This is a genomic window from Chloroflexota bacterium (genome assembly GCA_014360825.1).
Taxonomy (GTDB): Bacteria; Chloroflexota; Anaerolineae; order UBA2200; family JACIWT01; genus JACIWT01.
Map to the genome: position 1 here is coordinate 1 of JACIWT010000017.1, position 45,990 is coordinate 45,990.

At 56.3% G+C, this 45,990-nt stretch carries 37 protein-coding genes and 1 tRNA gene; 25 read left to right on the top strand and 13 right to left on the bottom strand.

Annotated features, from left to right (window positions below; genetic code table 11):
* The first annotated feature begins 42 nt into the window (after positions 1-42).
* Positions 43-125, top strand: a tRNA-Leu gene (locus H5T64_10485).
* A 211-nt stretch (positions 126-336) separates the two neighbouring features.
* Positions 337-1,305: a tyrosine-type recombinase/integrase gene (locus H5T64_10490; GenBank protein MBC7264763.1), complete on the top strand. Its 969-nt coding sequence runs from the start codon at positions 337-339 to the stop codon at positions 1,303-1,305.
* Here the strand turns inward: H5T64_10490 and H5T64_10495 are convergent.
* The 8 genes from H5T64_10495 to H5T64_10530 all read right to left on the bottom strand — a co-directional run bounded on the left by H5T64_10495 (position 1,294) and on the right by H5T64_10530 (position 8,284).
* Positions 1,294-2,349: a tyrosine-type recombinase/integrase gene (locus H5T64_10495; GenBank protein MBC7264764.1), complete on the bottom strand. Its 1,056-nt coding sequence runs from the start codon at positions 2,347-2,349 to the stop codon at positions 1,294-1,296. The two genes, H5T64_10490 and H5T64_10495, sit on opposite strands and share 12 nt — an antisense overlap.
* A gap of 44 nt (positions 2,350-2,393) precedes the next feature.
* Positions 2,394-3,155 (bottom strand): replication-relaxation family protein, encoded by a 762-nt coding sequence (locus H5T64_10500; GenBank protein MBC7264765.1) that lies wholly within the window; start codon positions 3,153-3,155, stop codon positions 2,394-2,396.
* Positions 3,109-5,307: an ATP-binding protein gene (locus H5T64_10505; GenBank protein MBC7264766.1), complete on the bottom strand. Its 2,199-nt coding sequence runs from the start codon at positions 5,305-5,307 to the stop codon at positions 3,109-3,111. The genes H5T64_10500 and H5T64_10505 overlap by 47 nt, the downstream gene beginning before the upstream one ends.
* Positions 5,308-5,464: 157 nt before the next feature.
* Complete coding sequence (locus H5T64_10510; GenBank protein MBC7264767.1) at positions 5,465-5,893, bottom strand: hypothetical protein; 429 nt, start codon at positions 5,891-5,893, stop codon at positions 5,465-5,467.
* 32 nt (positions 5,894-5,925) lie between these two features.
* Positions 5,926-6,414: a hypothetical protein gene (locus tag H5T64_10515; GenBank protein MBC7264768.1), complete on the bottom strand. Its 489-nt coding sequence runs from the start codon at positions 6,412-6,414 to the stop codon at positions 5,926-5,928.
* 2 nt (positions 6,415-6,416) lie between these two features.
* The gene (locus tag H5T64_10520) at positions 6,417-7,109 is read right to left on the bottom strand and encodes a hypothetical protein (GenBank protein MBC7264769.1); all 693 of its coding nucleotides are present in this window, start codon (positions 7,107-7,109) and stop codon (positions 6,417-6,419) included.
* Complete coding sequence (locus H5T64_10525) at positions 7,103-7,321, bottom strand: hypothetical protein (protein MBC7264770.1); 219 nt, start codon at positions 7,319-7,321, stop codon at positions 7,103-7,105. The genes H5T64_10520 and H5T64_10525 overlap by 7 nt, the downstream gene beginning before the upstream one ends.
* Before the next feature lie 360 nt (positions 7,322-7,681).
* Positions 7,682-8,284, bottom strand: a complete 603-nt coding sequence (locus H5T64_10530; GenBank protein MBC7264771.1) for a hypothetical protein — start codon at positions 8,282-8,284, stop codon at positions 7,682-7,684.
* 753 nt (positions 8,285-9,037) lie between these two features.
* Here H5T64_10530 and H5T64_10535 point away from each other — a divergent pair.
* The 6 genes from H5T64_10535 to H5T64_10560 all read left to right on the top strand — a co-directional run bounded on the left by H5T64_10535 (position 9,038) and on the right by H5T64_10560 (position 12,889).
* A complete protein-coding gene (locus H5T64_10535) occupies positions 9,038-9,985 on the top strand; it encodes a sigma-70 family RNA polymerase sigma factor (protein MBC7264772.1) in 948 nt (315 codons plus the stop codon).
* 243 nt (positions 9,986-10,228) lie between these two features.
* Positions 10,229-11,095 (top strand): AAA family ATPase, encoded by an 867-nt coding sequence (locus H5T64_10540; protein MBC7264773.1) that lies wholly within the window; start codon positions 10,229-10,231, stop codon positions 11,093-11,095.
* On the top strand, positions 11,073-11,504 hold the full coding sequence (locus H5T64_10545) for a hypothetical protein (protein ID MBC7264774.1): 432 nt from the start codon (positions 11,073-11,075) through the stop codon (positions 11,502-11,504). The genes H5T64_10540 and H5T64_10545 overlap by 23 nt, the downstream gene beginning before the upstream one ends.
* 1 nt (position 11,505) lies before the next feature.
* Positions 11,506-11,865 carry a helix-turn-helix domain-containing protein gene (locus tag H5T64_10550; protein MBC7264775.1) on the top strand — a complete coding sequence of 120 codons (360 nt, stop codon included), beginning with the start codon at positions 11,506-11,508 and terminating at the stop codon, positions 11,863-11,865.
* Positions 11,866-11,883: 18 nt separating this feature from the next.
* A complete protein-coding gene (locus H5T64_10555; protein ID MBC7264776.1) occupies positions 11,884-12,219 on the top strand; it encodes a hypothetical protein in 336 nt (111 codons plus the stop codon).
* Positions 12,188-12,889 (top strand): hypothetical protein, encoded by a 702-nt coding sequence (locus H5T64_10560; protein MBC7264777.1) that lies wholly within the window; start codon positions 12,188-12,190, stop codon positions 12,887-12,889. The genes H5T64_10555 and H5T64_10560 overlap by 32 nt, the downstream gene beginning before the upstream one ends.
* A gap of 266 nt (positions 12,890-13,155) precedes the next feature.
* Here the strand turns inward: H5T64_10560 and H5T64_10565 are convergent, their stop codons facing one another.
* Together H5T64_10565 and H5T64_10570 are read right to left on the bottom strand one after the other, a co-directional pair.
* Positions 13,156-13,335, bottom strand: coding sequence for a helix-turn-helix domain-containing protein (locus tag H5T64_10565; protein MBC7264778.1), 180 nt, complete (start codon positions 13,333-13,335; stop codon positions 13,156-13,158).
* A gap of 388 nt (positions 13,336-13,723) precedes the next feature.
* On the bottom strand, positions 13,724-14,626 hold the full coding sequence (locus H5T64_10570) for a hypothetical protein (protein MBC7264779.1): 903 nt from the start codon (positions 14,624-14,626) through the stop codon (positions 13,724-13,726).
* Positions 14,627-15,069: 443 nt separating this feature from the next.
* Between H5T64_10570 and H5T64_10575 the strand changes: the two genes are divergently transcribed.
* Together H5T64_10575 and H5T64_10580 are read left to right on the top strand one after the other, a co-directional pair.
* On the top strand, positions 15,070-15,819 hold the full coding sequence (locus H5T64_10575) for a hypothetical protein (GenBank protein ID MBC7264780.1): 750 nt from the start codon (positions 15,070-15,072) through the stop codon (positions 15,817-15,819).
* Complete coding sequence (locus H5T64_10580) at positions 15,816-16,394, top strand: hypothetical protein (GenBank protein MBC7264781.1); 579 nt, start codon at positions 15,816-15,818, stop codon at positions 16,392-16,394. The genes H5T64_10575 and H5T64_10580 overlap by 4 nt, the downstream gene beginning before the upstream one ends.
* A 101-nt stretch (positions 16,395-16,495) precedes the next feature.
* Here the strand turns inward: H5T64_10580 and H5T64_10585 are convergent, their stop codons facing one another.
* From H5T64_10585 to H5T64_10595, 3 genes are all read right to left on the bottom strand, one after another.
* The gene (locus H5T64_10585) at positions 16,496-16,981 is read right to left on the bottom strand and encodes a PIN domain-containing protein (protein ID MBC7264782.1); all 486 of its coding nucleotides are present in this window, start codon (positions 16,979-16,981) and stop codon (positions 16,496-16,498) included.
* 1 nt (position 16,982) lies between these two features.
* Positions 16,983-17,282: a helix-turn-helix domain-containing protein gene (locus H5T64_10590; GenBank protein ID MBC7264783.1), complete on the bottom strand. Its 300-nt coding sequence runs from the start codon at positions 17,280-17,282 to the stop codon at positions 16,983-16,985.
* 139 nt (positions 17,283-17,421) lie between these two features.
* Positions 17,422-18,363 (bottom strand): tyrosine-type recombinase/integrase, encoded by a 942-nt coding sequence (locus tag H5T64_10595; GenBank protein ID MBC7264784.1) that lies wholly within the window; start codon positions 18,361-18,363, stop codon positions 17,422-17,424.
* A 548-nt stretch (positions 18,364-18,911) separates the two neighbouring features.
* Here H5T64_10595 and H5T64_10600 point away from each other — a divergent pair.
* The 15 genes from H5T64_10600 to H5T64_10670 form a co-directional block, all read left to right on the top strand.
* Positions 18,912-19,370 (top strand): hypothetical protein, encoded by a 459-nt coding sequence (locus H5T64_10600; protein MBC7264785.1) that lies wholly within the window; start codon positions 18,912-18,914, stop codon positions 19,368-19,370.
* A 1,334-nt stretch (positions 19,371-20,704) separates the two neighbouring features.
* The gene (locus H5T64_10605) at positions 20,705-21,394 is read left to right on the top strand and encodes a hypothetical protein (GenBank protein MBC7264786.1); all 690 of its coding nucleotides are present in this window, start codon (positions 20,705-20,707) and stop codon (positions 21,392-21,394) included.
* Positions 21,395-21,569: 175 nt separating this feature from the next.
* Positions 21,570-22,136, top strand: a complete 567-nt coding sequence (locus H5T64_10610) for a hypothetical protein (protein MBC7264787.1) — start codon at positions 21,570-21,572, stop codon at positions 22,134-22,136.
* 1,283 nt (positions 22,137-23,419) lie between these two features.
* Positions 23,420-25,435, top strand: a complete 2,016-nt coding sequence (locus tag H5T64_10615; protein ID MBC7264788.1) for a PAS domain S-box protein — start codon at positions 23,420-23,422, stop codon at positions 25,433-25,435.
* A 102-nt stretch (positions 25,436-25,537) separates the two neighbouring features.
* A complete protein-coding gene (locus tag H5T64_10620; protein ID MBC7264789.1) occupies positions 25,538-26,263 on the top strand; it encodes a response regulator transcription factor in 726 nt (241 codons plus the stop codon).
* Positions 26,264-26,582: 319 nt separating this feature from the next.
* Positions 26,583-27,266, top strand: coding sequence for a response regulator transcription factor (locus H5T64_10625; protein MBC7264790.1), 684 nt, complete (start codon positions 26,583-26,585; stop codon positions 27,264-27,266).
* Between the two features lie 261 nt (positions 27,267-27,527).
* Positions 27,528-27,749, top strand: coding sequence for a hypothetical protein (locus H5T64_10630; GenBank protein MBC7264791.1), 222 nt, complete (start codon positions 27,528-27,530; stop codon positions 27,747-27,749).
* A 172-nt stretch (positions 27,750-27,921) separates the two neighbouring features.
* The gene (locus H5T64_10635; protein ID MBC7264792.1) at positions 27,922-30,300 is read left to right on the top strand and encodes a DNRLRE domain-containing protein; all 2,379 of its coding nucleotides are present in this window, start codon (positions 27,922-27,924) and stop codon (positions 30,298-30,300) included.
* A gap of 126 nt (positions 30,301-30,426) precedes the next feature.
* Positions 30,427-31,530 carry a hypothetical protein gene (locus H5T64_10640; protein ID MBC7264793.1) on the top strand — a complete coding sequence of 368 codons (1,104 nt, stop codon included), beginning with the start codon at positions 30,427-30,429 and terminating at the stop codon, positions 31,528-31,530.
* Positions 31,531-31,787: 257 nt separating this feature from the next.
* Positions 31,788-33,635: a hypothetical protein gene (locus tag H5T64_10645; GenBank protein MBC7264794.1), complete on the top strand. Its 1,848-nt coding sequence runs from the start codon at positions 31,788-31,790 to the stop codon at positions 33,633-33,635.
* Positions 33,636-33,810: 175 nt separating this feature from the next.
* The gene (locus tag H5T64_10650; protein ID MBC7264795.1) at positions 33,811-35,730 is read left to right on the top strand and encodes a hypothetical protein; all 1,920 of its coding nucleotides are present in this window, start codon (positions 33,811-33,813) and stop codon (positions 35,728-35,730) included.
* 54 nt (positions 35,731-35,784) lie between these two features.
* On the top strand, positions 35,785-37,029 hold the full coding sequence (locus H5T64_10655; protein ID MBC7264796.1) for a hypothetical protein: 1,245 nt from the start codon (positions 35,785-35,787) through the stop codon (positions 37,027-37,029).
* A 59-nt stretch (positions 37,030-37,088) separates the two neighbouring features.
* Positions 37,089-40,880, top strand: coding sequence for a S8 family serine peptidase (locus H5T64_10660; GenBank protein MBC7264797.1), 3,792 nt, complete (start codon positions 37,089-37,091; stop codon positions 40,878-40,880).
* Between the two features lie 128 nt (positions 40,881-41,008).
* Complete coding sequence (locus H5T64_10665; GenBank protein MBC7264798.1) at positions 41,009-44,221, top strand: VCBS repeat-containing protein; 3,213 nt, start codon at positions 41,009-41,011, stop codon at positions 44,219-44,221.
* Between the two features lie 194 nt (positions 44,222-44,415).
* Positions 44,416-45,990: hypothetical protein (locus H5T64_10670; protein MBC7264799.1), on the top strand; the 1,575-nt coding region annotated here is incomplete at its 3' end.

Below are 45,990 nucleotides of genomic sequence, written 5' to 3' on the forward strand. Positions count from 1 at the left end.
GTATGTTTTTGGGGCTGGTAGCGAGGCTGCTCTTTTCATTTTGGGGCGGTGGCGAAACGGCAGACGCTGCGGACTTAAAATCCGCTGGAGGCAACTCCATGAGGGTTCGAATCCCTCCCGCCCCATTGAAACACAATATGTTGTAGATTCTGGCTGATCTTACCTATATCTGGTGGTCTCAGGCTCTCCTATCGCAGGAGAGCCTTTTCTTTTGCCTCCAAAAGTCCTGCGGACTTGCGCAAAGACAAAGCAGCAAAACTCCTGCGGATTCTCTTCAGGACTCCTGCGGACTTCGAGAATCCGCACTCTCTAAGGAATTGATATGGAGGTAACACAATGGCTGGAAATACCGATCTGACTACCCTTATCGAGGGATTTCGTCTCTTTTGCTTGGCTGAGGGCAAGCAAGTCACCACTATGCGCTGGTATATGGGAAAGCTTAAGGTTTTCGTGAACTACCTCCAGGCCCAGAACTTGCCAACCAGCGCTACTGAAATCACCACTACCCACCTGCGAGCTTTCCTCGTCCACCTGAGGGAGAACGTTAAGGCTGATGAGAACAATCCCATGAAACCAACACAAGACAAGCAACTCTCCCCTAAAACCATACAAGGCTATGCCCGCACACTGAAGGTTTTCTTCTCGTGGCTCGCTCGGGAAGGCTACCTCCGTGATGATTTGGGAAGGTTGCTTAAGATCCCCAGCGCACCAAAGGTGATCGTTGAAACCCTGAGCGACTCACAGATCAAGCAGCTGTTGTCAACCGTTGATTGCAGGACCCCGAGGGGATTCAGAGATTACTGCATCATCCTGGTCCTTCTGGACACCGGAGTCAGGCTGTCGGAGCTAGTCAACCTTCAGCTCAAAGACCTCGACCTGGAAAGAGGAGTCTTCAAGGTGATGGGGAAAGGTGCCAAAGAAAGGCTGGTACCCTTCGGCGCAAAAGTCAAGACGGCACTCTGGAAATACGTTCACAAGTTCCGACCCGAGCCATTCCATCCGAACATCGGCAATCTGTTCCTTCAATCCAACGGCCAACCCCTGACCTCTGATCAAGTATACCGGCTAATCAGGAATTACGCTCGCACGGCAGGAATTGAGGGTGTAAGATGCTCGCCGCATACGCTCCGCCATACTTTCGCTAAGAACTTCCTCATAAACGGTGGTGACCTGTTCACTTTGCAGAAGATCCTGGGTCACTCCAGCCTGGATGTCGTGAGAATATATGTGGAGCTGACCTCTGAAGAGGTGCAGGTTCAACACCGGCGATACAGCCCGGTGGACTGGCTGAAATTAAAGGTCTGAGCAGGTAGCCAGTCTGGCCCTGAAAACATCCATTGGGCTGTATTTCCACTGTTGGGCGAGGAGATCCTTCGTGTCGAGATTGACATAGAGTTTCACTACTTCTAGGCTGGAGTGACCAAGGATGCGCTGCAGGGTAAGCAGATCTCCTCCATTAAGGAGAAAGTTTCGGGCGAAGGTGTGCCTACAGGTGTGGGGGCCCAGCCGCTTTCCGTGGATCCCCGCTTCCCTGCACGCCTGGGCGATGATCTTATAGACGTAGTCAGACGTTAACGGGTATCCGGCCCTGGTCAGAAAGACATTATCAATGCTGCTCAGGGCGGGCGTCGGCCTGTACCTGTGCACATAGTCGAGTAGCGTCCTGCAACTACTTCTGCCCAGAGGAACTATGCGCTCCTTGTTGCCCTTACCGAGGACCTTGAAATATCCACCGTCTATACAGAGGTTCTTCATTTGCAGATTGACCAGTTCAGAGACACGCACACCGGTATCCAGGAGTACGTGCAGCATGGCGTAGTTCCGCTTCCCTTGGGCGGTAGGTTTTCTTATCGTGGTCAGAAGCCTGCTCACCTCCTGATCGGTGAAGAATGGCATCGCCACGGTCGCTATCTTCGGCGTCTTGATGTGCCTCATCGGATTGTCAGTCAGGAGACCTTCCATGACCGCCCAAGAGAAGAAAGCCTTCAGCGTTTTCACATAGCCGGCCACTGTGTGCGAAGACAATGCTCTGTCTCCGGTACAGCGTCGTGGGTTATTCTCGCCGACCTTGACCTGGGTTTGTAAGTGATGAACAAACCGCCTGATCTCCTGCACAGTGATTTCCTCCACCCGCGCGGATTGGCCTTGGTTTCTCAGAAAGACCAAGAAGTACTCCAACTTCTGCCGATACCAGCGTATCGTCCTCGGGCTTTTGCCCTCGATCTGACAACAAAGAAGATAGTTTCTGACCAGTGTTTCGACGGAATTGCCCGCCCTTGAGAGGCTTACTGCCCAGGCGCCTTCAGCCCGCACCCGAACCCCAGGACGCACTCTTTGAACCTTGCCCATCTTAGAAAACCATCCGCAATTGAACCTCTCGCGAGGTGAGACTCTCAATCCACAAATCTCATGCGCTGCTCTTCACCTGGCCTGCGCCAGATCGGCCCCAGGACATCCCCGTGAACCAGATCTCGAGCCGTCACCAGGACCGTGGGCAGAGAGGGGAACTCACCCCTACCAAGCCTTCTGGCCATCCAATCCACCATCTTCTTCTCCCTTCGCTCATCCGGAGCCACAATTAGGAGCCGTGGCCGGAGCTCCATTTCCCCAACATGGTTATGATAACCTCGTACTAGGTAGTACGCTTCATAGACCTGTAGTTTCTCAGCGAAGCGCGTCATGCTCTCCGTCCCCCGATCCCACTCCAGAAAAAAGGAACCCTCCTCCGTTCCCAGAGCCCACAGACAATAGGCGTCCGGGCTCAGGACGAGACGCTTTCCACGATGCGTGAATGCATAGCGCACTTCACCTTCCCCGAGCCACACCAATGCCCTCCCTCCCCTGCTCTCAAGGCCCTCTTTTATGGCAATGTAGAAATCCACTACTTCTAGCCCATGGCAGAGGCCAGCAATGCTCTCCACCCTGCGACCTCTTGCACCCGGGCCAACAACCTTTTTACGGCCCTCATTGAAAGCCAGAAGGGCACCCCTTCCCGGCTGATAGACGTAAGGCCCTGAACCCTGGGTCACGGGCAGCCGCAGGCGGGTCAGGTAACCCCTTTCTGTCAGGATTCTCAGGCGTCGGCAGGCGGCTTGCACCGAGGCCAGCTCACCATCTTTCCGGAAGTAGAGCCTTTGGATCTGCTCCCGAATCATCTGCCCATGCCGGACTACCGCCCGGATGATCTCCTGATCCCGGGAAGTGGGAGGCAATGTCCTGCCGGCGCCGCTTCTCCGGTTCCTCATATCTCCCCTCCTTCTCTCCCAACACAATCGCTTCCTCTACCACATGGCGAGGTAGAGCGTACTTCTCCCTGCTCCTCTGGACCAACATCTCCACCTGGTCCCTAGCCTGGTATCTGGAAGGCGGGGGCGGGGTGCGGGCCCAGAAGGCAGGCAATTTGACCCCCTCCTGCATCAATTGCGCGTAGATCTCGTACCTCCCCAGAGAGCGGATCTCATCGGCGCTTAGCTCCTGGGTATTGAAGTGCCGCTCCAAGTAGACCGCCTCGTCCCGCTCGCCCATTTGGAAGCAGATGACGTTCCCCACGTTGGCAAAGATCGCCTCCCTGGTCTCTTTCGGCTTCAACTGTCCCAGACGCTGGGCAGCCAGGATGAGCCCCAGACCAAACTTCCTCACCTGGTCTGCCATCTCCCCCACCGTGCGAGAGATGAACCAGGAGCACTCGTCCATGATCAGGAAGTGTAGGGCCCTTTCCGATTCCGGCGTGTCCTCTCTGGAAAGAGCAGTCTGCCGAAAGAGCAAAGTCAGTAGCGAGCCCAGGAACTGGGCGTTGTTGACCCCGATCCCGGCCAGGTCAAACAGGAGAATGTTGCTTTTGTCCATCACGTGGCGGATGTTGATCGCCGATTTCCTTTGCCCCACGATGTTCCTAATGAAAGGCGTTCCCAGAAAGCGCTGCAGCCGGTGCAAGGTAGGGGCCACCTTCTGCTCCCTGATCCCCTCCCGGAAAGCAGATAATTGCTCGAGGAAGCGCCTGGTCTCGGCGTTGCTCACCCTGGGCAGGATGGATTGGCGATAGAGGTCGTCGTCCAGGATCCTGGCCATGTCTACCAGGGTGCCCCCGATCTCGAGAGCCGCGTAGGCCGTGTGTCTGAGTACCATATCCAGGACCGGCCCCCAGTACTCCGTCCCATAGATGCGGCGGCAGATCTCCACCAGTTCGTCCACGACCAGGAATTCGAAGCCCGGCCTGGCAGTCAGGAAGTTAAGGCCCACCGGGTGGGCCACATCGGCGAAGCGCACCACGATCACATCTTCGAGCCTGTGGTCAGGGAGGCTGCCCAGAAGGGAGGGCACCAGGCTGCCGTGAGGATCCATCACACTCACCCCAAAGCCCAGGGCTACCAGGTCCAGGGCAATGTTGAGCAGGAGGGTTGACTTCCCAGTCCCGGTGGACCCGAAGAGGACCAGATGCCTCAGGAGATCCTGTGGAGCCAGACGTATTTCCTTCTCCTGCCCATTCAGCGAAACAAACCCCACCCGTACACCCTTCGTGGCCAGTCTCGTCAAGGGCGGCAGCCTCCTGGCCCCGCTGAACTCCAGGTATCGATTGCGTACTTTCTCCGGCGAGGGGATGTGATACAGTGCGGTCAGCTCGTCCAGGGTGAGAAGGGAAGGGTTCAGGCGAAGGAGAGGCCAGTGCCTCGAGCGCATGGCTCGCAGAGCACTTCCGGAGTTCACCTTGATCCTGGTGGGCCTGAGGGCATTCTCCGCCCCAAACTGGCCGAAGGCAGCGATCATGTTCCCCAAGCGGTTGCGAGCCTGGCGGGTGGTCCCAGCCCAGGCCATCAGCCGCAGGATAGCTTGGAAGCATATGCCCTCCATGCTCGGTGCCAGGGCCGGGCGCACCAGGATCTGGATCATCGCCCCATCGCCGGGTGAAAGGTCCGAGATGCTGGCCAGAACCCCGGCCATCGGATCGGCTTCGCTGTCCTTCAAGATCCTCAAAGGCCTGTCCCGGCTCATACCTAGCACCAGCTCCGCAGAGGCGAACTCCGCTGGTTCTGAGCCCGCTTCCTCGGTGGGTTGGATTTCTACATCCGGGAAGTGGGCTTTGATTTGCTCCACCGCCATTTCGCCTACAGCTGGGTAGGGCACCCAGATTTGAAACTGAATTCTACCAGACTCTCCTCTGATCTCCAGGGAGATGTGTTCCTGCAGTCCAAACAGGCGGCGGATGATAGACTTAGGCAGTGCCTGCCAAAAGGCAGCCAGCCACCTGCTGGAGGCGGAGAGGTCATGAACGGTATTCTTCGATGGCACGATCTTCAGGATCTGGTACATTTCTTTGCCCCAGGATCAAAATGCGACCAAAACATATAACGTCGTGACGGGACAGAGCCGTTTTTCAGCCTGGATTGGGCCCTTTTTCTGTTGAAACGAGCTCAACAGCGATTTGAACAGCGATTTCAATACCAACAACCCCATTATATCACGTGGCCTAGGACCCGGAGAGGTGCCCTTTCTCATACTCGTAAGCCAGTGCTCCCACAACTACGCCTAAGACAAATACCAGGGCTAAGGCAATTATAGAGCCTTGTTTGGTTGGGATCGCCGGGGCGAGGCATCGCGAGAGGAGCCAGGCCATCGCACGTAAGACCCCGTATCCTAGAACCCAGAGCAAGCCGCCAAGCAGGGCATAGCCAGCCCGGCCGAGGGGTGACGCGGTCGGGCCCCATTTCTTCCCACCCGGCCACCCACCAGCCAGCCTTCCGATCAGCTCTCGACTCATCCCCAGGCACAGGGGCCCGATCACGCCAAACAGCACAAAGGCAACGGTCGTGATGAAGACAGACGCCAGGATAGCCCCCAGGCGAAAGCACGCTCTGGCAACCCATCGACCCAGTCCGAAAAGGCACCCGCTCCCCATGACGGCCTCTCACAAGATCAGGTACCTAGTTGTCACGAAGAAGCCAGGCCATAAAGCATGGCCAGCGCGGCCGCGACGCAGAGGCAGATGATCACGATCCACAGCACGATGTTGACCACGATGATAGCCAACTCGAGGGCCATCACGAACCCATTAGCAGCGCCGATGACCACCTCAAAGAAGGCTACCCAGTGGTACTGGGCTCTACCTGCTGACAAGCCCCTAGTAGCCACTAGTAGGACCAGATACATCACCAGACTGGCCAGGTTGAGGGTCGCCAGGAAAGGGCTGCACTGATACAGGGCCCACAGGATCTGTCCAAATTGGTCGCCCAACACCAGGAAGAAGTCAGATGTGAAGACAGGCACTATCGATGGCAGGACCAGGATCAGCAGCAAGCCGGCCAGGATGGTCGGACCAGCCAGGATCGTCGCTCTGCGCAGGTGGTGATCGATGGGCGCCCGCCACGACTCGTAGGCTGTCGCCCGCGACAGAAAGCCAGCCAAGTTCACGCTCTGCATGGTCACTCCTCCTCTCCGTAGCGCCAATGGGCCAAGTAGAACCAGTAGGCTGTCTCACCTTCCTCCACAGGCCTGCCGGGAGCAACAACGGCCCCTAACAGGATCGGGTCGAGCGTCAGGCACGCTGCTCCCAAAGCCATCAATGCTGGCGCAACTGCCACCGCCCCCGCGGCTACTGCTGCACTCACCACTGCCGAAGCCGCCAGCGGCGCGGCGGCCAACCCCCAGGTCACTCGGGCGGCTGTCCCAAGCCAACCAGAAAGGCGTGCAACTGGCTTGGGTGTCGAGGGCATGAGAACCTCTGCCGTCACTCCTCCCTCACGGATTCTCCCCTTCTCTACCTCGTGAGCTACGTATAGAGCATCGAACTCCACTCCTGCCTTCTGCATGGCCCGCAGGTGTCTCAAGATCCGTTTGGGAACGGGGAAACCATCTCGGTCGTGGAACAAGGGATCTTCTGCCAGGTTCACCAGTACCCAGTCGCGGTACTCACCACAGTACACGCGATGGCCGCTGAAGAGCGGCATCGTCCCAAGTTGGAGCACGGGAAGATCTGCCTCCAGGCTGAGTGCCACGACCGACCTGGCGCGCTCATAAAGAGCTGGGTCGACTGGCGGGCGCGGGATCAATCCCCTGACTTGTCCGCCTTCCTCCGTCTGCAGAAACAATGGTCCTAAACGAACTTCCATTAGCATAGCTCACCTCCCACTTCCTCGTCATCAAGAGGGTCCTCACGTGCCAGCCCTGAATGTCTGCCACCCTTTTCGTGCTCGGACGGTGTGCCACCGATGAATAGGTCAGAGAACCGACACCCGTCCGGATGGTAGAGCCGCAGGATGAGCCAGGGACCCTGTTTCCTTAAACTCATCTTCGCGATGCTGATAGCCCGTCTGCCTTTACTATTCATGTGCTACCCTCCTCACGATTTCCTCCCGAAAGACAGGCACCGTGCAATGGATCTCCCAGTGACTCCACTTCTTCGCTTCTATCTCTGCCCTCCTTCCCGTACTCCAACTGCACCCTTCGGGTCGGCCTCCCCAAGTAGAAAAACTGGCGAGCACCGGTGAGCCTGCCCGCCAGTCAGTTGACAACGAGAGGAAAGAAGCGTATGATATAGATGGTGAGATGACTGCTCCTGCGGCGGGACTCTCACCGTAAGACGCCTGGGTGCGAGCCGGGCGTCTTTTCTCTTTTCACCTATATCCTATCCGAAAGGCCAGCCGTGTCAAGGCCTCACCCCTTGACTTCCTGCATTTCCATGGTGATATCAGCCCTTCATGGGCAAAAAGCGATCCAATTCTTCGACCAGTGGCTCCAAAGCATCGTCATAATAGGTCAGATGCGGCTTCTTGAAAAGGTCCATTAAATCCACCCTCTTGCCTCGGTCGGCCAGATAGTGCTCCGCTCTGCTGACCGCCAGGCTCAAGAGCGACAGGCCAAAGGTCCCGCTCAGAAGCTGTAGCCAGCTGCTTCCCCTCTGAGCCGCAAGGAGTGACAGGCCCCTGGTGACCCATTTCCTGATCGTTCTCTTATCTCGGCCGTAGTCCGCGGCCAGCTCCGCGAGCCTCGCCCCGCCGAGCCACCGCTCCGCCAGTTTGCCCAGCCGGAAACCAGAGGCTCTCAGATGATGGTAGGCCGTAATCGCCAGGTAACTGAACCGCTTCCCACACACCGTGCATCTCAAGCGAGGAACCCTCGTTCCATAGGCACGGCTGTAACCGTCACGCACGAAATTGCCTTTGCCCTCCACTCCGAAGGCCGCACACGCCCTGTTAGGGCACCAGCACTTCATGAGATCGATGTACCTGATCCGGGCCAAGAATTCGCGAAACAGTGCCTCATCAAACACCTCATCCTCGCGGTTGCCCATTATCCCTCCCCGCAACAACCCTTAGGCCCAGGAGCGTGGCTATGACAAAGTGCCAAAACGATCGCGCTGTCTTCTCTCCAAGACGCTCTCATGCGCTCCATTCCCTCTTCGCTACTTTACGTCCCTTTTTCGGCTCCGCGTCGGTTCGCAGCGATAGATATCATGGCCGTTCCTGACCAATATCCACATGGCCTGACTGCTACATCGCTTCCAGACCCACAAGACGAGGAAAACAGCTGCGGCACTGAACTGAAAGGTTGCGTTTTCCATCGCAGCTCTCTTTTCCGACTTGGTCAAGCATACGAACCAGCGCAAGTCCAGGACCACCACAAAATGGCGTCCCTGGGCCTTTCTAAGGCCCCAGAAAGCCTTTTCGGTGGCGGGAGGACATCATGATCCCCATCCCTTCTGCCCCTGAGCTCTCCGAGGCCTGGGCAATCGCCCCGTTCACGAGTTATAACAAGTCCTGTCACCATCCCCTGGGTCAGCATCACTTCGTCCATCAACCGACGCTTTCGCTCTATCTTATCCGCTTCGATTGGCCCTGGCTTGCCCGGCAGGTTGAACTTGGGTATACTTTCAGGTGTGCCCACCGAGCTTCTCATATTATATCGTCGTAGGTGGAAACGAAAACTCACGCCACTGCGCAAGAATCTCGCCGAAAACGTGCTTTCACCAAGCTTCAAGTCGGCATCGTCACGCTCTGTCCACTAAGTCTTGCGCAGGCCAGATAACCAGTGTGACTTGGACCCCATGGCTGAAGAAAAGTCCGACCGGCTACTGTTTGAAGCGATTCAATACGGCTCACCGCCTGAGCGCAAGGCGGCCGAGGAGGCCCTCCACAGCAGGTATAAGGATGTGGTGCGTAGGCATATCAGGCGCAACGTGCCCCCACCTGACGCCGTTGACTTGGAGCAAACCGTCTGGATGGAGGTCATCCAAGGGGCCCGCAAGGTCCGACTGCGGTTCGAGAGTGCCGCGCCGTGGATACTGGGGATAGCCCGCAAGAAAGTGGCGGAATTCTATCGCCGTCCAAAACCACCTACCTCGTCGCTCCAAGAGGGCATGGCAAGCGAGGGCCGCATCGCTGAGCCGCTGGAAGAGCGGGAGAATATCCTGGAATTGCGCATGGCTTGGCGAGCCCTCACCCCGGAGCAGCGCTTAGTGGTTTTCCTGGCCGACATCGTGGGAGCCCCCCTCTCCGAGGTGGCGCGATGGGTCGGTCGTTCCGAACAGGCCATCTACGAGATGCACAGACGGGCTAAGGAGGCCATCCGTTCCCTCCTGTGGGATATCCAACAGGGACACGAGCCCCAATCCCAGTGGCTGGCGCCATCCTCCCACACCTACGTAGTCATCGATCTACACCCGGCGCTCGGTCTGGGGGAACTCCAATTTCTGGCTGAAGGCACTGGCGTGGAGCCCGACCTGTTGTTGGATTCTTTCGAGTTTGGGATGGCCCTCTACGTGGAACGGACACCGGAGTATCTGGAGGCAGTAGACCGCCACTTCGCACTTTTTCACCTCGTTCTCCTCTCCCGGGAGGGGCTGGAGGAGTATTTGGCAGGCACGGGCGAAGGTTGTGATGCCTATGTATTCCAGATGACCCTGGAAGACGATTGCCTTACCCCTGACCCCCGTTATCAGGCCCTCAAGATGCGCGCCGGCTGGCGCTTGCGGCCCACCGAGGGGCCCGAGTAAGGCCACAGTTTCCTGACCCTTTCCCATCCACGGACCGTGCGGGGTAGTGTAAACCACCGGGAATCCAAGACTCTGCCAAAACGCGTCCGCGGGCTCTCGCAAGGCCCTCTGGAGCCCTGGTCAGCGCAATCCCTGTCTCCTCCGTCCGCTGCCTTTCCCAAGACGTTGAGAATTGCCTCTTGACAAGTTATAAGAACTATTGTTATCATCGATTGTAGTTAGCAGAACTCTGTCTGTAAAACTATGCCTTTGCCCTATCTCACCTACTTCGATCTCAAGGAAGAACCATTCAGCACGGTCCCCTCCCCCAGATATCTCTTTCTCACCCCGGTCCACGCCACCGCCCTGGGCAAGACCGAGTTCATCGTCGAGGCCAAGAAGGGCCTGACCGTCATCTTCGGAGAGACCGGCATGGGCAAGTCCAGCCTCGCTCGGCTCCTGCACCAGAAGTTCCTCGACCGAGGCTTTAATTCGGTGCTGTTGACCAATCCCAACTATCCCACTCCTAATGCGCTCCTGCGCACCATCATCCAGGAATTCCGGCTTCCCAGGACAGCCCGGGCCTATAAGGACAACCTGGATCTTTTCAAGGCCTACCTCTACGATCAAGCATTGGAGAAAAGGAAAACTATCGTCCTCATCCTGGACGAGGCTCAAAGTCTACGCTTTCCCCTCCTGGAGTTGCTCAGACAGTTGATCAATTACGAGACCAACGAGCAGAAGCTCCTGCAGCTGGTGCTCTTTGCCCAGGATGAGCTCAGGCTGAAGCTGGCCCACCCGCGAGGCAAGAGTTTCCGCAGCCGCATCGCCATGGCCTCCACACTGGACCGGCTGGCCCCAGAGGAGATCGAGAAGATGATCGATTTCCGCTGGCAGGTGGCCAGTGGCGGGAACGCACACCCCTTCGAATTAGGGGCTTTACGAATGATCTTTGAGCATTCGCAAGGCATCCCCAGAGAGGCCAATATCTTGGCCGACAATTCCCTCCTTCTGGCCTACCTCAGGAAGGTCAGGAGGATCACCCAGAAACTGGTTGAGGAGGCAGCCAGGGAGCGCCATGAGACCATCGGCTCTGGGAAGGAGAAAGATGAGAAACGACCCATTCGCTGAACTAAGTGGCCTGGATCAGAAGCTCTTCACCGCCCCTCCGAAGGCGGACGAGAAGGGCGTGAGCGGCCGTTCAAAGCAACGAACAGACGAACGTCCGGACGTCCGGAACAAAAGACGGACGTCCGTCGGAAAGGAAGAAGAAACTTCCCAACGTCCGGCCCAACCAACGGTGGAACGTCTGACCGAACGGCGGCCCTACGATTTCTACCGGGATCAGGTGCTCTGGCTGAATAAGACCAAGGTGGAGATCCAGGAGAAGTACGGCCAGCGAGTCACCGCCAACGCCATGGTCCAGCTGGCAGTGGATCTTTTGATGCAAGATTACAAACGGCGGAAGGAACGTTCGAAGCTTGTGACCGAACTCGTTTTCAACCAATCGACGGAGCAACGTCCGTCCGGAGGGACGTGAAATGCAAAGCCTGAAGGAGATTCTGGAGAAGCACACTATCGTCATCGAGGACCCTCTGCTGCGCAAAGGGTTCACCATCGTGCCCAACCTGCTCTTCCTTTTCAAGGGGTTGTCACATGGGGCCCGCTTGACCTACGTCCTGCTCCTGAAATATGCCTGGCAGGAGGGCAGTTGCTTCCCAGGGATCGACCGGCTGGCTGCGGAGTTGGGAGTGGAACGCAAGTCGGTGATGAGGTACACCAGAGAATTGCGGGAGAAAGGGTTGATTAGCATCAGGCGCAGGGGTCTGGGGAAGACCAACGTCTATCACATCACTAAGCTTAGGGAAGAAGTTATCTCAAAGCTGAAGTCCCATGCGTAGGACTTCTGGAAGTCCCATATGTGGTACATCCGGAAGTCCGACTGGTGGGACCCTAAGAATACACAGATGAAGAAGACACAGAAGGAAGAATACTCAGCGTTAACGCAGATGAAAATGACGGGCGAGAAAGATCCAGCCCATATAAGGTATTTAGTCGAACAGATCCTAGAGGTATGCCGGGATACGAGGAGTACTCGCTTCTACAGCCAGGTGGCCAGAGCCTTGCCCGATGAGGTGATCTTTCGTTTCTTATCGGAGATTAAGGATGACAAGACGATCGAGAATAGGGGAGCGGTGTTCACCTCGAAGGTGAAGCGGTATCTTGAGAAAGAAAGAGATGAAATCCGCAGCTAACTCTTTGCCAGCTCAATATGCCAATAGAGCCCTGCAGCGGGTTCTTCCATTTCTGACCAGCGAGTGGTTTGGGATGCTGCTTAAGGCCTGCAGGGTGATCAAGCAGCACTTGGGTCGGGAGTTGCAGGAGGGAATGTACGAGATTGTGGATTACGACTCTACCCTTGAATTGAAGGATAGGCGAGGGAGGGTGGCAACCTTGGAGCGGCAACAGAGGGTGCGCTTCCTTCAGGATAACATTATCGCTTACCAGGATCAGGCTTGGGGTGATGGCGAACTTTTCGCGGCCTACAAATGCAGCCCCGGGGTTCCCGTGGATCGCTACCGCGACGGCTTCAAATGGAAGGTGCTCATCTCCCTGCGGGAGACCAAACAGCGAGGCGAAGTCACAGAATTCCATTTACGCAGAAAGATCCGCAACGGGTTCACCAAGCCCAATGAATGGTTGCAAACGGAACTGAGTCACAGAACCCGTCACCTGCGCATTCGTATCATCTTTCCCAGAGGTCGACCCTGCCAGCGAGCGCTGCTCATAGAACGCAACCGAAACCGGACCAGCGAACTGGGGCCAGACCATTTCAGCGCCCTAGTGGATGGCCGTCAGATGCTTTCGTGGGAGACGGATCGGCCCAGGATCAATGAACTCTACACCATAAGGTGGCAGTGGTAGCGAGGCAGAGGAGAACGGAGGAGCGATGGGTACCTCGGACCCATCGCTCCTCCTTGCACTCAGCTTCCTTGTCCACCACCAACCATTTGTCACCCCCCAACAAGAGATTAGCGCCCGAGCAGTCAGACCGGTCACCACGGACTGTGAGCAAGGACACCGACGATAAGGCATCAACAGTGGTAAGCCTGATGCCAGGCGAAGACAGCGCTTATATCGGCCTGGATTATAATCGATAACGCTCATAATGTCAAATCAATGTACTAGCCTCACCTATCTTTAGGTCTTGGCTTGGGGCCGGGACGGACACCACGCGCTTTGTACTCTCTGACAGCCTGCTCAGTGGTCACCCAGTTCCGACCGATCTTCTGTCCCCAGATCGTCCCCCGTCGCACCAGATAACGCAGGTGAGAGGGAGACAAACCGGAGATTCTGGCTGCCTCTGACAAGGAGAGCAGGCGCCTTGCGGCCTCTTCCAGGTAGTCGTGCTTCGTCTGGTCACCATCCTTGAGTAGTAATGGGCTGGTTTTGAGTTTGGTCTGGCTAGCGTCTATTTTATCCCATCTTCTGCTACTCAGGTAGTTCCTTGTGTCAAGGACCCGCTGCGAATTCCCCGCCGTATTGGGCTCACTGGTGCTGATCCACGGCTGCGGAGGGGTGATGTCAAGGATTAAGAGTGGGATACAACCCGCGATACCACGATGGCCACCAATCGCTGCCCAACTGGCAATACAAAAGCAAAAATGAGCACAGAGGGGTTGTGCGGGGACTTATCGATCGCCAGGATGGGCGTGCGCAGGCTCCAAAAGAGCCAAAAGAGGGATTCGCGGAGCGCAATCACCGTTCGAGTTTCGGATTGCCCTGCACTCCATTTCGCAGTTCATCCATTCTGACCCACGCATACCAGTCCCTGATGCCCAACCGTTCGGCCCAGCGATTGATAACCACGACATCTCCTCGATAGTTGTTCTCACCGTTCCCATCCAAGATACTGAGCAACTCATTCGCTGCCTCAGACAGCCGGCTGGCATAGGGAAGCGCAAGACTTGAGTCACCAAGTATCTCCAAGACACGCCTTGCGAAGGCACAATTCATGATCGCACTTGCTTCATGGACACACCGAGGCGTGAAGAGCCGGATCTCAGGAACCAAGACCACCTGATCCTCCTGCACCTGCCTTCGCAGTGCTTCTGCCTGTAGCGGGTGCATGCTTGGATACCCTTGAAACAGCCACTGCTCGATGCGCAGATCGACCGGGTAGTTGGTCACCTGCCGCACGATACCCGCATGCCAGATGAACAGGACTTCCTTGACTGCCTGGGCAGGGAACAAGGGGATTCTTTCTTGCACCTCTGGCAGAAGGCGGCGATTGACCAACCTTCTTTGTCCTGCTGTGATTGAGGGAAGGAACCTCTCCGGAGCCGGAACGGACCACAGCCTCAGCAGGTGGCCGCACTCATGGGCGATCAGATAATCGAGATAGCGCTCGTATTCGGGGTTGTAGGCCAGAACGTGGTGGGCATCGTTTGCCCGGGCGACTCTCACCGCCGCCCGCGTGCTCAGTCCCGAGTCCGGTACGATCTGAAGGGACTTCCCGGTCGTCTGCGCGGTGAGCCACAGGATCTCCTGACTCTCCACGCGAAGGTGCCGGAGAAGAGACTCCGGTTGGATGGGCCAGGACGTCGGTCGAGATTCGAACTCGTGCACAGCAGCAGGGGGCAGACACGGATGTTTCCGCAAAAGTCCACCTCAATAAGTCCATCCTCCCTCATGCTCAGTCAAACAGATTTCAGCACCTTTGTCAAGACAACAAATATCCGCAACAAATGCTCTCAGCAGTGGCGGCTCTGCCGCGCGACCCTCTTAGTGGCCGTGTTCCCCCTCTTTCCTCCCCAGGCTCAGGGCCAGGGCCAGCAGAATCATGGCGAGCACCATCCCCAGTAGCAGCTGAGGCACAGGTCATCACCTCCTCCCCCATCATAACACGGTCAACGCAGGCCGATCAACGTCGGGGGAAGGTCGTGCTCATAGGAAGTGGAACACCTCTGGTCGCTCCCAATTGCCCATTGACAGGGATGTACCGGATCTGCTATGCTGACACCAGTGAGGCATGCAGCACCGTCCGAGGGCCGCACGTGAGTGGCCCCGCCACAAGCGAAGCCCGACGAAGTCGCATGTCCTCTATGAAAGAGGATCAACCCATTCACGAGATGCGTGACGAACGCGGTAATTCATCGCCGGAGGGGAAGGAATATCCCTTTGGCAGAAGCATCCTCAACCGCCTGAAGAAGATGGTCAACGAGGATTGGGGGCCCTGGCCGGTCGACGAACAGGAGGACTTGGTCAAAGCCCTCTACCTGACCGAACGCGAGGTATGCATCCCAGAGCATTTGGTCGGCGAAGATCTCATGGACGACATCGTAAACCTTTTCTATTACCCCCTTGCTGCCGTGAGAGAGGAACTAGAGCAGCGCACGGGGACAGAGCAGTTCATCCACATCTTTGTCCAGCCCTCTTACCTGGACACCTCCTTCGGCGTTATGGTGGCTGGAGAGAAGGTCCTCCTGACCGTCTCGTGTAAGGCATGGAATTTCTTCTGGGTGAATGAAGAGGAGATGGTGAGAGCGCTGGAGAGTTGGTATCGCAGCGCTGAAACCAGGCTCCAGGGCGGGGCCAGGCTCTTCGCTGATGACGCCTGGGCATTGCAGACCCTGCTGCACCAGGTGCGGGGGGAGGATATCCCGCGGTTGGAGGCAGATAACCCTTGGCGGGCCAAGGAATTGTGCCGGGCAGCGGATCTGCTCTCCCGCCTGCTGGAAGAGCCGAATGGCGACATGCATCCAGCCACAACCTGCGATAGGGGAGAGGGCCCGAGTCGGCCTGGCCACCTTTATGTCGCAGACCAACGAGGAGAGCCACACAAACACACATGAAAGAGCGAGAACCCAATTTTGAAGACGAGAAGATACGGGCCTGGGTCAAACGGCCCAAGGAACACGATTTCGAGAGCCTTGACCAGGACCCTACCATCATCAGCATTGATGGGGAGACGGAGGAGATCTACGAGAGCCGAGCGTATCACTTCCGGCCAAGCCCGGAAACGGTCTTCCTCCTCCTCGGCATGTTGGTGGAGCGAATGGGGGAGCAACTGGCGGAGATTTCTGCAGAACAGGTCGGAGATTGGGTGACGGACCTGCTCGAGAACGGCGGCATCAAGTTCCTGGCCAAGCGACGCAAAGAGGATGGCCGGATCACCTATATCCTGATAGGGATCAGCCGCACCTCACGGTGGCTCCTCGACCGCCAGGAGCTAGTCGAGGAGAGCAATTACCGCCAGGCGGTTGAGGAATTCGAGGGGCACCCTCTCACCAAGGCGCTCCTTTCTGCGCCGGCGGTGGTCACCCTCGAGGAATGGCGGCGCTACGCGGAGGAAGGCCCTTTTGCAGGAAGTATCACTGAGGGAGAAAACGGAGCCAATGTCAAAGGCAGCCCCCTGGTACTCTCGTGACTGGCAATGCCAGATAGGCTGATCAACGCCGTGGCTCATTCAAGCCGGGCAATTGTCAGCAAGCAGCCAGCACGGCTTCCTTAACCTCAGTGCGAATTCGGTTAGCCTCTGGACGGAGGGAGGTGGGGATAATCTTCGTGTTGGGGGTAGTACTGACGGATGAAATCCCCGGGACGCAGGATAATGATGGGCAAACCAGCTTGCCCGACCTTCTCCGAGGCAGCCAGGATGTGCTGACGGTCGAGCGTCAGCAGGAACTCTGCCTCTCCTTCCACCGCAGCGGCCACGACGTGGACATCCTTCGGACTAATATAGCGGCAATATTTCTCCAGAGTCTCCTTTGGTGGTATCGGAAGAAGCCCCCAATTGACTTCTACCAGCAGCCGATAGAAGCGCCGCAGACTCTCTTCTGGGAATCGCCGCAGCGCATGCAAGGCCTCGAGGAGGATGACGAAAGTGGTCTGTGCTCGAAAGCCCCCAGCCTTGCAGGCCGCAAGGAGAAGGGCAGAGCCTCCTTGTGGGGAATGGGCCGCTGCCACCAACACCGAGGCGTCAAAGAAAAGGCGAGTATGGCGGCCAATTCTCATGCTATGACTTCTGCAAGGCGGACAGGAGCCGCTCGCCAATGGAGCGGGTCTCCTGGTCGATTTGGTCTTCCTTGAGCCACTCTTCTATCTGTGTCCTAGAGAAGGTGCGCAATTGGGCTTCTCCAGCCGTGGAGGTGGCCAGGAGGAAGAGTTCCACGTTCTCTTTGGGAACCCGGTACTGGCGTCCGAGTTTGCAGGCCACCAGCTTGCCCTGCCTGATATATCGATACACTGTATCCGGGGCTAACTGCAGGTATTCCGCTACCTCTTGGGGCGTCAGGACATCCTTAGTTAATGGCATGAACATCTCCCTTTCACTCTCGGATTAGTCATCCTAAGTCCATTTTAGTCCACTTGGGAGGATTTGTCAAGACATACGTTGATGCTCTTTGCATGTCACCATAGGGGCGCACCAAGCTCTCTCCCTGTGCGCACGAGTCTCACAACCCCGGCCTGGCCAATCTCGAGTACTTCTCCCTGGTCTCGTCGTTCCAGCTTCCCGGGGCCAGCCCCAGTTTCTCAAATACTCGCTCGATTCTCTCCCCAGCCTTGAGTTGTCGTACCGCAAAGGTGTCTCTCAGAACCTGGCAGCTAACCTTCTTTACAATCCCAGCCCTTTGGGCGGTGTTTCGCAATAAGTAGCTCAGATTGCGCTCGCTACACTCAAAGAGGTATTCCTGCGGGCAATACTCCGCCATGTAAGCCCTAAAAGCAGCAGGGAACTCAGGGGGAAGCCTCAGTTTCCTCTGCTTGAACGCCTTTCCTTTATGTCTGATCCAAACCTCTGGACGATACTGGTTCGAAAGATCGATGTCCTTGAGCCGAATCCCCAAAAGTTCCTCTCTCTTCACTCCTGTCTCCAAAAGGAGAAGAACTAGCAGGTACGTTCGGCTGTCCTTACTCGCCTCACCAAGGAGTCTCTCGCACTCCTCATCATACAGGACATCCGGCAGGGGAGAAGTGGCCCTTTTGTAGATCAGCCTTGATGCAGGGTCCTGCGGGATCACATTGCTTTCGACCAGCCAGCGGAAGAAGTTCTTCAGTGCGGTCACCCGGCGGTTCAGGGATTTTGGGCTGCAGGGCTTCCCGCGGCTAGATCGCAGATATGCAAGGAAGCTTTCCAGTTCAGCGGTGCCAATGCCACCGACCTTCTTGTTCGGGCCGATGAACTTCCGCAGGAGAACTACGTCTGCGAGGAAGGCTTTGACAGTGTGCCTGGAATACGAACTGGCTGCAAGGTGAGCGTGATAGGCCTGCATGGCCGCAGAGATGGAGGAGGCACTGGAAAGCGGCCTGGACGCAATTAGGGACGGAGGATATTCTCCCGTGCCATTCTTGACCTTGAGAAGTGGTAGTTGAAAAGCCCCGCCCTTTCCCTCCATGCCCCTATTATATCACCCCTTCCCATAGCCATGCTACTACATCCGTCCCATGTCCTATATTTCGCCTTTCTCTTTTGTCTCGCGCCGCGCTCAGGCTTTCTAGGGGAAGGGGGAGGATAGAAACCCTGGCTATGGGAAGGCGGGTGGGGAGGTACTTTAAGAGAGGACCACCGCTCCGTACACCAACATGCTGATAGCGGGGGTCCCTCGGGTTGCAATCGTCCTTTGGCCCACAGCGGCGACGCATTCCGCAGCATATGCCAATGCTGTTTATAGACATCAGGTAGTACAAATGGGAGTTAACTGGCCCCCTTCTCGCCTTTAAGGTCAATTTTGATCTATAGGCTTAGTGTCTGAAATGCGAATTAAGAAACGGGGGCTTTAGCATGAGAAAGGGATAATAGAACCCTTACCAAGTAGAGCTATCTCTTTCGGCTCAGCCCACGTAGCCCGAGTAGAGGACTTCTCCGCGATTTACAACCCCAGCCTGGGGAAGGCACTTGCCTGTCAGGCTTGTGGAAACACGGGGGTAGTGCTAAAATGGGCCTATGCACATCGAAGTCGACCAGAGTGGGAAAATCGGGGATACCAAAGTGGCAACTGTTTTAGCTTTCTCCGACACAGAAAGTTACGCTATCCTGATCCCGGCAGAAGTCAAACGGGCCTGTTTACATGAATTGCGCCAGAGAGGGAAATCTGGTACAACCCTTTACCTCCAGCTTTTTGCTGTTGGCCTTTTCCTGCTTTTAGCAGAGGTGGTTGGGAGAGTGTCGCTTGTCACCATTGACATCGAATATCCAGGACACAGCGCCACTACCAAGAGGTTTTTGATGAACTTATTTGGAAGGGCTGGGCTCTCGGTTGATGCAGACATGATCGAGTTTCGGCAAATTCACGGGGTCGGAAAGAAACCAGCCGCCCACGACAAGGCCTATTACGTCTCCCGTGGTGATGCCAAACCAGACAGGGTTATCACTCTTGAAGAGTTGCTCGAGCAATTCAAATGAAAAAGATCGGGGGCTGCCTGACGGCAGGTACACCTAGTTCAGCCCACGGAGTGGTTACCGTAAGGTCCCTAGGTCACCCGATCCATAAATATTATACCACAAAAACGAAAGTTGTCAAATTTTCGGTACTGGGACACTACATGGTACACCACACTGAACCGTGGTGTGCAGAACTTGGACAAATAGGCATACTCTGTCTGATTCCCTAATCAGCTGGAGATTTGCCCATGGACCCACAAACCATATTTTGCCCCAATTGACTGTCCGGCAAGAGAGCAGATCCTGAAGTTGAGACAAGGGTTCGGACAGGGTGCTGCACCGGGCGAATAAAGCCTCAAGCACCGTGCACGATCTGCCTGATGACACAAGCAGGCAAACTTTTTGTTTCAGTAGAATGAACAGCCCGGAGTAGAGGTTCCACCTTTTTACCCCTGTTACTGCAGGTTGCTGTATGAAGGAATCAGCAGGCAACGGTTCAGACTGGTTCACTCCTTCACCGCAGAGGTGGTCACGGATCGCTTCGCCCATCGCAGGGCTTACTGTTTGATAAGTCCGCGGGACTTCTGAAATCGATGTGCTTGCGGACATCCTCAGCACTTTGGTCTACAGTTCGGATACTGTCGCCATGTGGAACCGGAATGAATTGGGAACAAGGTCAAAAAGGACTACATAATGCAGCCAGGATTTCCTACCAGAGGGTGCAGGAAGCGAGCTGCATACCCACAAAGAGCAAGTCAAATCTCCGTGGGCAGTACATCCCCCTGAACCCGGTAGCTCTCCAGCGTCAGATCAAAACCCTGCAAGATGACTCCGGCGTTAGGCCATGGGAGGATTCACAAATGATGCAACGTGGCACATTCAAGGATTCCCCACATCTCGAATCTAAGGTTGTCTTCCCCGGTGAAAGGTAAAGGTTGGGGCCAGTTTGCACTACTGCGATGGTTTTTCGGCCTGCATTCGACTTCACGAGGTGACCTGTGGGTAATCACTACTGCGCATTCTGTCACCTAAACCCTAAGTGCAGCGTTTCGTAAATTCAGCACCGTTTCTTTTGGGTTTGGCTGCCACAGGGACCAATTTGATAGGCAGAACAAGGGCATCAATGATTTCCAGGCCAGGTAATTCGCAATGATTTACGCAATACGTACCCGGTGTTCGCCAAAAGATGGCGATCAGTGGCCTGCAGCGACGGAGTGGTCGCAGTTCGGCATGGCGAACGAATCTGGGGCAAGGTGTGTGCTCGTTCGGGGTCATTGTGGGCTCTCACGTGTGGCAAGTTGCCTTCAGGCGATTCCTCTTGATTCCCGTCTGCCAGTGTGTTATGCTCTTCTGGGATGGTCGAACGCAAACCTGAAAAGCGCCAGACTCACGAAGAGGTGCTTGCGGAAACCAAGGGGACAAGGATCCTCCTTGCTATGTTCGACCTGATCCAGGCCACGATCCGGCAGTCGAATCGGGAATCTTTCAACCAATTGGTGCGTTTCTGGGCGGACTGCCTGCGCATTCATCCCATGTCGGAGGGTGATCACCTGGCTGCTGACAAGCTGACCCCGTGGGCGGAACACTTCATCGAAGCCTGCATGGAGAGAAAAGGCGACTACTTCGGCGAGGTCTTCAGTTTGAGGCATTGCGCCGACGACCAATCGACCCAGCTGATCATACCCGAATCGCTCGTTCGCTCTATCAATGATGCGACTGTGAGCGGGATAGCACCAGACTCTGATAGGTGGCAGAAGGCATTTGATCCGGCCGCCCGGACCGGTCGCTTTCTGGTCGATCTGGCGGTCCGCTACCCGGATCGCAAGATCGCCCTCTTTGGCGTGGAGGCGGATCTGGATCTCTACAGGGCTTGTTTGGTCAACATGCGGCTCTATGCCTGGAACAGACCCTACTTCATCCTCTGCGCCGATTCCCTGATAGTCGACGTCGGGTTGAACAGCCCTAACTGGCGTTATGCGAATCTGTGGAACCCACCTGACTGGCAAGAGGTGATGCTGACAGTGCATGGCCGAACTTGCCGGTAGTAGCCAGAGTTGGATGGCAGGCTGGCCCTCTCACTGGAATATGACAAGCGCGTCAGGAGCAGGACAGGGAAAGAAATAGGGTATCCAATAGCAGGAGCCCTTTTGGGGGAAAGTGGGGTGGGGGACAAGCATTGGCTTGAACCGGGGAGGAATCCAGCCGCGATAACACACACCGATGACCAAAGAACTTGAGTTCAGATCGGTAACCGGGGAAGCACTGGTGAAGGAGCTTCAGGCCCGGGTTGAACAGATGTCCGATCCAGAGCGCAAATACGATGTTCAGGTTGGGCTCAAGGACGTCGAGTTTAGGGTTAACGAAAAGTGCGCCGCAGAGATGGGCATTTCTTTGCCTTTGCGTGGCATTGACCAAGCAGAAGATTGCCTCCAGGCAAGGATTCTGGTCCCCACCCGATTCGTAGAGACAGATGGGACAGTGCATCAAGTCATCTGGTTTGACCCCACTCCTGTTGGCTACAGCGGCTTCATGGATTGCGTCACTCATTCCTTGGCGCTAACCGACAGAGGCCTATTTGAGCTCGGCCGTTATCTAGCGACACGGCTGGCCGAACTTTCAAAGGCCTGGCACTGGTTCATTCACCGTCGGTGGATGAAGACCGAAGAAGTAGAGGAGCTGGAGAGGACGGGCAAATCTCCTGAGCAGATCGTTGATCTGATCTATGCTGCATTGACGGGGAAGACGAGGGGGAAACAGGGGCGAGAGGGTGACGATAAACTGGAATAAGGCATTTTCAGCGTATCCGGGGCGCTCCCAAACTCACGGGGATGATGTGTTTCGGCAACCTCCACCTTTCTATCTGTCTTGGCCAGAGGCCCTCCGATGTCTGCAGGGGAGAGGGGTGATCCCGTCGCACAAGGTATCTTTTGCGACGCAGTTTTGAATCTGCGCCTGATTTGCACTCTGCTATAGTCACTTTGCCGAGCGTGGCGATTCAAAGGAGGCCATCCTATAGTGTAGCGAAGTAGGTCAGGATTTTCGGCGTTCGCTGTGGGTTTGACTCAGTGTGGCTGGACATTCTTCGTTTCCTGGCATCAGAAACAACCCTGGGTCCAACCCATGTGCCAGCGTCTGGAGATTCTTCTTGCTGCTGAAAATCCTCTTGCGCATATCGGCTTATACTCTCCAAAGCCGTTGTACATGACTACGCTGTCCACCCTCCCCTACCCTATCGTCCCTTTCCGACCTGGCTGGCACACTTGCATTTCACTGTAGTGGCAGCCACCTGCTCAAAGAGACACCCCGATATCAAGCCTATGAGAGCAGCGGGTTGCCGCTCAAATGACCCAAGGCGCGTCGAGGCTGACTGAAACAGGAAGTCCGGTATTAACCCTGACAGCGAGCGCCCTGCGATGAGGTATCCGCTCTGGTCTGGCGAAAAAATCGTGCAGGTTCGATGCCGCATCCAAGTAGACATTCCGATCCTTAGAGCGATCTCGAACTGAGGCAACAGCTCGCTCTGCCGAGGCTATCACCTGCTCTAGTTCGTTCATTTCTCCAGAGATGCCGTCCGGGTAACTTTGGCCGCTTGATCTGCCCCCGTCTTTTCCAAAGAGCGTCGCCTAATGCCCCCTCTGCGAAACCTTAGACTGTCGGCAATGTCTCGTGTCGATTTGATGGCATGATCCCACAGGTCGCGTCCGGCCAAGGTGTCGCTTTTCCACACGTGGGAAACAGCACTTGCGGTGAGCCCCCAGGGTGGCTTGTCCTATCGAACTCCGCAACCACTCTCTGCAAGCCTCACTTGCCACGAGTCGGCTCCCGTGCTATAATAATATACGCATTTACAACTCAAAGGGCTTTGTCTGGCTGACGGGCAAATTCGGTTGGCATGAACAACATAGCCCGTCTTTCTCCGAGGCATGGTTTCTCTCGCTGACGAGGCATGGCCACGGCGCAGTGAACGTCATGGGTTACATATTGCTCCCTACCAGGCTCCTGAGCGGTAATCCGGGGTGGAGGGGTTGTAGCATCATAGGAGGGTCAATATAGTGGAGGAGCAGGAGCGGATGAACAAACAACTGCGCGACCTCATCGAGATCATCCACTTCACCGAGAGCGTGTCCGCGAAGATACATGGTCTGTTAGATCAGGAGCAGGTCTACCAGACGGTGAAGGACGAATTCCTCAAGTCCCAAAGGTACAGCATGAGTATTGCGCTCTTGACGGATGATCCATCCAAACTCAGGATCGCAGAAGTGTCGTTTTCCCCCCGCAGATTGAGAACGCTAAAGGGGCTGGAGAAGATCATTGGAATCACGCTGCAAGACTACAGGATCGATCTGAACACGTCAAGCGTCTACCGCCAAGTCGTGAGGGAGCGAAAGGTCATCTGCATCAAGAGTTCGGATGTTATAGCAGAATTTCTCCCGCGTCCACTGGCCGATCTGGTAGTGAAAGGCATGGGCCATCAAAACAAATACTCCGTCCTAGCGCCGTTGAGTCTGCATGGCGAGGTCATTGGGGTCCTCGCGATGTCTTCGACCGACCTGGCCGAGCAGTTCATTCCCTCGGTGCGAAGCCTCGCCCAGCACATCTCCAGCGCGTTGGAACTGGCGGATGAATGTGCCAGGCGCAAGCAGGCAGAGGAGGCATTGGAACGCAGTGAAAAGCGTCTTCGGGCTTTGCTCGAAAACGCTTCGGACTACACTTTTGTGCTGAGCCCGACAGGAGCGATATGCTATGCAAACCCATCGGTTGTGCGACTGGTCGGACATTCACTAGAAGAGACAATCGGCCGGAATTGGTCTGCATTTGTTGAGCCTGAAGATCTACCAGAGACGATGCTGGCACTCGCGCAGCTACTCGAGCAGCCAGGTGGTACCATGCGCAGGCAAATCCGCATTCGACACAAAGACGGCTCGTGGCGTGTCATCGAGGCCGTAGCCAGGAACCTTCTCAACGATCCGGCGGTAGCAGGCATTCTTATCAATGCCCGCGACATCACCGAACGCAAATTGGCTGAGGAACAACTACAGAAAAGTGAAGGCTCGTTGCGAGCGCTCCTGAACGCCATCACGGAGTCAGCGGCCTTGATAGATGCGGAGGGGATCGTCCATGCGGCGAACGAATCACTGGCGAAGAGAGTGGGGACTACGGTTGACAAACTCGTGGGCTCCTGCGTCTACGACTTTTTCTCTCCGGAGCTGGCCAGATCGAGAAAGGCGCGCGTGGACGAGATCTTTCGCACGGGCAAGCCCGCCTCATGGCAAGATATACGCTCGGGCAGGTACATCAACAACTACCTCTACCCCGTATTCGACGCGGAAGGAAAGGTGATCCAGGTCGCGGTTTTTGGCATCGATGTGACCGAGCGTAAGCAAGCGGAGGAACAACTCAACCGCGCAGAGAAAATGGCCTCCTTGGGGGTGTTGGCCACGGGTATCGCTCACGAAGTACGCAATCCCCTGGGCATTATCTCCTCCTGCACCGAGTTGCTACTGGAGCACTCTGACGACCCCGAAGTGCGTGGCCAGTGTGTCCGCAAGATCCAGGTTGCCGTCCGGCGGGCCTCTCACATTGTGGAGAGCGTGCTGAAGTTCGCCCGTCCAGAGGAGGCGCCAATGGGAGAACTTGAGGTTCAGTGTGTGTTGGAAGAGACTCTCGACCTCCTGGCGGAGTATATGACCTTGCAGAGAGTGAGGCTGCACAAAGAGTTCCAAGCCAACCTTCCCCCTGTCATAGGCAATCGTCACCTTTTGCAGCGGGTGTTCTCCAACCTGGTCGTCAACGCCTGCAACGCCATGCCTCAGGGTGGAACGCTGACCGTGACCACGCGCGCCTCTGGCTCGGACGGAGTCGAGATCCAGTTTGATGACACCGGTCATGGCATTCCTCCAGAACATCTGCCCAGGATCTTCGATCCGTTTTTCACTGCCGGGCCTGTGGGCCAGGGGGCTGGTCTGGGGCTCTCTATCAGCCACGGCATCATCCAGCAGCACCGCGGCGTCATCGAAGTACAGAGCGAGGTGGGCAAGGGTTCCACTTTTATTGTGCGGCTGCCTTGCAAGAGCGTTAACAGCTGACAACCCAAACCGGTTGCGCGGGCCCTCGTTAGGAGTCCGCCTGCGCTGGCTTGTCCTATCACCCGCTGCCTGTTGGTTCTGAGCGGCTACAAGGAGGCCAAAATGGAAGGGAGGCCCCTGCGGATTTTGGTGGTGGATGATGAGAAAGACCTGGTCTGGGCTTTGCAGTACAGCCTGAGCGACGAGGGCTACGAGGTGTTCGGTGCCTACGATGGAGTGCAAGCCCTGGCCCTGGCGCGGCGTCATCGCCCCGACCTTGTGGTCCTGGACATTACCATGCGCGGCATGGATGGCCTGGAGACTTGTCGGAGTCTGCGCCGCGATCCTGCCTTGGGAGCCGTCCCCATCCTGTTCCTCACCGTGCGCAGCGACGTCAAGGACCGGGTCACAGCGCTGAATCAAGGAGGCGACGATTACATAGTCAAACCCTTCGACCTGCGGGAGTTGAAAGCCCGCATCGGGGCTCTGCTGCGCCGGAGCCGAGGGCGCGCGGGGAACGGTCTGGGACTACAAGACCAGGGTTCACTCGTGATAGGCCCTCTCACCCTCGACCTGCACCGTCGCCAAGTCCGGGTCGGGGAAAAGATCTCACTCCTGACTCCGGTAGAGTTTGATCTTCTGCACTATCTGATGGTCCACTACGGCGAAGTGTTCTCCACTGAGCAATTGCTGCAAGGGGTATGGAACTTCGCCCCGGGAGCGGGTGGTCATAGCGTGGTGCGTTGGCACATCAAGAATCTGCGCCGCAAGATCGAGCCCGATCCTGCCCACCCAGTGTATATCCGCACCGTGGCGCGCCACGGCTACATGCTGCTATGTGAGGAATGAAACGTGATGAGGAATAGTGGTGCGGGTTGCCTCAGAAAGATCCTTCTTTCGCTCCTCTACCCCCATTCTAACGCAAAACTCGCGCAAAACCAACGCCCAGCCTGCCCTTCCGAGTACTTAGGTAACTGGACTTTTCGGGGGGGGGGTGATATAATGGTATTGCTTGGCATAATGTTCATAAAGATATTCTGAAACAAACGTACGTTTACAAGTGCAGACGTTTCATGACTTGACAGCCTACTTATAGTGTTGCGATGAGGTCGTATGTGCGTTGATGCGCACATGACGTGATCAATCACACTTCGAGGGAGAGAGCAACGTGGGTCGCCGTCCACGAGCCGGTCAGACTATCAAAGTCCTGTTGGCCGACGATCAGGCGCTTGCCAGAGAGCTCCTGAAGCCCTTGCTGCATCAACACGGCGTCGAGATCATTGACCAGGCATTCAGCTGTCGGGAACTGGTGCAGAAGTCCCAGGAATTATTGCCCCATATCATCCTCTTAAACGCTTCCATGCCCGGCACAGAGGCCGACGAGGTGTGCCAATCCATCCTCACTCAGGAGCCGGAGGCCAAAGTTCTCGCCTACTTCCATCCCAAGGAGTGGCGATGGCTTGTATCGGCTGATGGGACAGAGATAGCCGTAAGTATTAGCACAGCGGAGGAATTGATACGCACCATTCGCGCCATGGCCAGGGGGCGATTCGTCGCCCGTTCAGTTGGTCCGAGAATGGCATTTCAGGCTGTCCCGTCCGCAGATGCTGGAAGAACGGCTGAACTCAATGACACACAAGTGAATATCCTCGAGTTGCTCGCGAAAGGACTCAGCAACCGGCAGATTGCCGAAGAACTAGGATTGCAAGTACAGACCATCAAGAACAATTTGGGCACTATCTTTCGCGAACTTGGCGTGACCAACCGCACCGCGGCGGTAATGATGGCGCTGGGGCTGGGTTTCATTTCCCTGGAGCCGTTAGAGAATGAGCCTGAATTGCCTAATTCGTAAGGTTTCGTCCGGAGAGGCAACGACTTGCACGACGTGGGCCTCGTCTAACTTTTCCATCGGAAGGCGGTTGGTGGCGCGCGTAAACGTGGAGTAGAGATCATGGGGCGAGTGGCAGAGCGCGGGCCGGTCTCGCAGGATTGCAATGCGGCCTGGCACTTAGACTGACGGGTGCCGGCTACGGCGACCACAATGTTTGAGAGAACAGTGGAACACTTTGGGCATCAGACGATGCAGACCTGCCCCGACTGAGGGAAGAGGGATATGGGCATCGAAACCAGTGGGAAAACCGCAGTGCAAGCAACGGAGGCGCTTTCGTTGCCACTGGACCGCCCGCTGAAGTTCCTTTCGATTCGCCACATACACGCCATTGACGACGCCTTGGCGGCGATTGGTGCTTACGGAGAAGTCAGGCTGATCAAGAACCGGGGCAAACTCCGCTTTATTCAGACAGTCGAGAGTCAGGACTTCTCAGCCAACGAGTGACTAGAACCTGCCATTTCTCAAGGCGGAGCCAGGCACTGGGCACAAGTCAACTGAGTCAGGCGGCTTTGACAGAGGTGAGAAATACCCGGAGGCCGACTTTGCATGCCCCAGACCACGTGTGTGTTAGCCTTCCTGATGATTGTCCGAGATCCAGAGCAGGAGAGCTACGACGATGTTAATGCGAACCAGAGAGCAGAAAACGGCTTGCCCGAGCGGTTCGTCTTGGATATTACTTGCGACCCTGTCTCTGCTGGCCAGTATGATCATTCTGGCCGCGGCTATGGCATCTGCAGGATACACTGAATATTCGGAAAGCAGCACGCCCCCGGGTACCCTGGTCATGACGTTCCAACAAGGGCTTAACGGTTATTCAGGCGCAGAAGATTCATGGATTAGTGCCGCTCATCCAACAAGCAACTATAGCGATGCAATGGATGTTTCTGTTGGTGATTCCTTTAGGCGCGCAGCCCTGTTTCGCTTCGATCTATCGCCCCTTGGGCCCGACTCAATCGTGATATCAGCGACCTTGCGCTTATACGCTGTCGCATGGGGTGGGCAGAACATGGTCCTATCGGCACACTACATATCGCGCACTGTTGTTTATCATGAGGTAACCTGGGAGCAGGCGAGTGCCAGTGAACCATGGGGCACGCCGGGGTGTGAGGATGTTTTCTCTGATCGCAGGGCGGATGCAGAGGATTCCGTAACGACTTTGGGTATATACACCTGGTGTGAGTTTGACCTGACCAGCCTTGTGCAAGGGTGGGTAGATGGCACCCTTGCCAACCAAGGTATCCTCATACGTCAGCAAGAGCCGGGATCCACCTTTTACTTCGCAAGCTCCGAGAACAACGACATGTCAATTCGACCTCAACTAGTTATCATGTACGAAGACCCAGCCGACGGTAGTGAACCCTCACCGAGCCCAACGGCGACTGCCACGGCCACAGAGACTCCCACATCCACACTATCTCCTACTGCCACGCCCACTGTCACGCAGACCGCGACGAGTACTGCGACGCCAACGCCCAGTGCTGGGATCTGGCGTCGGCCGCTGCACTTGCGGTTTGGATGGGATATAGCGCTTGGGTATGGGGGTTTTGATCGATATGATATACGAGTCCTGAACTCAGGGTGGTATTCAGATTGGACATACAGGAAACATCCAGTGCTTCTCCCCGGCTTGCTCTATATGCAACTTATTCGACCTTCGAACCCCCCACCGTGGGACTATCTCGAGGAGGTGATTGCCGCCAATCCGGGCGCTGTGTGGATTCTAGGCAATGAACCGGACTGCAAAATGCAAGACAATATGCTCCCCGATCAATACGCCCAATTCCACCACGATTACTATCACTTCATCAAGAGCCGGGATCCAACGGCATGGGTAGCCAACGGTCCCATAGTTCAGGCTACGCCGCTACGCATGCAATGGCTGGATCTGGTGTGGGCCGCGTATCTAAACCGATATGGCGAACCCATGCCCGTAGACGTGTGGGCGATACATGAGCAGATCACACGGGAGAAAACCGGGGATTGGGGCTGCGATGTGCCCCCAGGGATAAACGTTTCTCAGGGAGAACTCTACACTCTCCAGGATACTGTTAGCGTGCCAATATTCAAGCAGCACATCCAACGAATGCGTACCTGGATGCGTGACAAGGGTCAGCGCGATAAGCCGCTTATCATAACCGAATTTGGATCGCTTCAGCCGTCCATGTACCTCAGAAACGGCGACCAAGATGTCCTTGATTTCATGAAGGGTTGTTTTGATTACTTGGTGAGTGCCGCCGATTCCGCAATCGGCTACCCGCAAGATGACAATCACTTGGTCCAGGCCTGGCTCTGGTTCAGTTTGAATCACCAGATGCAGCACGAATGGGGAGTAGATTACTACAATGGAAGCCTCTTCGACAGCCGGAGTCAGAGTTTTCCCGGCCTCTTGACCAAGTTTGGCGTGTTTTTCTCTGAGTACACTGGGGCCTTGATCACTCCAACGCCCACTGCCACGCCAGTGTATAGAACGGTCACCGTGTCCATCCCCTTGCGCCGCGGCTGGAACCTCGTATCCCTGCCGGTACGGGGCACAAGCACCGCAGTAGCGGATGTGTTATCTTCTATTGCGGGTCGTTATCAGGTTGTGTACACGTATGATGGCTGTACCAAAACCTGGTTCTATTATGACCCCTCTTTTCCTTCTTCCAACACCTTGACAGACCTCCCAGAAGGAACGGCCTTCTGGATCAAGATGACTGCGGATGCCACACTGCAGTTGACTGGCGAGGCGGGTCACCACGAGGCGCGCAGCCTGTGCCGGGGATGGAACCTAATTGGCTATTCGCGTGTCACACCGTTGCCCATTGCGGCCGCTCTTGAATCCATGTCCGGCCGCTATCGGAGCTTGTACCTGTACGACCCAGAAAGCCCTCGGCAGTGGAGGGCCTTCGACGTGCTCGTGTATCCCGGCTTCAACGACTTGGCGGAGATGGCGCCGGGGCAGGCGTTTTGGCTATGGAGCGAGCATCCATCGGTATTGAGATTCCCTGACTAGCACCTATGTCGCACTGTTCTTGAACAATAAGAAGGTTTCTGAATAGTGGCGGATCTTCCATGGGACTGGACAGGGGCCAAGGGTTACCTGCGAGTATCAAGCGGTTCCCACGAGCAGAGGATCAGCATGAAAAACCAAGATCGGACAAGCACCAGGCGGTGGCTAACGATCGCGTCGATGACAATGCTCATAGTGTTATGGCTCTCGCTAGACTTACAGCAGCGAGCATGGGCGCTCCCTGGCCAATCGGGATCGCGCCAGACCGTTCCAAGCCCCACACGCAGACCCACAGAAGTCCCTACACAGACCGGGACCCCCGCTATCACGCCAACGCTGCCGGCTGGATGGGTGCTGCTGTGTAGAGACGACTTCGCAAACCCGAACAGCGGTTGGCCTATTGTTCTGGCTGCGGAATACGAGATGTACTACGGCTTGGGAGAATACCGAATCAATGTCATGGCAGCCAATGTATATGCTACAGCCACGGTTAATTGTTCCGGTTCAGATTTGGATGCTAGTATCACTGCAAGACTAGTTACCGGCGACGGTGGCGCTTATGGGATTGCCTTCCATGCCGAAGACACGCACAATTGTATGCTCTTTATGGTTTCGCCCTCACAACAGCAATACGCCCTAATAGGACTGAGCGGAGGTGTAGGAAACCCCATAGTGACCTGGACCAACCATCCTGCGATAAGGCCGGGCAATACCCCGAACCTGCTCCGCGTCATCTGCCGAGGAAGCCAGATTGAATTATACATCAATAATATCCGCGTGAGAACGGCAACGAATGCCACACCCGGGGCGGGGCGCGTGGGACTCGTGGCAAGCAATGTGGGCTTTTCCGGCGAAGTGCATGCTGCCTTTGACAATTTTGAGTTGTTCGGGCCCCAACCGGCAACCGCCACTCCTACTGTGACGCAGACTCTGCCGCCAACCGCTACTTCCACCGCCGAGCCCACCGCGACCATTACGTTGATGCCTACGCCTACACCCAGTGTCACGGCGACCGCCACGACAACGTCATCGCCTCCGATCTATCTGCTACACTTGCCCATCACAGTGAAGAGCTGGAGAGAAGGAGCGCTGCAAAACACGACGCCAGGGGCACGGCCGGCAAGCAAATCCCTGCCCACAGGTAAGCATAGATTCGTGGTTTTCCTCGAATCGGCAGACGCCACTGATTACGGCGTCACCCGAGCCGGAGGCGGCTGGTATAGGGACTGGTGAATTTGGTTGAGCCTAATGGGTCGTATGTTAAATGGTAAGAAATACGTGGAACTTGTGGAAGGCTTAGTAGGGCCCGTAACAAGTAGCGAGCGTAAGAAGCGCTAGCGTGGTTGCAATCGTGTCCACAGTGTTATGTGATCGTGACGATCCCCTGAGGGACCAGAAGGGCCTAGGGATTCTATGTGTCATACCCGTGGCTCCATGCACCTTGGAGGGGTGACGTGTTAGCATCGTATTGTCACGGAGGTGAAAGGGCCGTGTTCAGAAAGGTCTCCCTGACATTGTTGTGCCTACTTGCCATGTGGCTGGTCCGGGTTTCGACTGCAGCGGCATTCCCGCCATTGCCTCACAGATTCTATGGTATGGTGACCGCCAATGGGCGAGCAGTGCCCGATGGGACGATTATAGACGTGTGGTCCGACAGGCTTAGATGGGAGACCCGCACCACGACGGTGTCAGGATGGTCATGGTACGACATTCTTATCCCTGGGGATGATCTAGACACGCCTGATCAGGAGGGAGCGCGTGAAGGGCACGAGGTCGTCTTTGATATCAGAGGCTATGGGCGGGGTGGAATTTCCTTCTGGCACGCTGGTGGTTACACCCGGTTTGATCTCAATTACACTGCGCCACCCACGCCGATTCCGCCGACACCCACACGGACGGCTACGCCAACCTTCACTCCGGCCCGCCCTGACCCTAGCACGGCGTGCCCACGAGCTGCGGCCGATGATTACGCGCCGCGCGGCCTCCCGGATTTTGAGCAGCGACAATCATGGTGGCAGGGGCCCATGGGACAGTGGACGCATGATGGTCCAACAGCCCTGGCAGATGTCCTGTGGTGGCTCGACTCAAAGGCCGGTCACGGCTTAGGTGGATGGCCTGGACTGATCACCTCCTTTGGCTCCTGGAGCGACCATGATCCGCGGAACGTACCTCCACTGATCGAGAATCTGGCCGAGTTTGCCTCCACAGGAGCCCAGGGGACAACGATCGAAGATCTGCAATCTGGTTTACTGGCCTATCTGGCGAGCAGGGGGCTCTCCGATGCATATTATGTGCAGGTTGAAAGGTCTCCGTCCCCCACCTGGATTGCAGAGCACTCCGCAGAGGGGTTGCTAATGCTACTGGGCCTCTGGCAAGACCAGGGTCAGCCGCAAGGCTGGGTGCGCATTGGAGGGCACTATGTAGCGGTCAACTGCCTGTCTGCTTCCGGTACCACTATTGAAATTGCGGACCCATTGATTGATCATGCCGCTATGGGGGGACCAGGCAGGTGCTGGCCCGATGCAGGGACGGCCATCACGATGGGCTTGCATAACGATGCGGCGTACGTTTCTTATGACCAGTACTACATGCCAATTTGGGTTTCTGTTCCGGGAGCGAACTGGGGCTTACGCAACTATGCTGGCTCGTGGATCAATATGGTGATCAACAACTGTGCCGGACTGAACTCGTCTCAGGAACTAGCGTCCTACTCAGGCACTTGGAATCCAAGCGGAAATCCGGTGGTTGTCGCTGTCGATTACGCCCTGGCCATAACGGCAAACCCCCAATTCATTACCCCCACCCCATCGGCCAGTCCCACGGCATCCAAAACGCCCCCACCATCCCGCACCCCGTCTCCGTCTGCAACTCCGACCATCGGGCCCTTCTCCAGGCCCTATGATCCAAGGGATGGGTTGACACTGTGGAGCAACGACCGGGTCGTTTGGGCAGTGTTTCCACCATCTTGTTTGGCTGGCCCTGGTACAGCAGAATTCGAACCCCTGCCTCTTCCTGAGGTCGCTGAAGGTGAGAAGGCTCTTCTGGCGTTTCGCCTCGATCTCAGGGACAGTGCCGGACGGATCGCACCAGTGTTGGACAACTTCGCTGGCGTGGTTCTATGGTATGATGCTGAGGACATCGTGGGTTTCGAGAACAAACCGCTAAGAGTCTGGTGGTATGATCCGCACGTGGGCTGGTGGATGGACATAGCGTGTGAGCACAATGCCAGTTCGAGGATGGTGTGGTTCTTGACAAGGAAACTTGGACGATTCTGTCTGCTTGCTGCAGACTTCGACCTTCGGCTTCCAATCATCCTGAAAGAGCACCGGCAGCCCTGATCCATGAGCATATCACATGCGAAGGATGCCCAGTCAAGAAAGCGTATCAGGCTGAACTTGGGTGAGAACGTATTGGCTCATGTATGACAGTTACCAATCGGAACTTCTCAGGCCGCGCGACGGGCGATGTCCACAGATGAGACAAACCTTGGACAAAATTCTCATAGGCGATCCAATGCCACAGAAAGCAACAGACGAGCTGCCTCGCCCTAAACAGAGTTGTCGGACCACAGCCTGCAACCACCGAAGAGCGTATCCGACGACGCTGTACCTTGTTTCGTTCCTGATTGCCTTGTCCCTGGTGCTTGTCGTGCCACCGCTCAGCCAATTTAGCAGGGCCATCCCTGACCTGACTGGTGACGGAAACCAGTACCTATACCTGTTGAAGTGGTTTCCTCACGCGCTTTTTGGTCTGCACGCGTCGCTTTTCTTTGATCCGAACGTGTTTTATCCGTTTGGCTATCCTCTAGCAATGTCTGAAACTACCTTGGCAAACACGGTGTTGATGATGCCTATCGTGCTGTCAGTGGGGGAGGTGATCGCCTACAACAGCGCTATCCTCTCGTCCTGCGCGCTGGCGGGGTTGGGGGCGTACCTCTTTGCCTGGCAGATCACCCGGTGCAAAAGAGAATCTGTCGTTGCCGCGGTTGTCTTTGCTTTTGCTCCCTATCACACGGCGCATATTGTGCAGGGTATCCTGCCAATTATCACTATTCAATGGATTCCCTTTGTATTCCTGGGCATCGAGATGCTGGCCCGGCAACCCCGAGGCCAATGGATTTTGCTGACTGCGCTATTCTTCGCCTTAACAGCGTTGTCGTCATGGTATTACGCGTTCATCATCTCAATCACTGCGGGCGCATACGCGCTCCTGAGGGCGTGGGGACAGCCACAACCCAGACAGACAGTGACCTATGCTTTGCTTTCGTTGATGCTCGCGGCGTTCTTGATCTTGCCAGCCTTAGTGCCGACCTTTCTATGCCAGGGTGGCAGGGGTTGGTCCATGACCACATCGGATGGATGGGGGGCGGCGCTGACCGACTTCATCTACCCCAATCCCCGTCATCCCCTGTGGGGTCCACCCCTTTTGGAGAACTATACCTCATATACTCGCCGCGCCGATCTTTACGTGGGCATACCAGTGCTACTTCTGGCCAGCGTTGGGCTGCGGGCAATCCCGTGGGCCAATCGTCGAGCATTGATCATGACGGCCGTTTTGGCCACGCTCCTGGCGTTGGGGCCCACTCTGCACGTCTACGGTCCACGAACGTACATTCCTGTGCCAGCGATGGTAGAAAGGGCATTCACTGTGGTTATCGGATTTTTCTCGAAGTATCTGGCTCTGAATCCAACCACGACGTACTACACACTGCGCTTAGAAAATGCCATCTACGTTCCTCTCCCTGCGTTCCTGTTATACCTTTTTGTTCCGACGGGCAACGCGATCAGGTTCTGGAGCCGATTTGGGGTAGTGGCCATACTCGTGCTCGCAGTTCTGGCGGTATGCGGTGCCCGCCGATTAGGAGAGGCATTTCGAGTCGGACATACTAAGCAGGCGTGGGCAGAGGCTGCCATTGCGTTGTGCGTGATCGCTATTCTGTGCGATTTCGTTGTGGCGCCGGAGTTGAGGGGTTTCCGCGACGTTGGGCCAGACCCTGTAACGGAGTGGATCCGATCCCAGCCGGGCGATTTCAGCATCATGAAGTTCCCAATCGAGGTAGCGATCAATGGGCGATCACTTTACGAGACATTCCTCCACGGGAAGAAGATCGCATACGGCTATGGCACTTTCTTTCCAGGGGAATGGACCGCTCAACTTCCCGTGCTGAGGACATTTCCCAGTGGCGAGTCGTTGGCGCTGCTCAAACGTTGGAGTGTGCGCTATATCCTTATTTATCCAGAAGCATACGGGTCCCTAGGGCTGGGAGAGCCGTCACAGATTGTGGGTTTAGAGGCTCTGCCACTACGCACGATCATAGATGATGTCTGGATCTACGAGCTAATTGACAGCAGCCAGCCTGCAGCGTCGTCTGGCATCACTTGGGCAAACCAGGGGGTCACAACTGGGGCGCAAGAAGGGCGTAGGCCAATCTAACCTTGGAGGGGCACGAGCCATTTATAGTCCGTCTCTCGGGATAGGGGGTATTTGATGGAAGAGGAAATAGATCTTCGCGAGTATGTGGCCGTTTTGGTGAAGCATTGGAAAGCCATTGTCGCTGTTACCGCAGTGGCAGCTATCGCGGCGCTGGTGGTCAGTCTACTCTTGCCGCCGACCTATGAGGCAACGGCTATCTGTGTTGCAACTAAGCCCAAGTACCAGATGCAGTTTGACCCCAAGATTCAGTCCCTGGTAGATCTACAGGTTCCATCCAAAGCCTATGCAGCCCTGGCCAAGAATGCCGAGTTGGAGAGGGGGATCATTGAGACACTCGGTGCTGCTCTCTTGCCCCAGGAGCGGACTATCGAGGGCCTACAGTGTATGCTGACTGTCTCCACGCCCACCGATCCCAGCGTGATCCAACTCAAAGCACGTTCTTCCGACCCCCAAAAAGCGGCCCTCCTTGCCAATACCTGGGCAGAGTTGTTCGTTCAGCAAATCAATGAGCTCTATGGGCAGTCATTGGACGAGCAACGAAGAATCGAGGGCCAGCTTGCAGTGGCAGACCAGAATCTCAAGATAGCCGAGGACGCGCTAATTGAGTTTCAAAAGAGGAGCCAGATCGCCACTTTGCAGGCGCAGATCGAGGCCGAATTGGAAGCTCTAAGTAGCTACCTGGCCGCTACAAAGAACCTTGAACTAGTGATACAGGATGCTCAGAGCCTCAAGGAGAATTTGCAGATGCAAGGCGCGGGGCCTGTGGCCGTGTCCAGTGGGCTCTCCACTTTGTTTCTAGAGATTGACTCGCTGAACTCTGCAGCCAGGCTGCCGGTGCAACTACAGATCCCCATTGACGAGTCTATCGCCGCCAGTACCAGCATCAGCCAGCAGGTCCAGTACCTGGATAATTTCATGGCTACCCTGAAGGCGAAACAGCAAGCGATTGCCATGGCAGCGGATGAAATCCCCGCGAGAATCCTGGAGCTGCAGGGGGCTTTGCAGCGTGAACAAACGGAGCGCGATCGCCTAGCGCGAGCAAGAGATGTGGCTAGGGAAACCTACCTGACCCTTTCACGGAAGGCTGATGAGGTGCGCATTGCTACCCAGGTGGACGAGGGCGAGCTGCGCATTGTCAGCCAAGCGGAGGCGCCACGTGAGCCTGTGGCCCCAAAGAAGGGAGTGAACACAGCCATCGCCGGGGTGTTGGGGTTGATGGTGGGAGTGTTAGGGGCATTCGCAGTGGAGTACTTCGAGAAGCCGAGGGGCTCAACGCGTGAGGCAATCAAAGGGGCTTAAGGAAATGTAGCGTTCGAGGAGGAGATGTCATAAAACAAGGGGACAGAAGGGAAAGTGCGATGAGCAAGAAAATGCAATTAGGCGTGTTCTGGGGAAAAGCGAGGTTGGTGTTCTTAGTAAGTTTGGTCTTCACTATCGGGATGCTTTTGTGCCCCAGCATGGCTGGTGCGGATACCCTGTCTCTCAAGCCAGTGTCCAAAGAGCCCACACAGTGGAGCACTACGGACGTGGGCATGACGGTAGCGCCGCAAGAGATTGAAAGGCCTGATAAGGGCAATCCTAAGCTGGGGTCGTCACTAAACCAACTGCTGGAAGCACACCGTCGCGGAGGTCTGATTGAGGCACGAGCCTTTGCAATGAGGCATGGGATGGTTTTCCATGATGAGCAAGTGCAGGTGGAGGTGGTGACATACAAAGAAGGGGTGGGGGGCCTCATAGACGTAGTGGAGACCATGGGAGGAGAGTACCAAGGCCATTATGAGACGCTGCTTCAGGCTTTAATGCCCCTTAACGCTCTAGAGTCTCTAGCCCTACGACCAGATGTACAGGTCATTCGCGAGCCCCAGCGGGCGATGACACTCGAGTCAACGCTGGCCGGGAGCGTTAACAGTGAGGGTCTGGGCCCGTCGAACGCCTCGCCCTGGCATGCGGCCAGCTACACTGGCACGGGAGTGAAAGTAGGGATCATTGACGTCGGCTTCCTAGGATACACGGGGCTGTTGGGGACCGACCTGCCCTCCTCAGTAACCGCGAGGGACTACACCGGCACCGGTGTAGGGACCGGCACTAAGCATGGAACGGCTTGCGCGGAGGTCATCCATGACATGGCCCCCAGTGCAATAATGTACCTGTCCAAAATAAGCACTAAAGTCGAGCTCGCCAGTGCAGTCAACGATCTCATCAATGACGGCGTGGACATTATCTCCATGTCTCTGGGCTGGCCCCTTGATGGGCCCGGTGACGGGACTGGGTATCTGGCAAACATTGTGAGCAACGCCCGGGCGAATGGCATCTTCTTTACTACGGCTGCCGGAAACGAAGCACTGGTGCACTGGGTCGGGTATTTCAGAGACGATGGCTCTGGCAATAACGTGTGGGGGGCTACCCAGAATATCAACTGGTTTGGGCCTGGGGACGGCTCTGCCTATGTCATACCCAAAGACTATATAATTACAGTTGCCCTCCACTGGGACGATTGGACTAACGTCAATCAAGATTACGACATGGAGCTGTACAGGTGGGATGGCTCTCGTTGGGTATATGTAACAGGGTCGTACAACTGGCAGAATGGCGGTGCGGGCCAGACTCCTGAGGAGTACATCCAGCTTTCTGCTTCAAGCAGTGCAGCCTACGGCGTGGTGGTCCGCAAATGGAGTGCCACCCGTGATGTGTACCTTTCTCTAGATGCACCAAAGATGACCCATTTGGACGAATGGTGGGAGGAGCGCAGCCTCACCTTCCCAGCTGATTCGCCGGATGCTATGACAGTGGGTGCTGTTGATGTAGGCACTCCTTACGCCTTGGAACCCTATAGTTCCCGGGGACCCACCTTCGGGCCCGGCGGCGTCCTAGGCGACCTTTACACCAAGCCGGATATCGTAGGCTACGCCAACGTCTCGACGGTGAGCTATGGGACAAGGGGATTTAACGGCACCTCAGCAGCCACACCGCACGTGGCAGGAGCGGCAGCTCTTGTTAAGGATGCGTATCCCGGCTATAGCGTGAGCCAGTTACAGGGCTTTCTCGAGGGCAGGGCCGTCGACCAAGGTGCCTCAGGCAAGGACAACTCGTATGGCTCAGGCAGGCTGAACTTGGGCAGCCCGCCGTCCAGCCAGCCTGACCTGATAGTGCCGCAGATCGATTGGACACCCGAGTCGCCAAAGGTGGGTGACAACATGCACTTCACGATCCACGTAGAGAACCAGGGCAACTCTAACACCAGCCCTTGGGGCCAAGTAGGCGTACGATGCTTCATTGACAGCACCTCAATTGGGGACCAGTACACCAGCAACATCGCTCCGGGGACGACTGAGTTCTTCGACTTCTATTGGACAGCGACCTCGGGCGACTACACTGTGCGCGCGGTAGCTGACTACGGCGATTTCATCCCCGAGAGCAATGAGGGTAACAACGAAAGACAGGAGTCCTTTGTCGTCTCCACACCGAGTCAGCCTGACCTAATAGTGCAGAGCATCTCCATCAGCCCTGCCAACCCCAGCGTCAATCAACCCATCCTTATGACCGTGGTGATCAACAACCAAGGGAAAAGCCAGGATCCATTGAGCGTCGGCAACTCTACCGATTTGTATCTGGACTACCAGCCCAGGCTAGGACAGGATGACTGGAGCTATAGCATCTATGGCTGGGACAGAACAGATCCTCTAGCATCAGGCGAGACTCTCGAGCTCCAATACACCCATCCGGGCTTCAGTGCTGCAGGCTCTCACTATTTGTACGCTGAGATCGACGAGCCTGACCTTTACCGGGAAACGGATGAAAGCAACAACATCTGTGGGCCGATTTACTTCAGCGTCAGTTGTCCCACACCTGGCTCCCCCAGCAACCCTTCGCCGGCAGACAACGCGACTGGGGTCTCGGTTAATGCGGATCTAGACTGGTCAGATGCCAGTGGTGCGACGTCATACGATGTATACTTCGGCACCCCTTCGCCCCCGCCCTACCATGGTAACACTGCCTCTAGTTCCTTCAGCCTGCCCACACTAAGTTACTCGACCCATTACTACTGGCAGATCGTGGCGAAGAACAGCTGTGGAGAGACCCCTGGACCGATCTGGGACTTCACGACCGGCAGTTGTCCGACGCCCCCAGCGCCGACACTGTCGTCCCCCGCCAACGGAAGCACGACCAGCAACAGCACGCCGACGTTTGTTTGGAACAGTGTCAGTGGGGCAACCTCGTACCAGATTCAAGTAGATGACGCTCCAAGTTTCACTTCGCCGGCGATCGACACAACCACCTCGAACACGAACTATACGCCTGCTTCTGCTCTTGCCGATGGTATCTATTACTGGCGGGTGAGGGGGCACAACAGTTGTGGAAACGGAGCCTGGTCTGAGATATGGAGCTTCACCATCTCGACAGTGTGTACTGTGCCACCTGCGCCGGCACTGTCGTCCCCTGAGAATGGCAGCACGACCAGCAACAGCACGCCAACGTTCACTTGGAACGCCGTCAGCAGCGCGACCGCGTACCAGATTCAGCTGGACAATATGCCGTATTTCACTCTTCCAATCCGGGACAGGACGGTTGTCGGCACCAGTTGGACCTGTGACATCGCCCTTCCCCAGGATACGTACCTGTGGCGTGTGCGAGCGCAGAACGGCTGCGGTTCCGGATCATGGTCAGAAGTGTGGACTTTCACGGTAAGTGCTCCACCGAACCGGGCACGGTCCGACCTCGACGCTGATGGGAAGAGAGATCTCGTGCTCTGGCGGCCCAGCAACGGCACCTGGTACGCCCTCAAGTCTTCTGCCGGGTATGCCTACGGTAGCAGTTTCACCCGCACCTGGGGCAAGAGCGGGGATGTGCCGGTGGGCGGCGACCTCGACGGCGATGGGAAGATGGACCTGGTGCTCTGGCGGCCCAGCAACGGTACTTGGTACGCCCTTAAGTCCTCCGCCGGGTACGCTTACACTAGCAGCTTCACCCGCACCTGGGGTAAGAATGGGGATATCCCGGTGGGCGGCGACCTGGACGGCGATGGGAAGATGGACCTGGTGCTCTGGCGGCCCAGCAACGGTACTTGGTACGCCCTCAAGTCTTCTGCCGGGTATGCCTACGGTAGCAGCTTCACTCGCGGCTGGGGGAAGAGCGGGGATGTACCACTGTAGGTGAGGAGCCTGGGAGAAGACTCTCATGTGATGCTGCCAACGGTCCAGCCATAAAGACAAGCTTGCACTGCTGATATCGGAGCGTGAAGGTAGCTCGCGCATTACGAGTGCGCGGTCGGGGGTGCATGATGACGAAGCCATTTGTCTTGATGGTAATGCTCCTGGTGTTGGTAGGCGCTCGCGCAGCCACAGACATGGCACGAGCAGGTAGATCAGCCTGCGCGCCTCTCTCACTTGACATGACTCCGAGGCAATTCGAGGACGCTGATGCGCCGAACCAGCCAGTTCACGGCCTGCTCTCCTTCCTTGATCTGCTCACTGAGGCGCAGGAAGTCCGCCTCAGTGAGGCAGCTAAGACCGTGCTGGAGAGGCATACCCGCTCACATGCATGGATGGCCAGAATGGCTGTGGAAGATGAGTGGGCCTACTCTTTAGCCCAGGTTGTAAGCTCTCGATCGGGGCCGAATGCCATTCCACTTTCCCATGATTTGACTGCCCTCAGTTGTACCAATCTAGCGAATTGGCAGTGTGTTGAAACTCGTCCGGGTCTTTCCCTATGCAGAGCTAACAATATCTGCGTAGTTAAAGTGGATCTCAACAACAATAGTCTCCGCCCTCGTGTAGCGATCGCGGCCAGCGGTGGTACACAGTGGCTGAGTTCCATCGCCTCCAGTGCGGGAGCACTGGCCGCTATCAATGGCGACTATTTCAGCGGCTGCCCAGATACAGTTCCACCACTTAACTGTGGAGAGGGGTTGACATTTGTCGACGGTATAGATTACACTGACTATACTGGTAATGAGTGGCAGAATCGACGGTCATTAGGGTTCAATGACAACTATGATCCTAACATCGGTTGGCCTAGTGAGCAGGGGGGGAATCGTCGTCAACTGCTTGGGGGTGGGCCACAAGTCACATTCGGTGGCGAGTACCGATGGCGTTGCTGGTATCAAAGCTACAACACCGAAGGTAACTGTACCTGCCAAAACAACACTGTAGTCATCAACGACGAACTTTTTAGTTGCTCAGCTAACAACTGGTGGAACCGGCCACAGAGTTTCATTGGCTTCAGTGATGATCGCAATACGCTCTACCTAGCTAAGAGCGAACCGGGATATAACAAAACTCCTCATGAAATGCACGATGTCTTGTGGGTACTGGGAGCTCGGTATTCGCTAAAACTGGATGGCGGTGATTCATCAGGGCTATATTTTAACGACGGTGGTTATCAGTTTGCATGGAATAGTAACCGCGCAGTTGCAAATGCTTGGGTAATTGTACCTAGCGCTGCTCCACCGCCGCCCCCGGATTGTCCTCAATCTGGCGGTGTCATCCTCTACAAGCACAACAACTATAATTGTGGTGGTGAAGGAGAGGGAAGTGGCTACGTGATGCGTTCCAGCACCGGTTGGCAGAACGTTCCCGGCTCTTTCAACGACCAAGCTTCCTCCGTCAGGGTTCCATCCGGTTGGTCGGTCAAACTGTACGAACACTCCGATCGCGGCGGCGGCTCCGTTTGCCGCGGCGGCGACGATAGCGACTTTGCTGGTGACACTTTCGAAAACGGGGTTGGTCTGAACGACAATGTTTCCTCTTTTGAAGTATTCGACAATAGCAACTGCGGTTCTGCTCCACCCTGCAACCCGAATCCTGACCAAGTGGCTCTGTACGCAGACCCAAACTATGGTGGTACGTGCAAGATCCTGGGCATTGGTGAATACCCTAATCCAGGTGCGATGGGGTTCGCCAACGACAGCGTTTCCTCTATCAGGGTAGGGAGCAATGTCAAGGCTGTCCTCTGCAGAGATGACAATTATGCCGGCGGCTGTGAAGAGTTCGCTGCCGATGACCCAGATCTCAGCAACAATTCGATTGGCGACAACCAGGTTTCCTCTGCAAAAGTCCAGCCCCGCACTCAACCGCGACCTGACCTGCGTCCCTATGCCCCGCCGGGCTATCCATACCCAGTTGTCCCCTCGTCTGTTCCCGGCACACATGAGGTGAACAGCCTCTATGCCAATCAGCCCACCTACTTTGACTGGCATTTTATCAACAGCGGCGACGCGACCGCCTCTGGCGACTTCCATGTAGAACTCTGGGTGGACACCACGAGATACGTGCGGTATCCCTATTCTAACTACTGCGCCGGCTGTTCAGGAGGATTCGATGATTGGAGCGAGACGATCAACACATCCGGCTGGCATACCGTCCGTCTGATCGCGGATCCTGACAATACGGTCTCTGAGTCAGATGAGAGCAATAATGTCTGGGAACGACAGTTCTACTGGGAGGGCCCAAGCCAGCCAGATCTGATTGTGCAAAGCATCTCCATCAGTCCTGCCAACCCCAGTGTCAACCAACCGATCGTGATGACCGTGGTGATCAAGAACCAGGGCACAGGCACTGCTACTTTGCCCGAAGGGTTGAAGCAGGAGCAGAGACTCCGTCCCGAGGGAGGGCCGGACCAGAGCGACACTACAACGAGTGCGAACTTCTGGACCGATCTGTACCTGGACCGCCAGCCGACGGGCGTTGGAGACTACAATAGCATCTACTACTGGACCACAGGGTCCCTAGCGCCAAACGAAACTGCAGTACTGCAATATACCCATCCTGGCTTCAGCACCCCCGACTCTCACTTCTTATACGCCCAGGTTGATTCGGGCGGGTCAATTGCTGAGAGCAACGAGGGCAACAATATCTATGGGCCGACATACTTCACTGTTAGCTCTCAAGGCCAGGCTCGCGAGTGGGCAGATCTCGATGCCGATGGGAAGAGAGACCTGGTGCTGTGGCGGCCCAGCAACGGCACCTGGTATGCCCTCAAGTCTTCTGCCGGGTACGCCTACGGTAGCAGTTTCACCCGCAGCTGGGGTAAGAGTGGCGATGTACCGATAAGCGGAGACCTGGATGGCGACGGGAAGATGGACCTGGTGCTCTGGCGGCCCAGCAACGGTACTTGGTACGCCCTCAAGTCCTCCGCCGGGTATGCCTATACCAGCAGCTTCACCCGCGGCTGGGGTAAGAACGGCGATGTGCCAGTAAGCGGAGACCTGGACGGCGACGGTAAGATGGACCTGGTGCTGTGGCGGCCCAGCAACGGCACCTGGTACGCCCTCAAGTCCTCCGCCGGGTACGCCTATACTAGCAGCTTCACTCGCACCTGGGGCAAGAACGGCGACGTGCCGGTGGGCGGGGACCTGGATGGGGACGGGAAGATGGACCTGGTGCTCTGGCGGCCCAGTAACGGCACGTGGTACGCCCTCAAGTCCTCTGCCGGGTATGCCTACGGTAGCAGTTTCACCCGCGGCTGGGGGAAGAGTGGGGATATCCCGCTGTAGTAGGAGATACGGGTGGGGTGCAGTAATGCGGGCAGTAGTTGCATTGCTGGTTGGGCAGCAGAATCCGGTTAGCGTCAAGGCCAGTTTGGCCGAAGTGGTGGTCTACGCCCCTGCGTCACCACTAACGAGACAACAGGCGGGACGGCGATGATTCAAGCGCGAGGCAACGTCCAACGCCAGGAAGGAGTCTACCGATGAGATGGAGAGCGTTCACGGTGCTAAGTGTCATTGTGGGCCTGGTGCTCGTCCTCACTTCAAGTGCTACCGCCCGGGCGCCGCAACCACCCGACACCCCTCCGGCGGCTATCAATCAGTCAGGCGAGCTGGTCTCACTCTCTGGCTGGTTTACGGTGATCTGGGGTGACCCAGAGCCCGAATCGAACACGACCGTTGATACAATCTATATGCTCTTCGATGACAGGGGTCAGGCAACGCGGCTTCTGCTGACCGAGGAACTGATCCAACCCCTTGGCGGGGTTCTGGCCTTGAACGGCCGCCGCCTGACCGTAGTAGGCATATGGGCAGACGCGACCGCTGAAGTCGCGCAGATCCCAGCCTTGCTGGTTCAATCCATCCAGGTCGACTTCGAGGCGGTATCTGCTCTCATAAGTGCTCCCGTGAGTGGCTCCCAGCCATGGGTGACAATCCTGTGCAAATTCGCGGATGTGGCCGCCGAGCCTCAGCCCCTGTCGTACTTTCAGGGGCTAATGGGTAGCGCATATCCTGGCATGGATCACTACTGGCGCGAACTGTCTTACAATGTCATCAAGCTGGTGGGCAGTGTGGAACGGGGGTGGTACACCCTGCCTCAGCCGAAGTCCTACTACGTATACGGCTCACCAGCAGAGCTCGATCTCGCCCGGGCTACAGAGGATTGCACGGCATGCGCTGACGCTGACGTCTACTTTCCCAGCTACGTGGGCATCAACCTCGTGTTCAATGATGCTCTGGGGTATTATGTTGGTTGGGGGTGTGCCAGCTACTATCTGGTTCGCGACGGGGAGGGCAAATATTATAGAATGACGTGGTTGTCACCTCCCGGTCAAGACGGCATCGCGCATGAGATGGGGCATGGCTTTGGGCTGCCGCACTCGGGCCCCTGGTATGACAATCAGTGGGACGTGATGAGCGATTCGTGGGGCAGCTGTCGCCGTAACAACCCCGATCCGACGTATGGGTGTGTGGGACAACACACCATCTCTTACCATAAAGACATGCTGGGCTGGGTTCCTGTCGGGCGAAAATACACGGTGGCATTGGGCAGCCAGGCAACCATTGCCCTCGAGCAATTGGCTTTGCCTCAAACCAACAACTACCTTATGGTGCAGATTCCGATCGCGGGGTCAGGTAGCCATTTCTACAGCGTGGAGGCGCGCCGGTTGGTGGGCTATGACAACTGTCTGCCAGGTGATGCGGTGATCATTCACGATGTGAATACTTCGAGGAGCGATTGGGGACCAGCCTATGTGGTGGATGCGGACTGGAATGGAAATACAGGCGATGCGGGTGCCATGTGGACTGTGGATGAGACCTTTACCGATGCGGAGAACGGGATATCGGTTTCGGTCGTTTCGGCAACTAGCACCGGATTCGTGGTTTACGTGAACAACAACTATGTGCCGACGCCAGGCGAGCGGGCCGATGTCGATGCCGATGGGAAGAGAGACCTGGTGCTGTGGCGGCCCAGCAACGGCACCTGGTATGCCCTCAAGTCTTCTGCCGGGTACGCCTACGGTAGCAGTTTCACCCGCAGCTGGGGTAAGAGTGGC

What these genes read in the sequence shown, in the direction of transcription:
- H5T64_10535 (MBC7264772.1), top strand. Translation starts at nt 9,038, where the DNA reads ATGGCTGAAGAAAAGTCCGACCGGCTACTGTTTGAAGCGATTCAATAC.
- H5T64_10620 (MBC7264789.1), top strand. Translation starts at nt 25,538, where the DNA reads ATGGAAGGGAGGCCCCTGCGGATTTTGGTGGTGGATGATGAGAAAGAC.
- H5T64_10595 (MBC7264784.1), bottom strand. Translation starts at nt 18,363, where the DNA reads ATGGAGGGAAAGGGCGGGGCTTTTCAACTACCACTTCTCAAGGTCAAG.
- H5T64_10515 (MBC7264768.1), bottom strand. Translation starts at nt 6,414, where the DNA reads ATGCAGAGCGTGAACTTGGCTGGCTTTCTGTCGCGGGCGACAGCCTAC.
- H5T64_10590 (MBC7264783.1), bottom strand. Translation starts at nt 17,282, where the DNA reads ATGCCATTAACTAAGGATGTCCTGACGCCCCAAGAGGTAGCGGAATAC.
- H5T64_10615 (MBC7264788.1), top strand. Translation starts at nt 23,420, where the DNA reads ATGAACAAACAACTGCGCGACCTCATCGAGATCATCCACTTCACCGAG.
- H5T64_10665 (MBC7264798.1), top strand. Translation starts at nt 41,009, where the DNA reads ATGACGAAGCCATTTGTCTTGATGGTAATGCTCCTGGTGTTGGTAGGC.
- H5T64_10505 (MBC7264766.1), bottom strand. Translation starts at nt 5,307, where the DNA reads ATGTACCAGATCCTGAAGATCGTGCCATCGAAGAATACCGTTCATGAC.
- H5T64_10525 (MBC7264770.1), bottom strand. Translation starts at nt 7,321, where the DNA reads ATGAATAGTAAAGGCAGACGGGCTATCAGCATCGCGAAGATGAGTTTA.
- H5T64_10510 (MBC7264767.1), bottom strand. Translation starts at nt 5,893, where the DNA reads ATGGGGAGCGGGTGCCTTTTCGGACTGGGTCGATGGGTTGCCAGAGCG.
- H5T64_10540 (MBC7264773.1), top strand. Translation starts at nt 10,229, where the DNA reads ATGCCTTTGCCCTATCTCACCTACTTCGATCTCAAGGAAGAACCATTC.
- H5T64_10640 (MBC7264793.1), top strand. Translation starts at nt 30,427, where the DNA reads ATGAAAAACCAAGATCGGACAAGCACCAGGCGGTGGCTAACGATCGCG.
- H5T64_10635 (MBC7264792.1), top strand. Translation starts at nt 27,922, where the DNA reads ATGTTAATGCGAACCAGAGAGCAGAAAACGGCTTGCCCGAGCGGTTCG.
- H5T64_10490 (MBC7264763.1), top strand. Translation starts at nt 337, where the DNA reads ATGGCTGGAAATACCGATCTGACTACCCTTATCGAGGGATTTCGTCTC.
- H5T64_10610 (MBC7264787.1), top strand. Translation starts at nt 21,570, where the DNA reads ATGACCAAAGAACTTGAGTTCAGATCGGTAACCGGGGAAGCACTGGTG.
- H5T64_10520 (MBC7264769.1), bottom strand. Translation starts at nt 7,109, where the DNA reads ATGCTAATGGAAGTTCGTTTAGGACCATTGTTTCTGCAGACGGAGGAA.
- H5T64_10575 (MBC7264780.1), top strand. Translation starts at nt 15,070, where the DNA reads ATGAAAGAGGATCAACCCATTCACGAGATGCGTGACGAACGCGGTAAT.
- H5T64_10500 (MBC7264765.1), bottom strand. Translation starts at nt 3,155, where the DNA reads ATGATTCGGGAGCAGATCCAAAGGCTCTACTTCCGGAAAGATGGTGAG.
- H5T64_10530 (MBC7264771.1), bottom strand. Translation starts at nt 8,284, where the DNA reads ATGGGCAACCGCGAGGATGAGGTGTTTGATGAGGCACTGTTTCGCGAA.
- H5T64_10650 (MBC7264795.1), top strand. Translation starts at nt 33,811, where the DNA reads ATGCCACAGAAAGCAACAGACGAGCTGCCTCGCCCTAAACAGAGTTGT.
- H5T64_10630 (MBC7264791.1), top strand. Translation starts at nt 27,528, where the DNA reads ATGGGCATCGAAACCAGTGGGAAAACCGCAGTGCAAGCAACGGAGGCG.
- H5T64_10585 (MBC7264782.1), bottom strand. Translation starts at nt 16,981, where the DNA reads ATGAGAATTGGCCGCCATACTCGCCTTTTCTTTGACGCCTCGGTGTTG.
- H5T64_10495 (MBC7264764.1), bottom strand. Translation starts at nt 2,349, where the DNA reads ATGGGCAAGGTTCAAAGAGTGCGTCCTGGGGTTCGGGTGCGGGCTGAA.
- H5T64_10580 (MBC7264781.1), top strand. Translation starts at nt 15,816, where the DNA reads ATGAAAGAGCGAGAACCCAATTTTGAAGACGAGAAGATACGGGCCTGG.
- H5T64_10605 (MBC7264786.1), top strand. Translation starts at nt 20,705, where the DNA reads ATGGTCGAACGCAAACCTGAAAAGCGCCAGACTCACGAAGAGGTGCTT.
- H5T64_10545 (MBC7264774.1), top strand. Translation starts at nt 11,073, where the DNA reads ATGAGAAACGACCCATTCGCTGAACTAAGTGGCCTGGATCAGAAGCTC.
- H5T64_10660 (MBC7264797.1), top strand. Translation starts at nt 37,089, where the DNA reads ATGAGCAAGAAAATGCAATTAGGCGTGTTCTGGGGAAAAGCGAGGTTG.
- H5T64_10550 (MBC7264775.1), top strand. Translation starts at nt 11,506, where the DNA reads ATGCAAAGCCTGAAGGAGATTCTGGAGAAGCACACTATCGTCATCGAG.
- H5T64_10600 (MBC7264785.1), top strand. Translation starts at nt 18,912, where the DNA reads ATGCACATCGAAGTCGACCAGAGTGGGAAAATCGGGGATACCAAAGTG.
- H5T64_10655 (MBC7264796.1), top strand. Translation starts at nt 35,785, where the DNA reads ATGGAAGAGGAAATAGATCTTCGCGAGTATGTGGCCGTTTTGGTGAAG.
- H5T64_10555 (MBC7264776.1), top strand. Translation starts at nt 11,884, where the DNA reads ATGTGGTACATCCGGAAGTCCGACTGGTGGGACCCTAAGAATACACAG.